This window comes from Polynucleobacter sp. Tro8-14-1 (assembly GCF_018881655.1).
In the GTDB taxonomy this organism is placed as follows: Bacteria; Pseudomonadota; Gammaproteobacteria; order Burkholderiales; family Burkholderiaceae; genus Polynucleobacter.
Genome location: NZ_JACVPX010000010.1, coordinates 1 through 54,492 on the forward strand (window position 1 = coordinate 1; position 54,492 = coordinate 54,492).

The 54,492-nt window shown below is 45.1% G+C and carries 70 protein-coding genes (1 of these 70 only partly in view); 27 read left to right on the forward strand and 43 right to left on the reverse strand.

The genetic code is table 11. The features are described from left to right. Nucleotides 1–63: 63 nt before the first annotated feature. From ICN34_RS10625 to ICN34_RS10645, 5 genes are all read left to right on the forward strand, one after another. A protein-coding gene (locus ICN34_RS10625; protein WP_143742197.1) for an IS3 family transposase occupies nt 64–1,217 on the forward strand; the annotation gives its coding sequence in 2 pieces (ribosomal slippage) (nt 64–304 and nt 304–1,217; 1,155 coding nt in all). A 471-nt stretch (nt 1,218–1,688) separates the two neighbouring features. Next, complete coding sequence (locus ICN34_RS10630) at nt 1,689–1,979, forward strand: hypothetical protein (protein ID WP_072583611.1); 291 nt, start codon at nt 1,689–1,691, stop codon at nt 1,977–1,979. Next, the gene (locus ICN34_RS10635; RefSeq protein ID WP_072583612.1) at nt 1,957–2,286 is read left to right on the forward strand and encodes a hypothetical protein; all 330 of its coding nucleotides are present in this window, start codon (nt 1,957–1,959) and stop codon (nt 2,284–2,286) included. Before ICN34_RS10630 ends, ICN34_RS10635 begins: the two co-directional genes overlap by 23 nt. Continuing rightward, nucleotides 2,273–2,431, forward strand: a complete 159-nt coding sequence (locus ICN34_RS10640) for a hypothetical protein (RefSeq protein ID WP_255538657.1) — start codon at nt 2,273–2,275, stop codon at nt 2,429–2,431. The genes ICN34_RS10635 and ICN34_RS10640 overlap by 14 nt, the downstream gene beginning before the upstream one ends. A gap of 192 nt (nt 2,432–2,623) precedes the next feature. Further along, nucleotides 2,624–2,815, forward strand: a complete 192-nt coding sequence (locus ICN34_RS10645) for an antitoxin VbhA family protein (RefSeq protein WP_072583613.1) — start codon at nt 2,624–2,626, stop codon at nt 2,813–2,815. Here the strand turns inward: ICN34_RS10645 and ICN34_RS10650 are convergent. Together ICN34_RS10650 and ICN34_RS10655 are read right to left on the reverse strand one after the other, a co-directional pair. Further along, nucleotides 2,812–3,354, reverse strand: coding sequence for a DUF6036 family nucleotidyltransferase (locus ICN34_RS10650; protein WP_216122606.1), 543 nt, complete (start codon nt 3,352–3,354; stop codon nt 2,812–2,814). The genes ICN34_RS10645 and ICN34_RS10650 overlap by 4 nt on opposite strands. Continuing rightward, nucleotides 3,351–3,683 (reverse strand): hypothetical protein, encoded by a 333-nt coding sequence (locus ICN34_RS10655; protein ID WP_072583615.1) that lies wholly within the window; start codon nt 3,681–3,683, stop codon nt 3,351–3,353. The genes ICN34_RS10650 and ICN34_RS10655 overlap by 4 nt, the downstream gene beginning before the upstream one ends. A 123-nt stretch (nt 3,684–3,806) precedes the next feature. Between ICN34_RS10655 and ICN34_RS10660 the strand changes: the two genes are divergently transcribed. Further along, complete coding sequence (locus ICN34_RS10660) at nt 3,807–4,004, forward strand: hypothetical protein (RefSeq protein WP_216122608.1); 198 nt, start codon at nt 3,807–3,809, stop codon at nt 4,002–4,004. Nucleotides 4,005–4,157: 153 nt separating this feature from the next. Then, the gene (locus ICN34_RS10665; protein WP_216122610.1) at nt 4,158–4,631 is read left to right on the forward strand and encodes a hypothetical protein; all 474 of its coding nucleotides are present in this window, start codon (nt 4,158–4,160) and stop codon (nt 4,629–4,631) included. A 288-nt stretch (nt 4,632–4,919) separates the two neighbouring features. On the opposite strand, the gene infA is transcribed toward ICN34_RS10665, so the two are convergent. Continuing rightward, the gene (gene infA, locus ICN34_RS10670) at nt 4,920–5,180 is read right to left on the reverse strand and encodes a translation initiation factor IF-1 (protein WP_072583618.1); all 261 of its coding nucleotides are present in this window, start codon (nt 5,178–5,180) and stop codon (nt 4,920–4,922) included. Between the two features lie 85 nt (nt 5,181–5,265). After that, a complete protein-coding gene (locus ICN34_RS10675; RefSeq protein WP_072583619.1) occupies nt 5,266–5,469 on the reverse strand; it encodes a cold-shock protein in 204 nt (67 codons plus the stop codon). Nucleotides 5,470–5,859: 390 nt separating this feature from the next. On the opposite strand from ICN34_RS10675, the gene ICN34_RS10680 reads away from it, so the two are divergent. Further along, complete coding sequence (locus tag ICN34_RS10680) at nt 5,860–6,564, forward strand: haloacid dehalogenase type II (protein ID WP_370624019.1); 705 nt, start codon at nt 5,860–5,862, stop codon at nt 6,562–6,564. Here the strand turns inward: ICN34_RS10680 and ICN34_RS10685 are convergent. From ICN34_RS10685 to ICN34_RS10710, 6 genes are read right to left on the reverse strand one after another with little or no spacing between them, the layout of a single operon-like run. Continuing rightward, nucleotides 6,530–7,366, reverse strand: a complete 837-nt coding sequence (locus ICN34_RS10685) for an alpha/beta fold hydrolase (RefSeq protein WP_216122612.1) — start codon at nt 7,364–7,366, stop codon at nt 6,530–6,532. The genes ICN34_RS10680 and ICN34_RS10685 overlap by 35 nt on opposite strands. A gap of 5 nt (nt 7,367–7,371) precedes the next feature. Next, complete coding sequence (locus ICN34_RS10690; RefSeq protein WP_255538658.1) at nt 7,372–8,091, reverse strand: ABC transporter ATP-binding protein; 720 nt, start codon at nt 8,089–8,091, stop codon at nt 7,372–7,374. Further along, nucleotides 8,081–8,821 carry an ABC transporter ATP-binding protein gene (locus ICN34_RS10695; RefSeq protein WP_216122614.1) on the reverse strand — a complete coding sequence of 247 codons (741 nt, stop codon included), beginning with the start codon at nt 8,819–8,821 and terminating at the stop codon, nt 8,081–8,083. The genes ICN34_RS10690 and ICN34_RS10695 overlap by 11 nt, the downstream gene beginning before the upstream one ends. 3 nt (nt 8,822–8,824) lie before the next feature. After that, nucleotides 8,825–9,760 carry a branched-chain amino acid ABC transporter permease gene (locus ICN34_RS10700; RefSeq protein WP_255538659.1) on the reverse strand — a complete coding sequence of 312 codons (936 nt, stop codon included), beginning with the start codon at nt 9,758–9,760 and terminating at the stop codon, nt 8,825–8,827. Beyond that, entirely contained in the window at nt 9,757–10,617 is an 861-nt protein-coding gene (locus ICN34_RS10705; protein WP_216122616.1) for a branched-chain amino acid ABC transporter permease, read from the reverse strand. The genes ICN34_RS10700 and ICN34_RS10705 overlap by 4 nt, the downstream gene beginning before the upstream one ends. 10 nt (nt 10,618–10,627) lie before the next feature. Next, nucleotides 10,628–11,875 (reverse strand): ABC transporter substrate-binding protein, encoded by a 1,248-nt coding sequence (locus ICN34_RS10710; protein ID WP_216122618.1) that lies wholly within the window; start codon nt 11,873–11,875, stop codon nt 10,628–10,630. A 209-nt stretch (nt 11,876–12,084) separates the two neighbouring features. On the opposite strand from ICN34_RS10710, the gene ICN34_RS10715 reads away from it, so the two are divergent. The 5 genes from ICN34_RS10715 (at nt 12,085) to ICN34_RS10735 (ending at nt 16,553) form a co-directional block, all read left to right on the forward strand. Further along, on the forward strand, nt 12,085–12,765 hold the full coding sequence (locus ICN34_RS10715; RefSeq protein ID WP_216122620.1) for a GntR family transcriptional regulator: 681 nt from the start codon (nt 12,085–12,087) through the stop codon (nt 12,763–12,765). Nucleotides 12,766–12,791: 26 nt separating this feature from the next. Beyond that, nucleotides 12,792–14,312: an aldehyde dehydrogenase gene (locus tag ICN34_RS10720; RefSeq protein WP_216122622.1), complete on the forward strand. Its 1,521-nt coding sequence runs from the start codon at nt 12,792–12,794 to the stop codon at nt 14,310–14,312. Nucleotides 14,313–14,351: 39 nt separating this feature from the next. Continuing rightward, the gene (locus tag ICN34_RS10725) at nt 14,352–15,137 is read left to right on the forward strand and encodes an alpha/beta fold hydrolase (RefSeq protein WP_216122623.1); all 786 of its coding nucleotides are present in this window, start codon (nt 14,352–14,354) and stop codon (nt 15,135–15,137) included. Nucleotides 15,138–15,150: 13 nt separating this feature from the next. Then, nucleotides 15,151–15,804, forward strand: a complete 654-nt coding sequence (gene maiA / locus ICN34_RS10730) for a maleylacetoacetate isomerase (RefSeq protein ID WP_216122624.1) — start codon at nt 15,151–15,153, stop codon at nt 15,802–15,804. 149 nt (nt 15,805–15,953) lie between these two features. Further along, nucleotides 15,954–16,553 (forward strand): S1/P1 nuclease, encoded by a 600-nt coding sequence (locus ICN34_RS10735; protein WP_216122625.1) that lies wholly within the window; start codon nt 15,954–15,956, stop codon nt 16,551–16,553. 146 nt (nt 16,554–16,699) lie between these two features. On the opposite strand, the gene ICN34_RS10740 is transcribed toward ICN34_RS10735, so the two are convergent. The 4 genes from ICN34_RS10740 to ICN34_RS10755 all read right to left on the reverse strand — a co-directional run bounded on the left by ICN34_RS10740 (nt 16,700) and on the right by ICN34_RS10755 (nt 19,261). After that, nucleotides 16,700–18,013, reverse strand: coding sequence for a ClC family H(+)/Cl(-) exchange transporter (locus tag ICN34_RS10740; RefSeq protein ID WP_072583621.1), 1,314 nt, complete (start codon nt 18,011–18,013; stop codon nt 16,700–16,702). Next, on the reverse strand, nt 18,013–18,414 hold the full coding sequence (locus ICN34_RS10745) for a hypothetical protein (RefSeq protein WP_072583622.1): 402 nt from the start codon (nt 18,412–18,414) through the stop codon (nt 18,013–18,015). The genes ICN34_RS10740 and ICN34_RS10745 overlap by 1 nt, the downstream gene beginning before the upstream one ends. 134 nt (nt 18,415–18,548) lie before the next feature. Then, complete coding sequence (locus ICN34_RS10750; protein WP_158009056.1) at nt 18,549–18,890, reverse strand: helix-turn-helix domain-containing protein; 342 nt, start codon at nt 18,888–18,890, stop codon at nt 18,549–18,551. 44 nt (nt 18,891–18,934) lie between these two features. Continuing rightward, nucleotides 18,935–19,261 (reverse strand): hypothetical protein, encoded by a 327-nt coding sequence (locus tag ICN34_RS10755; protein WP_072583624.1) that lies wholly within the window; start codon nt 19,259–19,261, stop codon nt 18,935–18,937. Between the two features lie 276 nt (nt 19,262–19,537). Between ICN34_RS10755 and ICN34_RS10760 the strand changes: the two genes are divergently transcribed. Genes ICN34_RS10760 through ICN34_RS10770 form a run of 3 tightly spaced genes read left to right on the forward strand, consistent with a single transcriptional unit; the run spans nt 19,538 to nt 22,622 of the window. Beyond that, the gene (locus ICN34_RS10760; RefSeq protein WP_216122626.1) at nt 19,538–20,131 is read left to right on the forward strand and encodes a response regulator transcription factor; all 594 of its coding nucleotides are present in this window, start codon (nt 19,538–19,540) and stop codon (nt 20,129–20,131) included. A 3-nt stretch (nt 20,132–20,134) separates the two neighbouring features. Then, nucleotides 20,135–21,892: a hybrid sensor histidine kinase/response regulator gene (locus ICN34_RS10765; RefSeq protein ID WP_216122627.1), complete on the forward strand. Its 1,758-nt coding sequence runs from the start codon at nt 20,135–20,137 to the stop codon at nt 21,890–21,892. Nucleotides 21,893–21,917: 25 nt separating this feature from the next. Continuing rightward, nucleotides 21,918–22,622: an outer membrane protein gene (locus ICN34_RS10770; RefSeq protein ID WP_072583627.1), complete on the forward strand. Its 705-nt coding sequence runs from the start codon at nt 21,918–21,920 to the stop codon at nt 22,620–22,622. Nucleotides 22,623–22,781: 159 nt separating this feature from the next. Here ICN34_RS10770 and ICN34_RS10775 read toward each other — a convergent pair whose 3' ends face one another. Genes ICN34_RS10775 through ICN34_RS10785 form a run of 3 tightly spaced genes read right to left on the reverse strand, consistent with a single transcriptional unit; the run spans nt 22,782 to nt 23,924 of the window. Next, nucleotides 22,782–22,940 carry a hypothetical protein gene (locus ICN34_RS10775; protein WP_216122628.1) on the reverse strand — a complete coding sequence of 53 codons (159 nt, stop codon included), beginning with the start codon at nt 22,938–22,940 and terminating at the stop codon, nt 22,782–22,784. Between the two features lie 31 nt (nt 22,941–22,971). Further along, nucleotides 22,972–23,646 (reverse strand): IS30 family transposase, encoded by a 675-nt coding sequence (locus ICN34_RS10780; protein ID WP_216122685.1) that lies wholly within the window; start codon nt 23,644–23,646, stop codon nt 22,972–22,974. Between the two features lie 20 nt (nt 23,647–23,666). After that, nucleotides 23,667–23,924 carry a helix-turn-helix domain-containing protein gene (locus ICN34_RS10785; protein WP_216122630.1) on the reverse strand — a complete coding sequence of 86 codons (258 nt, stop codon included), beginning with the start codon at nt 23,922–23,924 and terminating at the stop codon, nt 23,667–23,669. Between the two features lie 338 nt (nt 23,925–24,262). Here ICN34_RS10785 and ICN34_RS11555 point away from each other — a divergent pair, with 338 nt between their 5' ends. Continuing rightward, on the forward strand, nt 24,263–24,391 hold the full coding sequence (locus tag ICN34_RS11555) for a hypothetical protein (protein ID WP_255407150.1): 129 nt from the start codon (nt 24,263–24,265) through the stop codon (nt 24,389–24,391). A 46-nt stretch (nt 24,392–24,437) separates the two neighbouring features. Here the strand turns inward: ICN34_RS11555 and ICN34_RS10790 are convergent, their stop codons facing one another. From ICN34_RS10790 to ICN34_RS10820, 7 genes are all read right to left on the reverse strand, one after another. Then, on the reverse strand, nt 24,438–25,373 hold the full coding sequence (locus tag ICN34_RS10790; RefSeq protein ID WP_072583740.1) for a hydroxymethylglutaryl-CoA lyase: 936 nt from the start codon (nt 25,371–25,373) through the stop codon (nt 24,438–24,440). Between the two features lie 10 nt (nt 25,374–25,383). Then, nucleotides 25,384–26,577, reverse strand: a complete 1,194-nt coding sequence (locus tag ICN34_RS10795) for a CaiB/BaiF CoA-transferase family protein (protein WP_072583628.1) — start codon at nt 26,575–26,577, stop codon at nt 25,384–25,386. Between the two features lie 119 nt (nt 26,578–26,696). Beyond that, nucleotides 26,697–27,305, reverse strand: a complete 609-nt coding sequence (locus tag ICN34_RS10800) for a glutathione S-transferase (RefSeq protein WP_072583629.1) — start codon at nt 27,303–27,305, stop codon at nt 26,697–26,699. Between the two features lie 22 nt (nt 27,306–27,327). Then, complete coding sequence (locus tag ICN34_RS10805) at nt 27,328–27,639, reverse strand: hypothetical protein (protein ID WP_216122632.1); 312 nt, start codon at nt 27,637–27,639, stop codon at nt 27,328–27,330. Nucleotides 27,640–27,749: 110 nt separating this feature from the next. After that, complete coding sequence (locus tag ICN34_RS10810; RefSeq protein WP_216122634.1) at nt 27,750–27,902, reverse strand: DUF2256 domain-containing protein; 153 nt, start codon at nt 27,900–27,902, stop codon at nt 27,750–27,752. A gap of 8 nt (nt 27,903–27,910) precedes the next feature. Continuing rightward, on the reverse strand, nt 27,911–29,482 hold the full coding sequence (locus tag ICN34_RS10815) for a cryptochrome/photolyase family protein (RefSeq protein ID WP_216122636.1): 1,572 nt from the start codon (nt 29,480–29,482) through the stop codon (nt 27,911–27,913). Next, complete coding sequence (locus ICN34_RS10820) at nt 29,479–29,748, reverse strand: TIGR03643 family protein (RefSeq protein ID WP_072583633.1); 270 nt, start codon at nt 29,746–29,748, stop codon at nt 29,479–29,481. Before ICN34_RS10820 ends, ICN34_RS10815 begins: the two co-directional genes overlap by 4 nt. Nucleotides 29,749–29,789: 41 nt before the next feature. Here ICN34_RS10820 and ICN34_RS11560 point away from each other — a divergent pair, with 41 nt between their 5' ends. From ICN34_RS11560 to ICN34_RS10830, 3 genes are all read left to right on the forward strand, one after another. Next, complete coding sequence (locus ICN34_RS11560; protein ID WP_255538660.1) at nt 29,790–29,918, forward strand: hypothetical protein; 129 nt, start codon at nt 29,790–29,792, stop codon at nt 29,916–29,918. A 95-nt stretch (nt 29,919–30,013) separates the two neighbouring features. Continuing rightward, a complete protein-coding gene (locus tag ICN34_RS10825; protein ID WP_370624020.1) occupies nt 30,014–30,529 on the forward strand; it encodes a transglutaminase family protein in 516 nt (171 codons plus the stop codon). Nucleotides 30,530–30,730: 201 nt separating this feature from the next. Further along, nucleotides 30,731–30,949, forward strand: a complete 219-nt coding sequence (locus ICN34_RS10830; protein WP_072583635.1) for a hypothetical protein — start codon at nt 30,731–30,733, stop codon at nt 30,947–30,949. A gap of 9 nt (nt 30,950–30,958) precedes the next feature. On the opposite strand, the gene ICN34_RS10835 is transcribed toward ICN34_RS10830, so the two are convergent. From ICN34_RS10835 to ICN34_RS10845, 3 genes are all read right to left on the reverse strand, one after another. Continuing rightward, a complete protein-coding gene (locus ICN34_RS10835) occupies nt 30,959–31,336 on the reverse strand; it encodes a hypothetical protein (protein WP_072583636.1) in 378 nt (125 codons plus the stop codon). Continuing rightward, a complete protein-coding gene (locus tag ICN34_RS10840; RefSeq protein WP_072583637.1) occupies nt 31,336–31,563 on the reverse strand; it encodes a hypothetical protein in 228 nt (75 codons plus the stop codon). Before ICN34_RS10840 ends, ICN34_RS10835 begins: the two co-directional genes overlap by 1 nt. A gap of 92 nt (nt 31,564–31,655) precedes the next feature. Then, nucleotides 31,656–32,885 (reverse strand): dicarboxylate/amino acid:cation symporter, encoded by a 1,230-nt coding sequence (locus tag ICN34_RS10845; RefSeq protein ID WP_072583638.1) that lies wholly within the window; start codon nt 32,883–32,885, stop codon nt 31,656–31,658. Between the two features lie 119 nt (nt 32,886–33,004). Here ICN34_RS10845 and ICN34_RS10850 point away from each other — a divergent pair, with 119 nt between their 5' ends. Beyond that, entirely contained in the window at nt 33,005–33,670 is a 666-nt protein-coding gene (locus ICN34_RS10850; RefSeq protein ID WP_216122639.1) for an alpha/beta hydrolase, read from the forward strand. Here the strand turns inward: ICN34_RS10850 and ICN34_RS10855 are convergent. The 4 genes from ICN34_RS10855 to pmbA form a co-directional block, all read right to left on the reverse strand. Further along, nucleotides 33,663–34,448 (reverse strand): sulfite exporter TauE/SafE family protein, encoded by a 786-nt coding sequence (locus ICN34_RS10855; protein WP_072583640.1) that lies wholly within the window; start codon nt 34,446–34,448, stop codon nt 33,663–33,665. The genes ICN34_RS10850 and ICN34_RS10855 overlap by 8 nt on opposite strands. A gap of 9 nt (nt 34,449–34,457) precedes the next feature. Then, nucleotides 34,458–35,735 (reverse strand): NRAMP family divalent metal transporter, encoded by a 1,278-nt coding sequence (locus ICN34_RS10860; protein ID WP_216122640.1) that lies wholly within the window; start codon nt 35,733–35,735, stop codon nt 34,458–34,460. A gap of 114 nt (nt 35,736–35,849) precedes the next feature. After that, on the reverse strand, nt 35,850–36,932 hold the full coding sequence (locus ICN34_RS10865) for a TRAP transporter substrate-binding protein (RefSeq protein WP_216122641.1): 1,083 nt from the start codon (nt 36,930–36,932) through the stop codon (nt 35,850–35,852). Between the two features lie 74 nt (nt 36,933–37,006). Continuing rightward, entirely contained in the window at nt 37,007–38,353 is a 1,347-nt protein-coding gene (pmbA, locus tag ICN34_RS10870; RefSeq protein ID WP_072583643.1) for a metalloprotease PmbA, read from the reverse strand. Between the two features lie 26 nt (nt 38,354–38,379). Between pmbA and mog the strand changes: the two genes are divergently transcribed. After that, on the forward strand, nt 38,380–39,012 hold the full coding sequence (mog, locus tag ICN34_RS10875) for a molybdopterin adenylyltransferase (RefSeq protein WP_072583644.1): 633 nt from the start codon (nt 38,380–38,382) through the stop codon (nt 39,010–39,012). A 56-nt stretch (nt 39,013–39,068) separates the two neighbouring features. On the opposite strand, the gene orn is transcribed toward mog, so the two are convergent. Next, nucleotides 39,069–39,677, reverse strand: coding sequence for an oligoribonuclease (gene orn / locus ICN34_RS10880; protein ID WP_072583645.1), 609 nt, complete (start codon nt 39,675–39,677; stop codon nt 39,069–39,071). 15 nt (nt 39,678–39,692) lie between these two features. On the opposite strand from orn, the gene ICN34_RS10885 reads away from it, so the two are divergent. Further along, nucleotides 39,693–40,946 carry a M48 family metallopeptidase gene (locus ICN34_RS10885; RefSeq protein WP_072583646.1) on the forward strand — a complete coding sequence of 418 codons (1,254 nt, stop codon included), beginning with the start codon at nt 39,693–39,695 and terminating at the stop codon, nt 40,944–40,946. A gap of 2 nt (nt 40,947–40,948) precedes the next feature. Then, nucleotides 40,949–41,962 (forward strand): ribosome small subunit-dependent GTPase A, encoded by a 1,014-nt coding sequence (gene rsgA, locus ICN34_RS10890; protein ID WP_072583647.1) that lies wholly within the window; start codon nt 40,949–40,951, stop codon nt 41,960–41,962. Here rsgA and ICN34_RS10895 read toward each other — a convergent pair. The 6 genes from ICN34_RS10895 to rpsP form a co-directional block, all read right to left on the reverse strand. Continuing rightward, nucleotides 41,907–42,866, reverse strand: a complete 960-nt coding sequence (locus ICN34_RS10895; RefSeq protein ID WP_216122642.1) for a CobD/CbiB family protein — start codon at nt 42,864–42,866, stop codon at nt 41,907–41,909. The two genes, rsgA and ICN34_RS10895, sit on opposite strands and share 56 nt — an antisense overlap. After that, nucleotides 42,863–43,600 carry a CoA pyrophosphatase gene (locus ICN34_RS10900; RefSeq protein ID WP_216122643.1) on the reverse strand — a complete coding sequence of 246 codons (738 nt, stop codon included), beginning with the start codon at nt 43,598–43,600 and terminating at the stop codon, nt 42,863–42,865. The genes ICN34_RS10895 and ICN34_RS10900 overlap by 4 nt, the downstream gene beginning before the upstream one ends. 64 nt (nt 43,601–43,664) lie before the next feature. Next, nucleotides 43,665–44,057 carry a 50S ribosomal protein L19 gene (gene rplS, locus ICN34_RS10905; RefSeq protein ID WP_072583649.1) on the reverse strand — a complete coding sequence of 131 codons (393 nt, stop codon included), beginning with the start codon at nt 44,055–44,057 and terminating at the stop codon, nt 43,665–43,667. A gap of 136 nt (nt 44,058–44,193) precedes the next feature. Continuing rightward, on the reverse strand, nt 44,194–44,940 hold the full coding sequence (trmD, locus tag ICN34_RS10910; protein WP_216122644.1) for a tRNA (guanosine(37)-N1)-methyltransferase TrmD: 747 nt from the start codon (nt 44,938–44,940) through the stop codon (nt 44,194–44,196). A 36-nt stretch (nt 44,941–44,976) separates the two neighbouring features. After that, on the reverse strand, nt 44,977–45,543 hold the full coding sequence (rimM, locus tag ICN34_RS10915) for a ribosome maturation factor RimM (RefSeq protein WP_072583651.1): 567 nt from the start codon (nt 45,541–45,543) through the stop codon (nt 44,977–44,979). A 92-nt stretch (nt 45,544–45,635) separates the two neighbouring features. Further along, nucleotides 45,636–45,881 carry a 30S ribosomal protein S16 gene (rpsP, locus tag ICN34_RS10920; protein WP_072583652.1) on the reverse strand — a complete coding sequence of 82 codons (246 nt, stop codon included), beginning with the start codon at nt 45,879–45,881 and terminating at the stop codon, nt 45,636–45,638. A gap of 224 nt (nt 45,882–46,105) precedes the next feature. On the opposite strand from rpsP, the gene ICN34_RS10925 reads away from it, so the two are divergent. Together ICN34_RS10925 and ICN34_RS10930 are read left to right on the forward strand one after the other, a co-directional pair. Further along, entirely contained in the window at nt 46,106–46,636 is a 531-nt protein-coding gene (locus ICN34_RS10925) for an META domain-containing protein (RefSeq protein ID WP_216122646.1), read from the forward strand. A gap of 38 nt (nt 46,637–46,674) precedes the next feature. Continuing rightward, a complete protein-coding gene (locus tag ICN34_RS10930) occupies nt 46,675–47,121 on the forward strand; it encodes a hypothetical protein (RefSeq protein WP_072583654.1) in 447 nt (148 codons plus the stop codon). A 68-nt stretch (nt 47,122–47,189) separates the two neighbouring features. Here the strand turns inward: ICN34_RS10930 and ICN34_RS10935 are convergent, their stop codons facing one another. From ICN34_RS10935 to ICN34_RS10955, 5 genes are all read right to left on the reverse strand, one after another. Next, complete coding sequence (locus tag ICN34_RS10935) at nt 47,190–48,977, reverse strand: acyl-CoA dehydrogenase (RefSeq protein ID WP_216122648.1); 1,788 nt, start codon at nt 48,975–48,977, stop codon at nt 47,190–47,192. A 57-nt stretch (nt 48,978–49,034) separates the two neighbouring features. Continuing rightward, nucleotides 49,035–49,970 carry an electron transfer flavoprotein subunit alpha/FixB family protein gene (locus ICN34_RS10940; protein WP_216122650.1) on the reverse strand — a complete coding sequence of 312 codons (936 nt, stop codon included), beginning with the start codon at nt 49,968–49,970 and terminating at the stop codon, nt 49,035–49,037. Then, the gene (locus ICN34_RS10945) at nt 49,971–50,720 is read right to left on the reverse strand and encodes an electron transfer flavoprotein subunit beta/FixA family protein (protein ID WP_072583657.1); all 750 of its coding nucleotides are present in this window, start codon (nt 50,718–50,720) and stop codon (nt 49,971–49,973) included. Between the two features lie 88 nt (nt 50,721–50,808). Then, nucleotides 50,809–52,461, reverse strand: a complete 1,653-nt coding sequence (locus tag ICN34_RS10950) for an acyl-CoA synthetase (RefSeq protein WP_216122652.1) — start codon at nt 52,459–52,461, stop codon at nt 50,809–50,811. A 36-nt stretch (nt 52,462–52,497) separates the two neighbouring features. After that, complete coding sequence (locus ICN34_RS10955; protein ID WP_072583659.1) at nt 52,498–53,418, reverse strand: histone deacetylase family protein; 921 nt, start codon at nt 53,416–53,418, stop codon at nt 52,498–52,500. A gap of 95 nt (nt 53,419–53,513) precedes the next feature. Between ICN34_RS10955 and ICN34_RS10960 the strand changes: the two genes are divergently transcribed. Next, nucleotides 53,514–54,492 carry the 5' portion of a lytic transglycosylase domain-containing protein gene (locus tag ICN34_RS10960; protein ID WP_216122654.1) on the forward strand. The gene runs 272 nt beyond the window's last position, so the window shows 979 of its 1,251 coding nt (coding positions 1–979); its start codon is at nt 53,514–53,516; its stop codon lies off the right edge, out of view.

Below are 54,492 nucleotides of genomic sequence, written 5' to 3' on the forward strand. Positions count from 1 at the left end.
TGAATCGCTACCACTTCTATAGACACTTTCTAGCCTAATATTTAGTCTATTAGGAGGTGTGTAATGAGTACAAGAAGACGGTTTACTGAAGAGTTCAAGTTAGAGGCAGTCAAGCAAGTCGTTGAGCGAGGATTTGGGGTTCGAGATGTGGCTGCTAGGCTGGGCACCTCACCCCATAGTCTGTATGCCTGGATTAATAAATATGGTATTCCAGCCGAGCAGCGCTTAGTTCAAGATGATCAATTAGCTAAGCTTAAAAGACTGGAGGCGGAGCTGCGGCGGGTTACCGAAGAGCGCGACATCCTAAAAAAGGCCGCCGCGTACTTTGCCAAGGAGTCCGGTTAAAGTACGCCTTCATCAAAAAGCACCAGCATGAGCATGCCATCCGCACGATGTGCAAGGTTTTGCGAGTCCACCACAGTGGCTATTACGCTTGGCTTAAAGAGCCGCTCTCGTCTCGAGCGTATGAGAACCAGATGATCGTAGGTCAAATTAAGCAAGCGTGGCTGGCAAGCGGCACCATCTATGGTTATCGCAAGATCCATGATGACCTGCAAGATCTGGGGATTGCTTGTGGAGAGCAACGGGTGTATCGATTGATGAAGGCACAGGGCCTGCGTTCCCAAACAGGCTACAAGCGTAAACCACGGCACCATACTGGTAAGCCTCATGTGGCAGCCCCCAATCACTTGGGTCAGCAGTTTGATGTTTTAGAACCTAATGAGACCTGGGTAACGGACATTACTTATATCCGCACGCATGAGGGTTGGCTGTACTTGGCGGTGGTCTTGGATTTATTCTCCCGCCAGATTGTAGGCTGGTCGATGCAAGGTCAAATGGATAAGGAGTTGGTGGTCAGCGCCTTGCTGATGGCTTTATGGAAACGAAAACCCAAGCAGACAGTGATGATCCACTCGGATCAAGGCAGTCAATTTTCTAGTTACGAGTGGCAAGCGTTCTTAAAAGAACATAACCTCAAACAAAGCATGAGTCGGCGCGGAAACTGCCATGACAATGCCGTAGTGGAGAGCTTTTTCCAACTACTCAAGCGGGAGCGGATTAAACGTAAAACCTATGCCAGCAGAGCAAAAGCAAGAGAAGATATTTTTGATTACATCGAAATGTTTTACAACCCGGTTAGACGCCATAGTTACAACAATGGACTTTCTCCGGTAAGATTTGAAGAGCAGTACCAAGCGAGGTTGGGAAGTGTCTAGGATATTGGTAGCGATTCAAATGGCCCATCGGGGGCTTGGGAACCTCGGCAATATCACACCATTTTGATAAGCAGCTAGCTGACACCCTAAGTTGGTTTGAAACTTTTGAAATAGGCAGCGACCAAATTAAATCTAAGATTTCCTGTCTAGAATATTTTTCCTTCATCCCCGCTCCAAACTTTAGTAAAAATTTAGCTTAAATCAGGAGTATGTTTATTTGTGCATTTCTGTGTTAGATTTACTTTATCAAAAGTTGCGATGTGTCAGGCGGACCCTTTTAATCCGTTGGTCGCGAGTTCGAATCTCGCCCGACCCACCAGTAATACAAAAGCCTCTAGAGAAGTCTAGGGGCTTTTTCTTTTACCAATCAGCTTAATTAGCATTGTCCCTTCTCTATTGAAGCCTTAACTAGCATCTTGTTTTAATATCATGCTATAATGCATTCATGCTGCATGAATATAGGAGAATGCCATGGGCGCAGTGATAGATCATCAAGTTATTAAATCCATTGGATCCAGCGGGCAGATCTCGCTTGGCAAAGAGCATGCGGGACGTCAGGTATTAGTGGAAACGCCTGAACCTGGCGTTTGGGTGATTCGCACCGCCACAGTTATTCCCGACAATGAGCGTTGGGTACATACGCCAGCCATTAAAAAGGATTTATCAGCAGCCTTGGCCTGGGCACAAAAAACGCCGGCCAAAGCAACTGACCTTTCTAAACTAAAAACGGCTAAAGCTCATGGCGAGAAACGCAAAGCCTGAGCCCTTAGTTGAGCTTGATCTGAATAGCCCCATCTTCCAATCTACCTGGGAGAGTCTGGAGCCAACCGAGCAAGAGAAAGCCTTTGCCACTTTTGAGAAAATCACGCAATTGACCTGGAACCAGGTTTACCGCGACAAGGGATTGAAGTGGGAAAAGATTCATAGCATTCCTGTACCAAAAGATATTGATGCACTCTACTCATTTCGAGTTAGCAAATCAATCCGGGGCATTGGCTTCAGAGAAGATCATTTCCTAAGGGTTTTATTAATTGAACCAGATCATGATGCTGCTTATGGCAAAAAATAAACCGCCACACAAAAGCGTTGGTTACACCACTGTTGAGCAGATCCTCAATTCGCCTGATCCCGATATTGTTGGATCTTATTACGCCATGCAGCGTGCCGGTCAAGCGGCGATTGACCTAGCCATTAAACGAACACCGCAATCGTAACCATGGTTGATGGGAAGATCGTTCGGATCCCAGCTTCTGAGCTCATTAAAAAGCGCCAGCCTAGCGTCTAAGTGCCCTTGGTCGCGAGTTCGAATCTCGCCCGACCCACCAGTTATACAAAAGCCTCTAGAGAAATCTAGGGGCTTTTTCTTTAGATATAAAGAAAACCATAACTCTATATAAAATTCTTTAATGTCAAAAAAATACTCTAGCGAGCCTTTAAGGCGCCAATTTATTGTCAATAACGCTTTAGCATCTGCGCGTATTGAGGGATTTACGCCTTCAACAGAATTTGTTAAGAGTCTTTTAGACTACATTCAAGGCCATCGAAATATTGATGAATTGATAAAAATGGCTAAGACTCGTTATAAAAAAGAACTTTAAGTTTCTTGATCTAAATTTAGCAATTTTTTATCTTCAAAAATTCTTTGCTTGACAGATTTTTCTTCCATCTCATCTAAGAATGCAGTCTCTCGCAGGCGATAATCAATCGTAGGCATTGATAGTAATTTCGCCTTAAGTCCCTCTTGAATCCAAACGCGGTCCCGAATTTCACCGCGGGCGTATTTGGATATCGCGGCATCATTTAACTCTAAAAATAATGCCCTTACATCGCCAAAGTCATGAATCACAAAACGGTCTTCCCAACCATCTGGCAATGTTGGCAAGTCGGGACTAGCAGCATCTACATAGTATCCATACTCATCTTCAAACGGACTGCCCTGGCCAATTAGCGCAGCTATTTCGCCAGCGCGACCTGGATCATCCTTTGGGTACATGTCCACATCGATGGAGCGAACCATTTCATCCGGGGGATCCGCTTTCAGCCCAAGCGCAGTCAAACTACCAATAATGACGTAGTCAGTATGGTTGGTGATCTTTTTGGCTTCGGTGAGTACGTGATGAATATGGCTCAGATTCACTGAACTTCTTTCATCAGAAAACTAAATGGTGAATTTTGGGCTAGTGCATGTGCTTGCGGAGCATCTCCACAAACCTCTCGTTCCATTTCGGAGGGGTCTGAATTTATCAGTCTTCTCCAAGAGTCTATATAGAAGCGACTACATAAATCCCGCTCTTCCCACTTTTGAATACGGCCTTCAGCTTGATGTAATACATCATTCCGGCGATCGGAGCGGAGCAAAACCAAGACGTGTTGATGCAACCTACTGAGCTTTTCATACTTCTCGGCATCAGCCTTACGAGCTAAAACACGCATAGGAATGGAGGGCTTTGACTTAATGCTTTGCATTGTTCAAGTATATATAGGAGGCTATAGAAGGGCAAGATTGGCAAAAAACCCTTCATACCATCAAGTTTTAAGCAAAACAGAGGCTTTCAGTTACGTAAAATAATCAGATAAACAGGAGGAAAGATGAAGTCCATTGTTAAAGATATTCGTAACTCTCCAGACCCCGACATTGCGGGCTCCTACTACGCCATGCGACGTGCTGGGCAAGCAGCAATTGACTTAGCCATTCAAACGAACACCGCAATCGTAACCATGGTTGATGGAAAAATAGTTCGGATCCCAGCTTCTGAGCTCATTAAAAAGCGCCAGCCTAGCATCTAAGTACCGTTGGTCGCGAGTTCGAATCTCGCCCGACCCACCAGCTATGCAAAAGCCACCTTCGGGTAGCTTTTTCTTTGGAATCTAGAAGCTTGGATTACGGAAGTTAATTTGGGGTAATGTATGCCTAATATTGCTTAATTTGGAGATGCAATAGTGCCATTCAAAAAATTACTGAGCATTACTTTGTTCGCCCTCTTGGCAGGATGTCAGAGCATGGGGTATCAGGAAGGCGCCGCCCCCGTGAATCCCGACGGAGATGTCACCCTTACCTTTAATCGCACAAGTACGGTTTTTTTTGGACTTGTGAAAAGTGCCCAAGTTTATGTGGATGGCCTTAAAGTCTGTGTCATCCCCAATGCAGGTAATTGCACCGTAAACATACCTTCAGGAAAACATATTCTTAAGGTAGACGGCACAATGTCCGGCTCTTTCGGCGTATTTTCTCAAACCTATCAATTTGACAGCGGTAAAACCTATCGATTTGTTATTTCGCCAAATAGATCTGAAATGCTTTTAGAAGATCCTAGCGGCCCCGTAGGATTCATAGCTGAACCTACATACTACGAGCTCAATAAAACCGCTAACAGCAGCGATAACGGCGAGTTCACTATGAAACCAGCTGATTAGTCGTCAGTGATTGATTAGTCGCGAGTTCTAATCTCGCCCGACCTACTAGTTATAAAAAGGGATTACAGAAATGTGGCCCCTCTTCTGTTGATTGCTTGGAATGTGTCGGTAATTTGTGGTGGCAATAAGCGATCCGTTGGACCGTTGTTGCCTAGGATGGCAAACGACCAAATAAAAAACCACCCGAAGGTAGTTTTAGTATCTCTTGCTTGCCTGGGGCCACATCAAACAGGGCCTGCGATTCTTGACAAATATTAATTTAACTTGCAGTTTTAAACCTCAAAGCTATCAATATCGTCTCTTAGGCGCACCAGCAAAAGATTGCTTCTTCTCAAGATGTCTAAATGTAATACGGCCTTTGCTCAAGTCATAAGCGGAGATCTCCAAAGAAACCTTATCTCCTGCCAATATACGGATGTGATTTTTTTTCATTTTCCCCGCTGTATAGGCAATAAGCTTATGGCCATTATCTAAAGTAATCCGATAACGAGAATCTGGCAGAATTTCATCAACCAGGCCTTCCATTTCAAGCAACTCTTCTTTTGCCATTTAACATCCTTTATAAAAATAAAAAGCCCAGTCATGCTGGGCTTTAGGCCAGGCAAATAATTTCCGCCTGGCATTTGCTTCTGATTTAAACAGGTTGAATATTGGATGCTAACTTGCCTTTAGGGCCAGTAGTAATATCAAAAGTCACTTTTTGACCTTCAGCTAAAGACTTAAATCCGCTGCTATTAATTGCTGAAAAATGGGCAAATAAATCTTCGCCACCGAGTTCAGGGGTAATAAAGCCGAAGCCTTTAGCGTCGTTAAACCATTTCACAATTCCGTTTGCCATATCTGACTATTCCTTAAAAAAATATAAAAGGGGCTATGCCCCAAATGAGGCGAAAGTCAAGAATGGCGGGGGAGATGCTAAGAAGAACTATCGCAGAACTGCGGTATTAATTAATAGTACAACAACACTATTAGCTTGAAAGTCGCTAAGTGTATTTTACTCTACTTTCGCTATAAAAGATTATTTATTTACAGATCACCCTTTAAAACAGCCATAGATAAAGGTAAAAGTGCCTTGGCAATCCGTTGGTCGCAAGTTCAAATATCGCCTGACCCACCAGTAATATCAAGCTCCAAATGAAGGTTCGGGGACTTTTTCTTTGGAGTTCCGCTAATATCCAATAACAGGCGTTCCTTTCCGCTAAATATCAACCCAAAAAGAACTTTAAAAATGAGTATGGACCCAAAAATACTAGCCTTTGATGTCTTTGGAACAGTAGTTGACTGGCATGGATCAATCGCGGCTGAAGCCAAAAGACTCAGCCTGCCAGTTGATCCCAATGAATTCGCTGCAGCATGGCGTAATGGTTATAAACCAGCAATGGCTAAGGTTCGCTCTGGAACTCTGCCATGGACAAAGATTGATGATTTACATCGTATGATTCTTGACGACATATTGAAGACATTCAACATTACCTCGTTGTCCGAATCACAAATACATGAATTAAATCTAGTTTGGCATCGCCTCAATCCCTGGCTAGATACAGTCGAAGGACTGACAAAATTAAAAAGTAAATTTACTATCGTTACCTTATCTAATGGAAATCTTGGCCTGCTTGCAGATATGGCCAAGAATGCAGGACTTCCTTGGGACTTAATTCTTTCAGCTGAAGTATTTCGTCACTACAAGCCTGATCCAGAAACTTATTTAGGTGTCGCGGAGATTTTCAATGTCCTACCCGAACAGGTGATGCTTGTGGCGGCTCACAAAGATGATCTTCTGTCAGCAAATGCCTGTGGACTTCAAACAGCTTTCATTGAAAGACCACTAGAGTTTGGCCCTAACTTCTCAAGGCAAGATTTGCATCGTGAAGAATTTACCACTTACCACGCCAAAGATCTTATGGACCTTGCAGCTCAATTGAATTGTAAATAGTAATATTTAGCCAGTGCTTAAGACTCTGATTAAACTTCTCAGGCTGCTCCATTAAGAAAAAATGGCTCGCGTTATCAAACAAAATCGTTTCTGAGCCAGCAATACCTTGACTCATAATCTCTGTAGCAGTCAGAGAGCAGATCGGATCATTCTTTCCGGCCATGATGAGTGTTGGCTGCTTAATTAAATCCAGCTGATCTACAGTGTCATGGTTTTGGCAGGCCTCATTCTGACGGCTATAGCACGCAGGCAATCGGGTTTCCCCGCCAATGAGTGCTTCAATCTTTTTAACTTGCTCTTGCTTAGTATTAAAAAACTCCGCTGAGACAAAGTTTTGTACAGAATGCCTTGCATGGTCAGCCCAGCTCATACGCCATTCAAGTGCTTCCCGCATGTTTAACAACACTCTACGGCCAAGTGGGTCAAGTACTGCAAACGATGCACACAACACTAAGGACTTCACTCGCTCCGGTGACATTAAAGCCATGTGCTGAGCAATCGCCCCACCCATTGATCTACCAACCACATGCGCGGATGGAATGTTCAGAAAATCCATCAAGCCCAAGGTATCTTTCGCAAGATCTTGGGTGCTAATAGGCTCATCTACTTGGGTACTCTTGCCCGCCCCTCGGTTATCAAATGCAATCACCCTGTAGTGATCTTTTAAAAGCTGTATCTGTGCTGTCCAGGCACTATAGTCGCCTGCAAGGCCGTGGATTAAAACCACTGGAACGCCTTTGCCAACATCTATATATTGAATATCGTACTTGCCAATCTTGGCTGTCATTAATAAATCTTGCATATGCATTACTCCACGCTCAGATGGGCTTGCAGCTCTTGCTGCTTTTCAGTAAATAGCGCTTTGCTGCCACTAAAGACAATCTTGCCACCATTCAGAAGTACTACATCATCTGCAACACTTAAAGCAAGATTGAGATTTTGCTCAACTAAAACAATAGAAATAAACGGCTTGAGGGTGGCAATAATATTGCCCACTTCTTTGACAATTTGTGGGGCCAAACCTTCTGAAGGCTCATCCAATAGCAACACCTTAGGATTGGTCATTAAAGCTCTACCAATTGCTAGCATCTGCTGTTCGCCGCCGGATAAGCTACCTGCTATCTGATTCTTACGCTCATTTAAACGCGGGAAAAACTGAAACACGTCTTCAAGCGACCATTGGCGAGAGCTTCCCGTACGAGGGGCTTGATACGCGACATCTAAATTTTCTTTTACGGTCAGACTTGGGAAAATACGGCGCCCTTGCGGAACAATACCAATGCCTGCTTGGCAGATTTTCTCGGGAGATAAATTCTGCAGTGGCACGCCATCTAACTCAATCAAACCACTTCTGCCAGACAGAAAGCCAATGATGGAACTGATGCAAGTAGTCTTACCTGCGCCGTTTCTGCCCAATAAAGCGAGAACGGTATCTTTCTTTAACTCAAAGGAAAGGTCATACAGAATATGGCTATCACCATAAAAAGCGTTTAAGTCTTGAATCTTTAATATGGAATTAGTGGCCAAGATAAATCTCCTTGGTACGCGGATCATTCACGACCTCTTGGCGTGTACCACTCGTAATCACCTCACCGTAATGCAAGAGGGTTACGCGGTCAGCAAATGCTAAGGCTACAGCCATATCATGCTCAATCATCAAGATAGTAATATTGCGATCGATTTGCTGGAGTAATTCAGTAATGGTTTCACGCTCTTCAGTAGATAAGCCAGCCAAAGGCTCATCGAGTAATAAGATTTGGGGGTTTTGAGCTAGCGCCATCGCAATCTCTAAGCGACGTTTCTCGCCGTAGGAAGTCTGCTCTAAAGGTAGATAGGCCTTAGCGCCCAACCCCACCTTTTCCAGGACGACTAATGCCCTCCGATCTAAAGCAGACTCAGATAAAAAAGATCCCCAGCATTTCCAACGCAATGGCATTTTTCCTAGCAGCGCCAACTTCACGTTAGAAATCAAATTATCTTTACCAAACAGCGTGAGAATTTGATAGGTTCTTGCTAAATCGAGTTGTGCACGCCTAGCAGTTGGCAACTTAGTCACATTTTTACCAGCAAAGGTGATGGTTCCTGAGTCTGATGCGAGGTCACCGGAGATGAGATTAAACAATGTTGTCTTGCCAGCACCATTTGGCCCGATCAATAGGTGCCTCTCTCCAACATTAACAGTTAAATTGACCCCTTTGGTCACCTTAAGGCCACCAAAGGATTTGCTTAAATCGGAAACTTGAAGAATGGGACTCATCTTTTACTTGTTGGAATTGAGTGCATTTTTAATACGATCAAATCCTGCAACAATGCCGCCTGGAATGAACATCACAATGAAAATAAATACCAAACCTAATAAAGTAACCCAGTGATCTATGTATTGGCTTGCTACATTCTTGAGCAACATCACTAAAGCAGCGCCAATCACTGGGCCCATCAAAGTACCAGCACCTCCAGCAATCACCATCAAGAGCATCTCAGCAGAGTTTGCTAATGAAAGACTGTGTGGACTAATAAATTGGTGATAGTAGACATACATAATTCCACCGATTGAACCAAAGAAGCCGCAAGCAGTAAAGGTGACCCAGCGAATGAGCCAGACATTAAAGCCGAGCGCACTCATCCGACGAGGCTGATCTTTAGTTCCTCTAATGGTGGCACCAAATGGAGAGCGAACCAAGATCGCAATCGCAATCCAAACCAATAAAAAGATAAAAAGAGTGAAGTAGTAAAAATAATTCGCCTCACCTAAATCAAATCCAAAAATATGTGGTCTGGTAATCCCAGAGATCCCGTTATCACCACCAGTAACACTAGCCCAGCGATAAGCTAAGCCCCATAGAATTTGTCCAAATGCCAGGGTAATCATCAAGAAGCTGATACCTGTCGCTCGCAAAGCAATCAAACCGAATATACCGGCAACGGCAGTAGTGCCTACAATCGCAATAGCTGCTGTACTTGCATGACCCCAGCCTAGCTTTACTGTTAGCCAACTACTGATATACGCCGCCAAGCCCAAGTAGCCTGCATGACCCAATGAAGTGAGGCCGGCATAACCTACAAGTAAGTTGAGGCTCATCGCAAAGATGCCGGCAATCAGAATTTGACTCGCTAAGTTGGTGTAATACGTACCTCCAAGAATGATCGGGAGGACAAGTAATGCAGCAAGAATGGCAATATAAAAAATACGGTTCAAGCGCTAATCTTTCCAAACAGGCCACGTGGGCGGACAGCCAAAATAATGAGCATTGGTAAAAACAAAATGATGTAAGCCAAATCGGGAAACAGAGCCTGGCCAAAGCTATAGATAAAGCCAATTAAAAAGCTGCCGATAAATGCGCCTAACAAACTACCGAGGCCGCCCAGAATCACGACAACCAATGCAATTGGCAGCATATCTGCATCTAGGCCTGGATAAACTGACAAAATTGGTGCAGCAGCAATACCGCCAACTCCTGCCAATGCAGCGCCTAAGCAAAAAACAATGGAGAACAGCTTGGTTGCAGGCACGCCAATGCCCTGAGCCATTTGGCGATCATCAACACTGGCGCGAATCATGACGCCTAGCTTTGTTTTGTCGAGCAAGAGCCATAAGCCGAGCGCCACAAAAATACTAAAGATGACTAAAGCGATTCGATAGAGGGGAAAGGTTTGACCAAGAATCTGAATACCGCCAGCAAGAAAGCTTGGAGCCGCAACCGGACGAGGATCGCCACCCCAAAACCAAAGACTGCAATCTGCAATGACAAATGCCACACCCAAAGTTGCCAATACCTGAGACAAGCTATTACCTGCTAAACGTCGTAGGATGACTCTTTCTACTGCGATGCCCAATAAACCAATGGCAATTGCAGCAGCAAGTATTGCCAAGAAGAAAGAGTGCCCTGCCTCAATCACACTTAAGCCAACATAAGCACCCAACATAAAGTAGGCACCATGAGAAAGATTAGCAATACGCATCAATCCGAAGATTAATGAAAAGCCTGCCGCGAGGGTGAAAAGAACTCCCCCCAGGGCAAGGCTATTAAGACTCTGAATTAACCAAAAGGACATGTGCAGCGAATCAGTTTTCTAAGTTATTCGCAGGCGGGTAATCTCTGGAGTAAACAGGGTTAGCTAGGAAGTCCTTAGCTTTATATGTCCAGAACTGACTTACCGCTGGATAAGTTTTGATCACAACGTTAGTAAGCTTGCCATCTCTTTTCTCAACCTTACGGATATAAATATCCATGATTGGGTTACCCAATGCGTCTAATGTCACTTTACCCCTTGGATCATTTGGTAATTGCACTGCACGCAATGCAGCCATGAAGGCATTCTTATCTTCTATATTGCCTTTAACGTCTTTTAATGCTTGCTCAAGCATTAACGCAGCACCATAGGCACCCATGGAATAGTAGCCAGGATCCTTTTTGTACATCGCGTTGAAATCTTTTACAAACTTCGCATTAGCAGCGTTATTGAGGTTTGCTGAATACCAACCAGTAGAAATTATACCGAGCGCGTCATCGCCCATGAAAGGCAAAATACCTTCATCGACTGTAGTCATTGCACCAAGCAAAGGAATCTTTCCTTTTAATCCGTACTCGCTATATTGCTTCACAAACTTCACGCCATTACCGCCAGCAAAGGCCGCAAATACAGCATCAACGTTTGGCTTAATCTGACCGATATAAGTACCGTAGTCTGCTACGTTCAAAGGGGTCCAGAGCTTTTGCACAACCTTGCCGCCGTTCTCTTCAAATGTTCTTTGGAAACCAGCTGCAATCTCATGACCAAAAGCAAAGTCATCGGCAATAATGGCAATACGTTTGTACTTCAAGTCTTTAGCAGCGTACTCACCAAGCGCATGGCTTGGTTGAGCTGAGCTACCAACGCCACGAACAAACCATGGATTTGGTTTGCGTTGCGTCAAATCTTCAGCACCAGCAGATGGGGAGATCACAGGTACACCTACTTTTTTAATGTAGTCGTCTACTGCAATTGCTTCAAATGCGGCTAAAGGTCCAATGATGACTTGAACTTTATCTTTCTCTACCAGCTCTTGTGTTTTAGTTTTAGTAACAGCTGGTTGACCAGAAGTATCAGCAACAAATAGCTCTACCTTTCTACCGGCGATCGTATTGTTACGTTCCTTCATAAACAGATTGATTGCCTCCTCCATCTGTTTGCCGCCCGCAGCCAAAGCACCTGATTTGATGGTTAAGAAACCAACCCGAATCGGTGTACTGTCAGCCGCAAAGGCTGCAGGGCTTAACAGCGCCCCCGTTACTGCAAGCGCTACGGCTTTTAGGTGGATCTTATTCAACATAACTGTCTCCTCGCGGTGTTTTGTACTCTGTAATTGTAGTTTTAACGTCTTAATTGATATACTACAATAAATTTAAATTTAAGCAATATTTTTCTGTAAATATTATTTATCTATATAAATCATATATTTATAAAATTACCTGGCTTCCTATAAAACCCTTGTGATATATTACGAACAACATTTATATAGAGCCTGATATCTCTGAAACCATGACAGCCACCATTACAGAACCCATAGAAACAGACGGTCGACTGCTCCGCGAGAGAGTGTACGAAGAGCTTCGTCACGATATTTTGTCGTGCCAATTAATGCCTGGCGCTGAAATACGAGAAGCCGAATTAGCAGCGCGGTTTGAGGTCAGCAAATCCCCGGTACGTGATGCCCTCATTAGCCTTGAGCGCGAAGGTTTAGTAATTACTATTCCACGCCAAGGTTATCGAGTGGCCCCTGTTTCGATTTCAGATATGTTGGATATGTTTCATTTGCGTGCAGCACTTGAGCGAGCTAACATCGAACGCGTAATTCGACATGCGAGTGATGAACAGTTACAGGTCCTAGATCAATACAAACGCTTTGATGAAAATCAATGGAAAGATGGATTTGTTGGATACAACAAATCATTCCATCGCAAGATGGCTGAACTCGGCGGCAATCCGCGCATGCGCGATCAGCTGATTGACCTCATCGATTTAATGGAGAGAGCCGTACAGATTAGCGTGAGCAATATGAACCACGGCAAGCCAGAGGCTCTTGTAGAGGAACATCGCGAGATCATCGATATCGTCCAAGCCAGATCTATTAAGGCTGCCCAGCGTTTGGCTGAGCAGCATGTGCTTGCTGCTGGCAAGCGCGTCAGTAATGCAGTTTCACGCGGAATGATTGTTAACTAATTCAATTTATTTTTAAAAGGACCACCATGTCAAACTCTAACAAGCAAGTACCTATTCGTGGATTATTTATTGATGGTAAAGAAGTGCCTGCATCCCAACCTAAGTTACTGGATGTATTAAATCCAGCAACTGGTGAAATGCTTGCACAAATCTCACATGCGACAGACGCGGACGTTGATAAAGCAGTAAAAAGCTCTGCCAAAGCCTTTTCTAGCTCCGAGTGGAGCGCTATGTCCAATCGCACAAGAGCTAAGCTCATCAATAAACTAGCTGATGTTTTTGAAGCCAACCTAGAAGAAATCTACACATTAGAAACAGCTAATAACGGACGCTCCTTAAATGAGACTCGTGCGCAAGTTTCTCGCTTGCCAGACTTCTTCCGTTACAACGCAGGCCTTGCTATTGCACGTCGTGATTCTGTCATTCCAGTGGATGGCAACTATCTCAACTACACCTTGCGTACTCCGATTGGCGTTGTAGGTAACTCCACACCATTCAATCACCCATTGATGATCATGGTAAAGAGCTTAGCTCCTACTCTTGCATCTGGTTGCACGACAGTAGTAAAGCCCTCTGAATACACTCCATTAACTACATTACGTCTTGCTGAGCTGTTTGTAGAGGCTGGTTTACCACCAGGAGTATTTAACGTAATTACTGGGCTTGGACCATCAACTGGTAAAGCGCTAGCCGAGCATCCTGGTTTAGCCAAGTGGGTTCTGACTGGTGGCACAGAAGCTGGTCGCATTACTGGCGCATTGGCTGGTAGCAACTTTGCGCATCAGACCTTAGAGCTCGGTGGCAAAACACCAGTTCTCGTATTTGATGACTTCAACGTAGATCAAGCGGTGAACTATGCCGCTTTTGGCGCCTTTATAGGAGCAGGACAAACCTGTATTTGTGGAAGCCGTCAAATTGTTCAGGCAAAAATCTATGATGAGTTTGTTGAAAAGCTTGCAGCAAAAGCGAAGTCCATCCGCATTGGTAACCCGATTGATCCAACAGTGCAACTGGGGCCTGTCGTTTCTGCGCGCCAGCAACAACGCGTTCTCAAATATATTGACATTGGCCTCAATGAAGATAAGGCACGCCTCGTAGCTGGTGGCAAGGTTCCAACTGATGCATCCATGAAAGATGGCTTCTTTGTAGAGCCAACTGTTTTTGCTGACGTTACTAGAAACATGCGCATCTTCCAAGAAGAGGTATTTGGACCATTCGTATCTGTGACTAAATTCACTACCGAAGAAGAAGGTCTGGAGTTGGCTAACGACTCTCCATTTGGACTTGCGGGCGCCATTCGTACAAATGACGTTACTAGAGCACACCGCGTTGCTGCCAAACTCAAATGCGGCATTGTTTGGGTAAATGATCACCACCGCTTAGATCCAGCGTCACCATGGGGTGGCATTAAGGACTCCGGTATTGGTCGTGAGTGTGGCACTGAATCTTTTGATCAACACTTTGAGACTAAGAGCGTCATGATTCGTTTGGATGATGCGCCCTTTGACTGGTACAAAGATACCGCCAGCCAACCACGTCTTAACTAATCAACTGTCTTCCATTAGAGAGCAAGGAAATATATTCACATGGCAAATAAAACTTTAACTATCGACAACAAAAAATTGAGTTTAGATATTTCAGGCTCTGGAAAACCGATTGTGTTGTTTCACTCTCTATTGGCTGACAGCAGTTCATTTGCACCCCTGGCCGCCGACCTGGTTAAAACCCATGAAGTAATCTCACTCAATCTTCCTGGGTTTGAAGGGTCTGACTTTGTGGGCGGGGATCTGAATGGAATCGCTGACCATATTGCTAAAGGCATCGAATCTCTACATCTCTCTGAAAAGCCCATCTTCTTAGGTAATGGTTATGGCGGCTTTATCGCCTTAATTACGAGCATTCGCCACCCACAACTGGCCTCACGCTTAGTGCTAGCTGATTGTGGTGCGATGTTCTCCGAGCTAGGCCGTGCGGCTTTCCGTGGAATGTCAGGCGCTGCTAAAGAAAAAGGGCTGGAAGCCATTGCTGATGTTGCGATGCGCCGCTTGTTTGCTCCAGAGTTTCAAGAGCAGAACCCAACTCTCGTTGCCGAAAGAAAGAAACGCTTCTTGGGTCTTGATACTGAAACTTTCCATGGTGCCTGCGCTGCTTTGGCTAGCTTGGATATTCGTGATCAACTATCCAAAGTCACCCAGCCAGTATTAGTAATGGTTGGAGAGCTTGATGAAGCAACTCCTTCAGCAATGTCTGTAGAGCTTCATGCTGGCTTGCCAAATGCCACTTTGAACATCTTGCCCGGCTTGGCACACGTTCCTCAACTGCAAGCTCCAGCAGTGTTTATGAGCGCTATCCGCGACTTTATTAACGCCTAAGTATAAAAATCCTATGAGCGTAACCCTTTATGGATTCTGGCGTTCCCTAGCTGCTTATCGTGTTAGGGTTGCCCTAAACCTAAAGGGAGTTTCTTTTGAAGAGGTGTCTATTAATTTAGCTAGTGGTGAGCAATTTGGTGAAGCCTATAGTTCGCTCAACCCACAACACGTGGTTCCTCTGCTCAAGCATAACGGTCATGAAATCGTTCAATCGCTAGCTATTCTGGAGTACGTAGAAGATATTTGGCCGAGCCCAAAACTAATTCCTAGCAAACCCATTGATAAGGCTGAAGTAAAGGCCTTAGCTTTAATCACCATCGCCGATGCTCACCCACTGATTGTTCCTAGAGTCAGAAACTTCCTGAATAAAGAGTGGGACCTTGATGAAGCTGCCCAAACAAAATGGGCACAACATTGGTTTACTAAAGGCAACGAAGCAATAGAAAGCACTTTAATCAAGTTAGGAAAATCTAAAACCTATTCATTCGGTGATGAAGTAACGATTGCTGATATTGCTTTAGCCTCACATGTGGTTGGTGCAAAACTATTTAATGTAGATATGAGCGCTGCCCCTACCCTCAATAGCATCTTTGAAAACTGCATGAAGCTTCCTAGCTTTGCAAATGCACACCCCTTCAAGCAGCCAGGTGCACCCAAACTAAGCTAAAGTAAACCCTACCCCTGCTGGACCCTATTACTGGAGGGTTTAGAAAACTATCGCTAGTGGTGGCCTCCGCTACCGCCTTGATGGGATTTATGTAGAAAATGTCTTTACAAATTAAATCAATATTAATTATTTCCCTTCAATTGCTTTTCATGAAGGCCGCATTCGCATGGGGAGTTGAGGGACATCAGGTGGTCGCTCAAATCGCTCAATCGCAACTATCGCCAAAAGCGCAGGCTGAAATTAGCAAACTATTAATGTTGGAGCCCGGCTCTTCTATGGTGAGTATTTCAACCTGGCCAGATGAGCATGCGACCAAGATTACTGCTCGATGGCATTATGTCAATTTTCCTAAGGAAGCCTGTTTATACGTACCCGAGCGAGACTGCCCAAATGGGGATTGCGTCATCGCAGCCCTGCAGCAACAGACACAGATATTGGGATCAAAAGAGTCGGATGAGAAAAGACTGCTTGCCCTGAAGTACGTTGTTCACTTTATGGGTGATATCCACCAACCTTTGCATGCGGGCTATAAGGAAGATAAAGGTGGCAATAATTACCAAGTCCAAGCTTTTGGTAAAGCCACTAATTTGCATTCACTTTGGGACTCTGGCCTGATTAAGAACTTAAATACCCCAACCAATGCATTAGCCCTCGACCTATCATCCAATAAGACCCAACCCGGGGATTACTTCAATATAGAACCACTCAATGCGGCTACTGAGTCCTGCAATATTGCCCATCCAAAATAGCTTTTATCCAGCACGCCTAGTGGATCAGCGGTGCATCAATCACTACACCCCAATTCTAGAAGCTAGACTTAAACTTGCAGGTGAACGACTGGCTCAGTTACTCAATAAAACCCTTCAATAGACTTCAAAGAGATGACAGCTGAGTTTTATTTAGTTCTATCCATTAATGCATCATAAATAGGTTCTTGTTTTAGCAAGACAGGGATGATGGAGCAAATCACACTAGTAATCAGCAGGGGAATAATTAAGCTAACTTTGCCACTCATCTCTATTGCGAGCAAAATTCCGGTAAGGGGCGCTCTAACGACTACTGTAAAAAATGCCGCCATTCCCACTAATGCAAAGGCAATGGGATCAAGTTGACCGAGTGCAAGATGGCTCAATATTGGGTTCATTGCAAGTACAAATAACACGCCAATACCAGAGCCCATCAACAGGATTGGTGAAAATATTCCGCCCGGCACTCCTGTGGAATAACTAATAGGCCCCAGAAAGAAACGGCCAAGTATCAAGAGCATGAGGGGCAGCAAGAAATAGCCTTTACTCAAGATGGATTGAACTTGTAAATCTCCTCCACCCACTAGATTTGGATAAAAATAAGCCAGTGACCCCACCCCAAAACCAATGATGAGCGCTTTGTTCACCGGAGAAATGCCAGAAAATGAATCGGTAATATTTAAGGCGCCAATAATCGTTCGACTATACAGAGTGGCTATGAAACTCAATAGCACTGCAAATACACCATAGCAATACAGACTAAAGCCAGAATCTGGCAACAGGTCACCAACTACAAATTCAATTGAATTTCCGAAGTAAGCTCGAAACACAATGACACCTGAAGCTACTGCAGCAATAGACACCATGAGTCTTTTAATGGAGATTTTTTTAGATATCTCCTCAAATGAGAATGCAATTCCCGATAGTGGCGCATTAAAAGCCACTGACAATCCTGCGCCAGCTACAGCGGTATATAAAAGTGATTGCTCAACCACTTTATGGCGGAATAATTTTCCACATTCGGAGCCAATAATGGCAGCCATCTGAACCGTTGGCCCCTCCCTGCCCAAAGCCATTCCAGATCCAATGGATAACAAGCCGCCAAAAAATTTAATTGGTAAGGCCCTAAACCTACTAGGTTTAGCTGCCCCGTGCATGACTGCCTCTACATGCTGAATACCACTACCGATTGTCGAAGGCTCTAACTGAACCAACATGCGAGCTATTCCTACACAGGAGCTAGTGATGAACCCCACTACGATAAATCCAGAAATGAACCATCCTGTATCGATGGTATGCAAATAGGCAATAAATGAAAGAAAGTGAATAGTGATGAAATTTAGTGCAGCTCTAAATGTGCCGCCCACTATGCCCACCAAAGCCCCTGCAAAGGCAGCCACCAACAACACCTTAAGAGTGTCGAATGGCGAATCAGGTAAATCTTCTGATTGAATGCTATTCATTATTCACAAAGCCCGGTCAAAAGCAGGCTTCCTGAAAAGAAACCAAATGGCTTCTTTTTTCCTTTTACAAACTCATCGATATTCAAATAATCAACAAAGGCTCCGCCACTACCTTCAGCCTTCTGCTCCCAAATTACTTTGTAGGAATTTTTCCCACCAATTGACGGAAATACTTTAGGATTATTAAGAGCATCCATTACGTCCCCAATCACCTCACCGGTACCCTTTATCACAGTAAACTTCTCCCCGACCCTTGGGCTATCTCGCAATACATCTAGAGAACCATCCGCCTTAATGTAGGCATCGCTCATCACTTGGCACTGGTAAAAATGAGGATCGGCATAGGCTTGCAATGGGGCGACTACTGCAGCCATAAAAAATAGAGTGGTTAAGCGATTCATAGTTTTATCTTTTGGCGACTGTTTAGAAATGAAAATTTGATGCGAATAGTTACACTCAGTCTACTAGAAATACAAAAGCCACCCGAGGGTGGCTTTTGTATTTTAGCTATATCAATCTTTGGGCTAAGTGGCCCTTAATGAAGGCGCTCTGCTGCAGGCAGAGCCACAGTCGCAGGATTATCCGTAAACAGCTCATTAGTACTGAGCCCCGAAGCAAAGAGTTGGGCTAGCTCAGGCGGAATGTTCTCATTGGCACAATAAATTCCTCTTTGGCAGCCAAACTTTAGAACAATCAACCCTACAGCCGCAAGCCTCTTTAAATGAAAATCCAGCGTCCCTGAGTCCACTCCAAATCTATCAATGATTTCCTTTGGTCTAACCCCGGCTTTTCCGGAACGATAGATGGACATGAATACCTTAAATCTAGTCTCGTGACCAAGAGCTTCAAAAATCGGCAAGTAAAGAGAGATTTCCATATATTTATCCCCAAACATTCAGAACGAAGATCTAGACTCTTGAACTAGTTTGATGTGCCAGTGGTGAAATCCAAGATAGGTTGTGATTGGCCATGAAAATCGCGCATAGCAACGACATGCATCGACTCCCCTACCTCTGCCACCTCTTCTCTCGCTTCATATTTAATGAGTCGGATTTCTTTGGACAGGCTTTCAGACTTCGGATTCAAATACTCAGGAATTTGATGCGGATTATTTGGATTAGCGCGAACAGCGTCATCCCCGCTCAATTGGATGTTCGTTGCGGCAATCGCCACAGAACCAAATACGAGCAATACCAGCATCAACATAGCAACGAGCTGGTGGCGACCAAAAATAGAAGTTGATAGCATGGTGGATCTCCGAAAAATTGAACTTGGACCATCCTAAGGGCGCCACTATCTCTTAGCCATAGCACTTTAGCTCTAGTCACTCAATTGACACAATTACCCGCAACTTAAATCTCAGGAAAACCCTTAAATTAGCGAGCCAATCAGGGTCTAGCAAAAGATTATTGATCTTGGTCAAGTGTTTATATAGAGCTAAAGTACTAGAAATAGAAAGATAATGGATGTCACAATCATTCTAGATAAAAACACACCCCAAATAGGCCAAGAATAAGGGTCGCCATGCATTCTGTTTCATTGTTAATCGTTGACGATCATCCGGTTTATCGGGATGCACTTCACCAGTTTTTAACCCGCAAATTTTTCTCATCAGGCAATCAGGTCTTTTCTGCAAATTCCATCACAGAAGGCTTGCAAATTGTCCGCTCCCAAAAATCCAGTTGGATCATCCTCTTAGATCTTCTTATTCCAGACTCTGAAAATCAGCTCTTTGGTATCAAAGAATTCAAAAAGCTGGATGAGGTGGTTGCAATTGCAGCCATTTCTGGTCTTGAAGAGGAAAACTTAGAAAAAGAATGTCTCGAAGCGGGCTGCAGTATCTTCATACCTAAAAGCAGCGATACCCCATACATCTATGAAAGCGTTTGTAATTTAATGGGCTTAAGCCCTGAAAATTCTAAGCTGGAGCCGCTTACCGATCGACAAAAACAAATACTGACCCATATTTCTAATGGTGACTCAAATAAGATGATCGCCTACTCCCTGAATATTAGCGAGCAGACTGTAAAGATCCATTTAGGCGATATCTTTAAGAAAATTAAAGTATTTAATCGTACTCAGGCAGTCATCAAAGCCAAAGAAAATGGATGGGTCTAGGACATGGATGCCTTCTCCATTCAAAACAACGACGAGCTACTACTAGAAGAAAAGTACCAGTTTCTTGAGACGGCTTCAAAAACGAATACTGCCGGTACGATCATCGGCCCTTTACTCACTGGAATCTTAGTTTTTCAGGAGGCTGATTTAACAGCGATTCTAATTTGGCTGATCTCTATGTTCATCTGCGTAGGATTCAGAGCCTACATGGTCTTTGTCAAAAATAAAGACCAAAGCCAATCAACGAAACGTAAGATTCTCAACTTAAATGTGGGTGTTTTTTCTGTGACAGCATGCTGGGGTCTTGGATGGCTCATAGTTACACCAACATTGCCATTTAACCTGCAATGTCTTTATCTCCTCATGAGTTCAACAGCAGTCTTTGTTGGGCTTTATGGCTACTCAATTCATCGATCAACATTCTTATGCTTTGCAGCACCGATCTTTATTGGCCAATTCATCATCTCCCTCATTCCTCCGTTTATGTTTCCGTGGCCCATTCTGATGGGTGAATTTGCGTTTTCTTTATATGCTGTCAAGATGGCCTCATATTTTTCTAAATCATGGGTCAAAACAGTTAGCCTACAAATTCAAAATCAGACCCTAAATAAGGAACTTGAATCTGAGCGTAATGTTGCAATCGCTGCAAATATTGCTAAATCAAAATTTATTGCTACTGCTAGTCACGATTTACGACAACCTCTTCATGCCGTCAATATTTATCTTGATTTGTTTGAGCCAAACAAGCTAAGCCAAAAAGAAAAAATTAACTTCCTACAAATCAGAAAAAGCATTCAAACCTTAAACTCGATGTTTAAGTCGCTACTAGATTTAAGTAAGCTGGATGCAAATAGCTCGGACAACCTTGAAAAGTCATTCGAACTAATAGAACTTGTGGGATTTTTATCTAATACCTACACCCCCATTGCAAAAAATAAGAATTTAGTTCTGCAGTTTGATTTTATGAATATGGGGATTAATGGAGATAAGCTGCTATTGCAACAGCTGCTCGGAAATTTAATCTCCAACGCCATCCAATACACAGCTTCTGGAACAATATCCATCAAGCTATCCCCCCAAAATGATCATCTTCATATTTTGATTGAAGATACAGGCTGCGGAATTGAACCAGCTCTACTAGATAAAATATTTGATGAATTTTTTAGAGTAGACAGCACCAGAAATATGCACGATGGTCTAGGTCTGGGCCTATCTATTGTTAAAAGGCTTTGCAAGATATCGGGTACTGAGCTCGCCGTTAAATCTACCCCGGGCGTTGGCACTACATTCACACTGCAAACTCAATATTTAGCTCTAGCCATGCATGATGGTGCGGAATCCTCCACTCAAAATATACTGCATGATCACCAGAATCCTCAAGAGTCGCTCTGGGAAACCAAAACCATCGCCGTATTCGAAGATAATCACACTATTTTTGAGGCCTACAAGCAAGCCTTAACCCAGAATGGCTTTGCCGTTCTCTCGTTGCCTGAAAACAGCCAAGACTTAATGAAACAGCTAGCAAACATTAATCATATTGATTGCATCCTGAGTGACTACCGCCTTGAAACTACGACGGGCGATTTGATTATTCAACAACTGAGAGACAGTTTTGGCGTAGATATACCAGCCATCATCATTACAGCCGATACATCACCGCAGCATATTCAACTCTTCAAGGAGCTTGATATTGAAGTGCTCTATAAGCCAATTGGATATAGCGATATTGTTAATGCCATTAAATTACTTTTAACCAAATAATTCATAAGAAAATAGAAGATATCAAATGAAATTTATCCAATACAGTCTCATCGCATTCATAGCCCCTCTATTGTGCTTAGGGAATGCGCATGCCCAATCCAAAACAAACCCTTGGGAAGGCGCCTACGGACAAGTAGGTTTAATTGGATATGAGAGCTATATCCCCAAAGGAATAGGCGGAACAACTACAGCGGGCGGTGTCACCTACCCCAATACCTCAACGGCAAACCATGCTAATGGTCCTGCGGCAAATATCGGCATTGGCTATAACTTTGATATCGGTAAAAACTACTTACTGGGTATTGGTGCAGCACTATACCCAGGACATTCTAGATCTGCTAGCTCAACTCTGGTAACAACTACACCTGCGGGGGCATCAGTGAAAACCGGCACGTACGATGTTTCCAACACCTTTAGCCTCTCCCTAATCCCAGGGTATGTGATTAATGAAACACGCTTAGTCTATGCAAAGATAGGTTACGCAGGATCAACTATCAATGCTAATTCGCCTGGAAACTACCCCCAGCAATCTAACCGAGTAAATGGAACGGTTTATGGTATTGGCTATAAGCAATTCATCACAGGATCAATTTATGCCTTTGGTGAAGGCAACTACGCCGTGAATCGAGCAAAGGCAATCACCGTACTTACAGATAGCGGCGCCACCGTGAAATCGACTGCCGATGCCACTGGTTATGACATTATCTTTGGAGTTGGCTACCACTTCTAGAGCCAAACTAACTGAAAAAAAACCACCCCGAAGGGTGGTTATCAATATTCAAAAAACCGTCATGGAAATTTGAATAGCTACTGGAACTCTTTTATAAAAGCAATCGTTAAGAGGAATCTTGATCCAGATCAATAATTCACTAGCGCTAGAACTAAAGTACTAGTCTTGATGCGCGCAAACGTTACCCAGCGCATCCGTCTTGCCTATCGATATCTTTAGAACATCATCAGAATCAATCCGACTTAGCGCTGATGCGCTTGCAAGACCAAAAAAGAATGCCACAACTGCTACAACTAAATTTGTACTAAGTTTTTTCACTGTAATGCCCTTTTGTAAATAAATCGTAGATTCAAACACGAAGTGCAACACGGTTTAAGGACTGCATAAATACTTCATTGGGGGTTTTAAATCCTAATCGTTTTCTAGGTCGGTTGTTTAAACGGTCTTGGATCATTCTAAGCTCCTTATCGGTCACAGTAGATAGCGGTCTCTTTTTGGGGATGTATTGCCGCAATAGACCATTGAAGTTTTCATTTGATCCACGTTGCCAACTAGCAAACGGATCCGCAAAGTACGTCGTTGATTGAAGAGCTGTATCAATCCTGGCGTGCTCGGCAAATTCCTTGCCGTTGTCAAAAGTCAGGGTTTTAACGAGTGGGGTCACGGCGTTTAATTTAGTGATGATGGCGCTACTGACTAAATCCGACGTCTTGTTCTTGACCTTAGCCAAAACGGCATAGCCACTCTTGCGCTCAACCAAGGTCACAACAGCTTGCTTGTGGGCCGCTCCAATTACAGTATCGCCTTCCCAGTGGCCGACTTGGGATCTTGTCTCAATGTGCGCTGGGCGCTCACTGATCGGCCGCCTACCTACTATTTGGCCTCTGCGATCACGGCCGCTGGCATAGCGTTTCTTGCGCTTTTTTTGGCAACGCAGCTGCTGGTAAAGATTGCCGCCAGCGGCTTTATCGGCGTAGACATGGCGGTAGATGGTCTCATGACTAATGCCAACCTGATTGGCAATTTGGACGGGGCTCCACTGAGCTAAGAGGCAATCTTCTGTCTGATTCCATTATCGGCTGTTATTTGGGCGGCATTACGGCAGCCTAATGAGCGTTCTTCTGCCAACAGGCAGGCTTGCTTGGGACGGTAACCTTTGAGCCCCGTATTGCGAGCAAGCTCTCGGCTAATGGTCGACTTATGCCGATCCATCAGTTGGGCTATTTGAGTTTGGGTTTTTCCGTCTTTCATGAGGATATAAATCTGATATCGTTCAGTTTGGCTAAGGTGTTGATAGGTCATGGCTACTTTGACTTGCAGGTCTAGAAGCTTTGGATACTAAAACATCCTTAGCCTCCTTAACTAGTTGTTCAAAGTTGCACTTCGTAGTTGAATCCACCAATTATTAAAGCTAATTCTTTTTAGCCAGCGAGATCTTAATCGAAGAATCTCTATAAATTATTCAAAATTGGTCACCCTAGAACCAAAGTATTAGGCAAGAAACAAAGCATTTAGAACTAAAGTTTTATATCGCAATTATTTTGGCATCTTATGATGAATCATCATTTAGTCATCAATGAAAGGAATGCCAAATGCATGCAAAAAAAGAGCCTAGTCAGACGCTAAATATAATCAGAATCATGAATCACCCTCGCCATCATGAGTTAACTAGAATTCTTGAATTAACAACTCAGAAAAGTGCTCAGCAAGAAATGGTGTCAGCGAATCAAGTCAAGACTGTTGATATGAACTTAACCGCTTTAGCTTAACCCACCTCATTCAAGCAAATGATAGGCCAAGCATATTATTTCTTATTTATTGAGCGCGGCGTAATTCATCTACATAACTAGGCTCAGAATGCAATACGTTGGTAGTGCCGGCCTTTGCCACTTGCCCGGGAACCTCGTGCCCCACAATCTTTGGTAGTTCTCTTGCTAGTTGTATTAACTTAGGAATATTCATACCGGTGTCATAACCCATCGCATCAAGCATATGGATCGCATCCTCACTAGATATATTGCCGCTAGCTCCAGGCGCGTATGGGCATCCGCCCAGGCCACCTAGCGAACCATCAAAGCGAACAATACCAGACTGTACTGCAGCTAAGACATTGGCTAAGCCCATGCCTCTGGTGTTGTGGAAGTGCAATGTCAGTTGTAGATTTGAGAATTGCTTCTGCAATGAGTCGCACATTCTCTTTACTTGATCAGGATTTGCCATGCCCGTGGTGTCGCAGATTGTTACACCTCTTACACCGAGGTCTGCAAAACGTTTTGTAAATCCTTCAACCACCACTTGAGAAACCTCCCCTTCCATGGGGCAGCCAAAACTGGTGGAGAAGGAAACATTAATAGGCGTTCTGCCATCAACATACTTAATTACTTCAGCCAATCCAGCAAAGCTCTTTTCTCGACCCATTCGTAGGTTGGCTAAGTTATGAGTCTCTGAAGTGGACATCACGAGATTAAATTCATCGGCCTTAGATTCCAGGGCGCGCTCGGCACCTCTTAAATTGGGGACTAAGACGGTGTACTCCACTCCAGGTACGCGCTTAATGCGCCCCATCACTTCCTCAGCATCTCGTAGCATCGGAATAGCTTTGGGAGAAGTAAATGAGGTCACCTCAATTTTGGCAAAGCCACACTCACTGAGCGCATCAACCAGCTTTACCTTATCGTCCGTTGGTACAAAGTTGGGCTCAATCTGAAAGCCATCCCGCATTACGACGTCATTGAAATAAATTCTGGTCATGGTTTTATCTTTATTTAGTAAATGCAATGCCGCGCTCTTTTAAAGAGGCGACCTGATCATCACTCAAACCAATGCTTTTGAGTATTTCATCGGTATTTTGTCCAATATCAGGCGCAAGAGTCTTAATGGATCCCGGTGTACGCGATAACTTCGGAATCACGCCCGGTACATCCAACTTCGTGCCATCTTGCATCTGGATCGTTTGAATATTTTCACGGGCTTTGTAGTGTGGATCGCTTGCGATATCAGCAACGGTATAAATTTTTCCAGCTGGTACAGATACAGAATCCAGTGCTTCCAAAGCTTTGGTAGTACTCACTGTTTTAGCCCACTCACCGATAGCTTGATCAAGCTCAGCCACTCGTTTGACGCGACCATCATTGGTTTCCAGCTGGGGGTCATTGCCTAAATCTTCGCGCCCAATCACTGTCATCAGGCGCTTGAAGATGCTATCACCATTGCCAGCAACCAATACATAGCCGCCATCAGCGCACTGGTAGGCATTGGTTGGGGCAATACCAGGCAAAGCGCTACCAGCCGCTTGGCGCACCTCACCAAATGCGCTGTATTCAGGCAACAGGCTTTCCATGCAATTAAAGACTGCCTCATACAATGCAATATCAATAATCTGACCCTTGCCACTGTTATGGCGTTCTTGCAGAGCTAGCAAGATACCAATCACACCATGCAAAGACGCTAAAGTGTCACCGATGCTGATACCAACGCGCACCGGTACTCTGCCAGGTTCAGCAGTGAGATGTCGCAAACCGCCCATAGCTTCCGCAACCACACCAAATCCTGGTTTATCTCTGTATGGACCAGTCTGACCATAACCGCTGATACGAAGAACAATTAACTTGGGATTGAGTTGAAGTAATTTTTCTGGATCAAGACCCCAGCCCTCCAATGTTCCAGGACGAAAGTTTTCGATTAATACATCCGCCTCTTTTACCAGTGTCCTAACAATATCTTGAGCTTCTGATTTTCTTAAATCCAGGGAAAGTGATTTCTTATTGCGTGACTGCACTTGCCACCAGACTGAAGTGCCATCTTTAAGAAGGCGCCACTTGCGCAATGCATCGCCCTCTTTGGGTGGTTCGATCTTGATAACATCCGCACCAAAATCAGCCAAGGTCTTAGCAGCAAATGGCCCGGCGATGAGCTGCCCCATCTCCACGACTTTTAACTTTGATAATGGCTCCATCAAATCCCCTGAAATATGCTTTTGTGCCCTAAGTGGGTACTTTAAATCAATCAGCAATTGATCTAATAAAAGTCCATTTTCTTAGCCTAAAACACAGCTCTTTTTAAGGTGGGTGTTACTCAATCTTTCCAGGTGGGATGTTTTTGCATCACTGAATCGAATAAATCAGATTCAAGCTGCTGATTGAGCCATTTTTTGACTGCGGGTATAGGGAGTTGCTCAAACCTCTTGGAGTCAACCATTGAAAACTGCCTAATAAATGGGAAGATGGCCACATCCACCCAAGTTAATCTACCCCCCATTAGGTATTGGAAGTTTTGCAGCACCTGCTCCATAGGAATCAACATGACTTGCAATACTTCATCGAGAACTGCTTCTGGATCTAGCTCTGGGAATCGATTAGGGTATTTGTATTGATCCAATAGAGTCTTAAATGGGCCATCATTTTTTTCAATCCAAGAATTGGCAATAGACTCATCAACCTCTTTCCACCCATGCGGGTCAGACTGTTGCAATGCCCAGTGCAAGATATCCAGGCTTTGATCTATTACGAGATTATCCATCCGTAAAACAGGGACCGTTCCCTTGGGAGAGAGTTGCAACATCGATTGCGGTTTATTGCGTAACTCAATCTCTCGGTGTTCAACCTGAATACCCGCATACTTCAATGCCATGCGGGCTCGCATGGCATAGGGACATCTTCGATAAGAATACAAAGTGGGTGTCATGCAAGCACTTTACTCCTAGCATTTAATATGCCACTCGTTGCCAGCCACTTGGACAGGCCTGTGTCTGTGGATAGTACAGTCCATTTTCAGGGCAATAGGCAGCAGCTTGTGGTTGCGGTGGATAAACATATTGCGGGGTGTAATAAACGCGCGGAGGTCTGTAGTACGCATTGGCAACAGCCACTCCAGCCACAGCACCAACCGCAAAAGGCGCCCAGCCGCCACGCCAACCGCCATATCCACCATACCAACCCCTACCACCATGAGCACTGGCTGAGCTGGCCACCCCTGCAAGCATGACACCTGTAAGCAGGCATATTAGTATTTTTTTCATATAGACCCCCATTCATAAAGGCACTAAGCCTTTTCTTACATAACGGATCAGCTTTAAGGTGGGTTGACGCTATCAAATTAAATACTTTTGTAAGCATTAATAGGCAGGTCTTAAGGGAGTTTTTTCTTCCTACAAGCATCAGAGCAGTATTTGACCGATTCCCAATTTTTGGCCCAGGATTTTCTCCAGGTCATTTCTTTTTTGCAGGCAACACAAATCTTACTTGGGAGAGCGCTTTTGTTTCCCTTAAACGTTGTCTTCATGAGTGTTTTTATAGCGCGTCGAGCTGATTCAGAATCTTTTGGGCATGCAGCACAATTTCTTTTTGATCTTCATCACTAATTCTTTTGAGGTTGGCCGTCATTAACTTAGTACGTGGGCTCGCTTCAAATTGAGCACGATGCTTGATCAAAAAGTTCCAATACAAAGTTGTGACGGGGCATGCCTCTTCCCCATAGCGTATCTCAGGCTTGTATTTACATGAGCCACAATAATTGCTCATGCGTCTGATGTATGCGCCACTGGCGATATAAGGCTTACTGGTAAACCGTCCGCCATTCGCAAATAAGGCCATCCCAGCCGTATTAGGTAACTCCACCCACTCAATCGCATCTACGTAAATTGCTAGATACCAGTCACACACTTCTTGAGGCAGAATTTCAGCTAGAAGTGCAAAGTTTCCGGTCACCATTAAACGCTGAATATGGTGCGCATAACCATATTGCAGTGTTTGACCAATAGCATCTTGCATACAAGCCATCTGGGTCTGCCCAGTCCAATACCATTTGGGTAATGGGCGCTGATGTTGATAGTAGTTATCTTGTGCCATTTTTGGCATGTCAAGGTAATACATGCCCCGGACAAATTCTCGCCAGCCTAATATTTGTCGAATGAAACCCTCGATTGTTGATAGATCCAAGGCATACTTTTTCCAAGCAATAATGACCGCATCAATCACCTCACGAGGATTTACTAGCTTTAGGTTTAATGCGCTCGACAAAATAGAGTGCCATCCAAAGGGGGTATCCGTCCACATAGCATCTTGATACACACCAAAATTTCTGAGGCGGTATTCGACAAAATACTCCAGAGCTTGGAGAGCCTGGCTTCTGGTAACGGGCCAGTTAAATGACTCCAGAGATCCAGGATGATCTGGGTAAGTCTTTGTAACGAATGCCAATACTTCCTTGGTAATCACATCTACTTCAAACGCCGCAGGGGCATCGATGATGCCAGGTCCCTTTTTCGGATAGGGCTTGCGATTATCTTGATCGAAGTTCCACTGACCACCCTCGGGGTTACCTTCAGCGTCTATTAATACCTGGTGCTTCTTACGCATTAGGCGGTAAAAGTACTCCAGCCGGAGTTCTTTCTTGTTTGCCGTCCACTCCACAAACTCTTGTCGCGAGCAATAGAAATGCTCATCCTCAAGCATTACCAGCTCAATATTGAGTTCTTTTGCTAATGCCTCAATCGCCTGCTTGAGACGCCATTCACCAGGTTCAATACAAACTAAATGCTTTATCTTCTTTTGCAGAATATGCTCTTTGAGAGCCTCGACAATAGGCAGATGAGAGCCTTGAACGTAAGTCAGCGTGTATTCCAGCTTTTTCAGCTCAACTGCAAAGTGACGCATTGCCGAGAGAAATAAAGCAATTTTGGCTTTGTGCGACCAAACATACTGAGCCTCATTAGCCGACTCAATCATGATGATTTCATCTGCTAGAGGATCAAAGTCTCGTAATGCGGCGCTCTGCAAATCGAGCTGATCCCCTAAAATCAGAACTAAGCGTTTAGGCTCCGTGGCTTGCTGCTTGATTTGCTGCTTGATTTGCCGCTTCATTTATTTTTGTATTGAGTGGGGCAATAGGCTCGAGTCACATCTTCACTGCGCAAGGCGCTATGTTTTGTGGCTCTTCCAGTTACCCGCTTGCGCCAAAGCTCAAAGGAGCTCCGTTTCAGCTCTTTACGCATAATGGCTATCACCTGAGGCTCACCTAGGCCAAAGGTTTTCTCAATGGCATCAAATGGCGTGCGATCCTCCCAGGCCATTTCAATGAGGCGAGATAAATCGGGTTCTGCGAGGGTCTTGGGGGCTGGTTTTGGCACTCTGCAAGTTTAAGACTTATTCAATAAACTAGCTTGAGCCCATGATTGGAAAAATTCGTCAAAAACTGATTTCTCAAGAGATTCCGGCCATACAAAAGCCGGTGGCAATCATTTGCCCTATCTGTGATCGACCCATCCCAGATTCCCAGAAGGATGCCCCCACTACCTAGCATCACCCTCCCAAATATATGAAATGCCCATAAATAGCCTGCCCGGGGAGGTATTGATCTACCTATATCCAAGCAGATATTGCCAATCAGATTTCATGAAAGATATTGCCGTAAAGACATTCGGCAATCTGGCCCAAGGCTATAGTCGCGTTCAGGCAATTAAGGATTGGGTTACCAATCACGTTTGCTTTTGTAATAACACCTCTACAGAGCACACTACCGCGGTAGACACTTATCTGAGTAAAGCAGGCGTGTGTCGTGACTTCGCTCACCTGATGATTGCCTTATGTAGAGCACTCAACATCCCTGCGAGATTTGTTACCGGCATTGACTATGGCTCTGACCCCATACTTGGCCCCACAGATTTTCATGCGTATGTAGAGGTATATCTTGGTGGCCACTGGTTTATTTTTGATCCATCTGGAATTGCAATACCCATGGGGTTTGTAAGACTCGGCACCGGTAGAGATGCGGCTGATACTGCCATTGCTACTATATTTGGCTCTGTGCGAGGGTCAACACCCATAGTCTCGATCAAAGCCATTCCGAATGCACAAGGAGATCTAATGATTCCTCAACATGTAGCAAATGCCGTATCTACCGGAGATTAATCCGCTTAACCATAATGTCTTAAAACTAAAGTAATGCACTACTTCAGTGCAAATAATGGCTCTTTTCTACTTGATTTGGCTGGAAGGGTATTTTTTAAAGGCTTTTTAGGCTCCCGCCCACCAAACCCCTCTTTGGTGCATAGGATTTGAAGTTGTGCAAAGACAAATATCGTTCTAATTATTAAAACCTAAGATACGTGCATGCGTATAAAAATTACAAAGAGCCTGGTATTGCCGGCCCAAATACTCGAGACCGAAAGCATTCCTGAGGCCCTCTTTCCTGAGGGGGATTATCTTGCCAACCTCACCCCTGATGGGAAGATTGAGGTGATCAATACACGGAAAATAAAAGCCCTTTTTTCCTTCTCGCAATTTAGAGAAAGAATCTCGCTAGGCGAATTTATTGTGATGGAGGCTTGAGATCGGATTTCAGCGGGATAAATCCAGACTTACTACTACCGCCGTCATTGCAGAAACAGATTCAAATGCTTTGGAATTAACGCCACTAGTATCAACATCCTCCCAGTTGAACTCCAAGGAGAAATGGGCAGACTCGACAATCAGCTCATAACTGGTAGACACCTTATTGCCCTCAACTCCTTTAGGCTCATCACTCACAGGAACGCGTAAAGACTCGATCGCAGCAATTAATGTACTCACTTCGTTACCCGTTAACTCTCGGGTACGCAGCACATCATCTGTGCGCTTAATAGAAATCTTAGAGACCTCGTCAATCGTCACCTCGTATTGATTAAGCCCTAAATCTTCCCAAACAGTTAATTCCAGAGCAATCGGATATGTTTTCATCAATCTACCTCGTCAACATGGGGTTCGTCAAAATGCGTCTTTTGAGGTCGGGGCTTTACTGCTAGCCGAGTCCATTTACTTTGATGGATTCGGTAATCGCAATCCTCAGCATGATTCTCTAGCAAACCAAAAATGATGGTGGTGGGAATTTTGCAATGAAGGCAGCGATAAGCATGCTGATGCTCTTCAATCTTCTCTTGGGGGTAGTCGATATAAAACGGTTTCATTTGAGTCCCCCTTTTTTTATAACTAGATCAAGTTAATAAAACCATCTTACACCTGTGCTTTATTAAAGTGGGATTCATTTAAAGGTATTTAACTAGCCCTCAAGCTCACCTTCCCATTTAGAGATAACGGCCGTTGCCAAGCCATTACCCAATACATTGGTTGCTGAACGCGCCATATCCAAGAAGTGATCTACCCCAAGGATCAATAGGACGCCTGCTTCTGGCAAGTTAAATTGGGATAGGGTTGCGGCAATAACTACCAATGAGGCTCGCGGTACACCTGCTATCCCCTTTGAGGTGATCATTAACACTAGCAACATCAAGAGCTGCTGGCTGAGCTCCATCTCAATACCGTAGACCTGCGCAATAAAGATGGCAGCAAATGTGCAATACATCATCGACCCATCTAAGTTAAAGGAATATCCCACCGGCAAAACAAAAGAAGCAATATTGTTTTTACAGCCAAAACGCTCCACTCTCTCTAGAGTCATTGGATAAGCTGCTTCTGAACTCGCAGTTGTAAACGCAAGTAAAGCCGGTTCACGCAACATCTTCACTAAAGCCCATGTGCGATTTTTTAATACCAAGGAACTAATCAGAATGATGACGATCCACAAGGTGAAAATAGCAGCATAAAAACTCAGCATGAATTTTCCGTAGGTCATCAATATGCTGACACCATTTTCCGCAATGACGGATGAAACTGCCGAGAAGACTGCGATAGGAGCCATCTTCATTACTGCAGTCGTAATCTTGAGCATGATGTGGGAGAGCATATCCAGATTACGAATGAACTCATCTGCTCTAGCCCCCATGCCTGCTGCGCCAACACCAAAGAAAACAGCAAAAACTACGATCTGTAAGATCTCATTTTTAGCCATCGCATCAAAGATGCTGACCGGGAAAATATGTCTCACAAAATCTGGAAAATTAAGGCTCGCTTTATTTAATCCAGTATTGGCTGCAATCTCCGGCAGAGTTAATTCCACGCCAATACCCGGATGCAGAATATTGACCATGACCAAGCCCAACAATAAAGAAACCAGCGACATGGAAATAAACCAAGAGAAGGTTTTTAAACCCACTCTACCGATAGTCGAGGCATCACCCATTTTGGCTATACCAACAACCAAGGTGGCAAATACCAAGGGAGCGATGATCATCTTGATCAAACGCAAAAAGACATCCGTCAAGATTGAAATGTAAAGGACGTACTGATCGGGGAAAGAAGTTCCTGCACCGTATAAGTTGACGAGGTAGCCAACCAAGACACCCAAGACCATCGCCCCTAGAATAAAGTGAGTTAGCTTTTTAGAGTTCATGGATGGCCTAATTAATGAGGGGAACAGAAAGATTCTACCTACCTTTAGGCCCGCTAGGCATCAATCAAGACTGAAAAAGTTGATAATGAGTGATTGAACATACTTCATGGAAGATAAATATGCTGCCCTGCATCGAATTGGAAACCAGCCCAAATCCAACAGCTGCCGTTATCTGGTTGCATGGTCTTGGAGCCGACGGCAATGATTTTGTACCCATCATTCCTGAATTAAAGCTAGCTGGATGCCCTGGCGTTCGCTTTGTATTTCCGAGCGCCCCAAGCATGCCCGTCACCGTCAATGGCAGTTACGTTATGCCAGCCTGGTATGACATCATTGGCAGAAACCTGATGGATCAAGAAGATGCGGCAGGCATTCAAAAATCAGCAGCAGCGATTGTTCAGTTAATCGAAAATGAGGCTGAGCGCGGGATTGCCTATGACAAGATTGTTTTGGCTGGCTTTTCTCAAGGGTGCGCAATGGCCTTGCATATTGGCTTACGCTTTCCACACAAGCTTGCTGGCATTATTGCCCTATCAGGCTACCTACCCTTAGCAATGACTGCCAATATTGAAAAGCATACTGCCAATGCTAAGACACCGGTCTTTATGGCACATGGTACTTACGATCCCGTAGTTGCTCTTGATCGCGCCCAAGCATCGCATGCCTTACTAGAACAAATGAGTTATCCAGTAGATTGGAATGAATACCCCATGGAACACTCCGTTAATCATGAAGAGCTCATGGATATCTCGCGCTTCTTGCAAGAAGTATTGGCGGCTAAATAAGCCCATCCGCTATTAACTTGATGCTGGCAATCAACAAAAAGAATCTCACTGTTCGGTAATACCATTTCATTGAGATTCTTTTGGCTAAGTAAAAGCCAAAGTAGACACCTACTGGTGCGCAAGGTAACAAGATGATGGAAGTTGCCAGCTGCTGGAAATTCAGCAGATTCAAATAGGCGTAAGGGCCTAGCTTCCCAAAATTAATGATCGTGAAAAAGACTCCTAGGGTCGAGGTGTACACCATCGGCAAAAGTTTTTCTCTGAGCATATACACCGTTATCGGCGGCCCACCAATATGCGCTACAAAAGAAGTGAAGCCAGACGTTAAGCCCATTACGCGCCCAAGCCAAGGATAAGACTTAGTCTCCTTTAAATCCATGCGTGACATGGCAAGATTCTGAATCAAAAAGAGTAGGGTAAAAATACCAATCGACAGAGTTAATACCTGAGGCGTGATGGCAGTAAAGAAAATCATTCCCAACAGAAGACCTGCTATGGCTGGCGGAATAACAATCTTCAGAATGTCCCAGTTCGCATTCTGAATGTATCGACGCAAACCCACTAAATCAATCACAATTAAGAGTGGCAACATAATTGCTAAAGCTTCATTAATTGGAGCCTGGCTAGCCATCAAAGGTAGTGAGAGGGTGCCAAGCCCGGCCCCAAAGCCGCTTTTAGATATACCTAGAATGGTGACGCTGATGACTGCACATACAAAAAAAGCAAGTGAGTGTGCGTTGAAAGATTGCACCAAGGAGGTAAAGAGTAAATCAAGCATCCAGCGATTTTACCAAGCTATGAATAGGTAGGCAGCGGCTACAGCCATAAAGCCTGTGGCTAGCCATCCGAAAATCCTCATACTCAAAGAGGCGACATGAGCCCCCATCACTGACTGTTTTGATGACAAAACCATAATGGCCACCATGAGTGGTACAGCGACGATTCCATTGATTACCGCACTCCAAAATAAGGCCTTCATAGGGCTAATGGGTGAGTATTGAATCGCCAGAGCAATCAACACGCTCAGAGCAATGATGGCGTAAAACTTGCTTGCTTGAGCAGCGCTATCCTCCAAGCTAGAGCGCCAGCCAAATACCTCTGACAAAGCATAGGCAGCCGAGCCAGCAAGAACAGGCACTCCCATCAGCCCGACGCTCAAGATCCCCAGCGCAAAAAGCAGAAAGGTAAACTCGCCGGCGAGAGGTCTCAGTGCTGATGCAGCTTGAGCAGCAGTATTGATGTCACGTATACCAGCAGCATAGAGAGTCACTGCCGTAGCGAGAATAATGCAGTACGCAGCCACATTGGAGTACAGCATACCGCTCCACGTATCCCAATGAATTCTTCTGAGTTCTGAAGTGATCACCTCGGGATTTTTCTGTTCAAGCAGACTGGGCTGACCACGCAAGTTCATATCCTCGACCTCCTGAGAAGATTGCCAAAAAAATAAATAAGGGCTAATGGTGGTGCCAAAGATCCCGACCACCACTGCAGCCGAATCTGCACTCCAAGTCAACTGAGGAAAGAAGGTGCTCCAGATGACATCGCCCCAAGAAATATGCACCGTAAAAAGGACGGCACCATACGCCAGTAGAGAAAGTGATAACCACTTCAAAAAGAAAACATAGTGGCGATAAGGAATCAGTATCTGCAAAACCAAAGTCAACAATACAAAGAGGCCGGTCATGATATGCCAATTAATACCCGTAACCAACTGTGCTACCTCACCCATCGCAGCAATATCTGCAGCGATATTGAGAACATTTGCAATCAATAGCAGCAACACTAGAGAAACCAATACAACTGGCGGAAAAGCCAACTTCATATTGGCGGATAAACCACGGCCAGTCACCCTACCGATACGAGCGCATAAGACTTGAATTGTCGACATCAAAGGATATGCAAAGGGCATTGTCCAAAGCATATTTAAACCAAATTGCGCACCCGCTTGAGAATAAGTGACGATCCCACTTGGATCATCATCCGCTACACCCGTCACCAATCCCGGACCTACCCGAGATAAAGGATGTTGCTTAATGCGGACCCAGATTTCCGAGAGATTCATATGGGTTTCGGTGAGAAGATCATCCTTTGAGTGTAGTCTTTAATAGGATATTCGGGAGGATCGGCTCAAAAGATAAGGGCTCATACAGAGCCCTTATGCTGATTGATTTAACTATCAAAGTTTCTTACTAAAACTATATTGAGCAAATGCTTGCTCAGCCACATTAAACCACTGCGCTTCCATGTTTCTAAATGCACGGTAGTCCTCAAAAATCTTTTTGAATTGCGGATTCTTGGCAGACTCCTCTGCATAGGTTTCTTGACTTGCTTTAAAGAACGCATCTAGGATAGAAGTATTGAACTTACGAAGTACGGCACCGTTTTGCAGGAGGCGTTGCAATGCAGGTGGATTAAGCGCATCGTACTTTGCGCACATATCGGTATGCGCTTCGAAACAAGCTGCCTCCCATGCTGCTTGATAGGCAGGCGGCAAAGAATCCCACTGCTTTTTATTGACCAAGAAAGAAAGTCCAGCGGCACCCTCCCAGAAAGCTGGGTAGTAGTAATTCTTGGCAACCTTTGCTAGGCCTAGCTTTTCATCATCATAGGGTCCAACAAATTCTGCAGCGTCAATCGTGCCCTTTTCCAGCGCCGAATAAATCTCACCAGCTGGAAGCTGCTGTGGCACTACACCGAGTTTTGCAAGTACCTGCCCTGCAAATCCAGCGATGCGGAATTTCAAACCCTTTAGGTCTTCTGGTGATTTAATTTCTTTGCGAAACCAGCCACCCATTTGTGTACCAGTTTGACCGCCTAAGAAATTCACAATGTTGTAGCTGGCATAGAGTTCGCGCATTAACTTCATGCCATTACCATGCAGCATCCAAGCAGATTGTTGGCGAGCAGTTAAACCAAATGGTGCAGCAGTATCGAAGATGAAAGCACTATTTTTACCTAGGTAGTAATAACTTGCGGTATGTCCACACTCTACGGTGCCGTTTTGTACGGCATCCAATACCTGAAGAGCTGGAACGACTTCACCAGCTGCAAATACCTTGACGTTAAATTTTCCGTCAGTAGCTTTACGCAAAGCGTTAGCAAATACTTCAGGCGTACCAAATAAAGTATCTAATGATTTAGGGAAGCTCGAAACCAAACGCCAGTTCAGAGTTGGCAAACTTTGTGCAAGCGATGGCGCTGCTAAGGCAGCAACTCCGGCACCAATAGTGGCTTTCTTTAAAAATGAACGTCTTTGCATTTCCGTCACCCCTTTTAAAAATAATGAAGTTTTATATTGATACTATTTTTAGAGTCCGCATTGATTGTCTTGCTTTATTTTCCACCAACCGTCATTGAGCCCAGCAAAATCGATCCCGTTTCTTTGGTGCCACGAATGAGGGTATCGCTCCCAATCAACTGAATATCCATCAGCATATCGCGTAGATTGCCAGCGATGGTAACCTCTTCAACAGGGTATTGAATAACTCCATTTTCAACCCAGTAGCCAAATGCACCGCGAGAATAATCACCCGTCACGTAATTGACGCCCTGCCCCATTAATTCTGTCACCAATAAACCGGTTCCCATTTCTTTTAATAGTGCAGGCAAGCCACCCTTAGGCGTTTTCTTACTTTGTAAAGTCAGGTGATGTGACCCACCAGCATTACCGGTGGTTTTCATGCCCAACTTGCGAGCAGAATAAGTCGATAAAAAATAACCTTCGAGTATTCCTTTATCTACCACTGTTCTAGCAGAAGTTTTGACGCCCTCTTCGTCAAAAGGTGCACTACCAGTCATTGACTTCAGATGTGGATCTTCAAACAAGCTGATATGTTTGGGCAACACTTGCTTACCCAAACTGTCGAGTAGAAAGCTGGAGCGGCGATACAAAGCGCCGCCTGAAACAGCTTGTACTAGACCTCCCAATAATCCCGCAGCGAGAGGCGCTTCAAAGATCACCGGGCAACGTCGAGTTGTCAAAGATCTGGCCTTGAGACGCGACAGGGCCCGCTGAGCTGCATACGTTCCGATTGCGGCAGGATCGGCCAACTCCTCAGGAATGCGGGAGCTGGAGTACCAATCGTCACGTTGCATGTGAGCTTTCTTGCCACCTTCGCTAGCGATTGGCGCACAAGAAATATAGTGACGAGAAAAAGGATAGCCGCCCATAAATCCATGCGACGTTCCCATCATGAAATGCGCATGGTGTGCGGATACCGATGCGCCATCACTATTTTTAATTTGTTTGCTCACTGAAAATGCCGCGCCCTCAGCACTACGTGCGATTTCTACTGCAGCAGCTGCATCAATATTCCATGGATGAAACAAATCTAAATCCAGCGGACTTTTTTCTAAGAGATCAGCCTCAGCAGGACCTGCACACAAATCCTCTGCCGTGTGTTGTGCGATGTGATAGGCAGCATCAACCGTTGCCTTTAATGATGCTTTTGAGAAATCGCTAGTGCTGGCGTTACCGCGGTGATGACCCAAAAATACGGTGACCCCCACTTGCTTATCCAGACTTTGCTCGATAGTCTCAACCTCACCCTTACGAACAGTAACGGAGAGGCCCTGACCCTCTGAAACCTCCGCTACGGCATCTGAGGCACCCCTTCTTTTGGCCTCTTTGAGCATGAAATCGATGATTTCTTGAAACTGGTTGGATGTATATGTAAACATACCCTAATAATAGCTAGAATAGAAACATGAAGCATACAGAAGCCCTGAAACGAAACAGCCCTAATGAGGTCAAAATTGGCCTCATCTCCATCTCGGATCGCGCTAGCAAAGGCGTCTACCAGGATGAAGGCATTCCCGCCCTACAAACCTGGCTCATTAAAGCCATTAGCAATCCCTGTGTTTTTCATGAGCGCCTCATTGCTGATGAGTCGGAAGCCATTACCGAGTCGATCATTGAGCTTGTAGATGAGCTAGGTTGCGACCTCGTTCTTACTACAGGTGGCACTGGGCCCTCTAGAAGAGATGTGACCCCTGAGGCCACTCGTGAAGCTAGTACTCGTGAGATGCCTGGGTTTGGTGAGCAAATGCGTCAAATTAGCTTGAGCTTTGTACCGACCGCTATTCTATCCAGACAGACAGCCGTCCTCAGAGAAATTGATGGTCATGCCGCACTGGTCATTAACCTGCCCGGACAACCTAAGGCAATTGCAGAAACGCTTGAAGGCCTGAAAGACGAGAACGGTAAATCGATTGTTCCCGGCATCTTTGCAGCGGTGCCTTACTGTATTGATTTAATTGGCGGCCCGTATATCGAAACTAACGAAACAGTCATTAAAATCTTTAGACCAAAAAGTGCTCTTAAGAAAACTGGGGCTTGATTCGCTCCAACCATCAATAAAAAGGTCCGCATTGCGGACCTTTTCTTTTGAGATGGCTACTGAGGAAGCGGCACAATAAATTTCTCACGGTAATACTTTAGCTCTTCGATAGACTCTTCTATGTCTGCTAATGCTGTATGCGCCTGGTTCTTTGTGAAGCCTTTCACCAACTCAGGATGCCAACGCTTACAAAGCTCTTTCAAAGTAGAAACATCAATGTTTCGATAATGAAAGTAAGCCTCTAACTTCGGCATGTATTTCGCCATAAAGCGTCTGTCTTGCCCAATCGTATTGCCGCACATTGGGGCGATACCGGCTTTAATATATTTCTTTAAGAAGGCAATGCATTCTGTCTCCGCCGTTGCCTCATCTAGAGTGGATGCCTTCACTTTATCGATCAAACCAGATCGCCCATGCGTACCTTTATTCCAGGCATCCATGGCATCCAAAACGGCATCCTCCTGATGCACTACCCAGACTGGGGCCGTGGCAATAGTATTGAGGTGGGCATCTGTCACGATAATAGCAATTTCCAGAATCCGTTCGGTTTCCGGGTTTAGGCCTGACATCTCCATATCCACCCAAATCAGGTGTTCATTCGCTGGCGCCGCCTTGGTTGCCGCTGTGACTGCTGCTGTGGTTGTAGTGTTAGTTTGCTCGCTCATATCTATAATGATCTCATGACATTCACAATTATTTTTCTAATTGCCTTTATTGCTAGCTTTGGCTTACGCCACTGGCTTTCCCAACGTCAAATTCGCTATGTGGCGCAGCATCGTAATGCCGTCCCCACGGATTTCGCTGAAAAAGTGACTTTAGCTGAACATCAAAAAGCAGCTGACTACACCATCGCTAAATTACGCCTTGGTATTTTAGAGAATGGGGTCAGCGCTATCATTTTAATTGGCTTCACCTTATTGGGTGGCCTACAGATTCTGAACATGGCATTACTGCAATTTTTGGGCGAAGGCATTGCTCAACAAATTGCTCTACTGGTTTCCGTCGTGATCATTTCTGGCGTGATTGATATGCCTTTCTCCTGGTACAAGCAGTTCCATTTAGAGGAACGCTTTGGATTTAACCGCATGGGTAAAAAACTATTCTTCACGGATATGTTTAAAGGAATGGCAGTGGGCGGCGCGATTGGCATTCCACTACTGTGGGTCATTCTGACTTTAATGTCTAAGGCTAGTGAGTTATGGTGGCTTTGGGCATGGGCAGTGTTGACAGCATTTAGCTTGCTCATGCAGTGGATCTTCCCAACTTTTATCGCACCACTTTTCAATAAGTTTCAAGCCTTAGAAGATGGTCCTTTAAAAACACAGATTGAAGCGCTACTGAAACGCTGCGACTTTGCGAGCCAAGGTCTGTTTGTGATGGACGGCAGTAAACGTAGCGCTCACGGCAATGCATTCTTTGCCGGCATGGGTAAAGCCAAGCGCATTGTATTTTTTGACACCTTGATTGAAAAGCTTAATCCGGGCGAAGTCGAGGCGGTTCTCGCACATGAGCTTGGCCATTTCAAATGCAAACATATTCGTAAACGTCTCTTGGTCTCGTTCGCTCTCAGCTTTGGGATGTTTGCTCTATTGGGTTGGATCAGCACCAAAGTCTGGTTCTACACTGACTTAGGCGTGATGCCTAACCTCAATGGTTATAACGGTGGCCTCGCATTGGCACTCTTTATGCTGGTCTCACCTGTATTTAGCTTTTTCTTCACGCCACTTTCTAGCCTAGCCTCACGCAAGCACGAGTACGAAGCGGACGGGTTTGCTGCCGAGAAATCTTCCGCAAAAGATTTAATTGCGGCACTAGTGAAGTTATATCAAGATAATGCCTCGACCCTCACTCCCGATCCGATCTATACCGCTTTTTATAGCTCACATCCGCCTGCGCCCTTGCGCATTGCCAACTTACAGCGGTTTAGCTCATAACGATGGAGCAATTTCATGCGCTACTCATTGCCTCCTACGGAAGGCATTATTTAGCGCAGCGTTTAATTGCAGATGCTGCTGGTCAAGAATCACCTGATGGTCCATTAATACAAGTCAGCACGCCAGCTAAGCAACATATTGGCGCTGTGGGTGATCGCATGTTGCTTGAAATGACTTCAGCTGATCAAGCGCGCATTATCAAAATTGAGCCCCGAGAAAATCTTCTCTATCGCTCGGATGCATTTAAGAGCAAGTTGATTGCCTCGAATGTAGATCAAATCTTAGTAGTGCTTGCTACTCAACCCGCTTTCTCACCAGACTTATTGGGAAGAGCAGTAGTAGCTGCTGAAACCAATCAAATTGGTCTACATATTTTGCTCAACAAGTGTGACCTTAAAGACAATCTTGAGCACGCACGCAAAATCATCGCGCCCTATGCTCGTATGGGTTATCAAGTCAGCGAAGTCTCTGCCAAATTTGATCCAGCCTCAATCGATTCCCTACAGACCGCTCTACAGGGTAAGGTCTCCGTCTTTGTGGGCCAATCAGGCATGGGCAAATCCAGCCTATTAAATGCTTGGATACCGAATGCGGCCGCACTGACCCAAGAATATTCTGTGCGCCTAGATACCGGCAAGCACACTACTACTGCATGCCGTTATTTTGAATTGCCTGAGGCTTGGGGTAGAGATGCGACAGGTAAGCTTGGTGCTTTGATTGATTCACCAGGCTTTCAGGAGTTTGGTTTAGCGCACATGTCTGTTAGTGAATTGCAGCATGCCTTTAGGGAATTTAAAGACTTGCTAGGTAAGTGCCGCTTTCATAACTGCGCGCATTTGACTGAGCCAGATTGCGCAGTACGTGAAGCGGTAGATAGAAATGAAATAGCGCCAGAAAGACTGGCGCTATTTAGACAGCTGCACTCGGATTCAAAAACAGCTGATGTACAAATTCAGGGAATTAGCCAAGCCAAAGAGCGATGGTCAGCATTAGCAACAAAGCCATCCAAGCGATAACTAAGCGCCATACCAATCCTACGGCAGAGCGCATCGTACGCTCAGTAGGCTCAAGACCTACTTCATAAACAACCGGTTCACCGGCTTCAGCCATACGTAATGCCTCATCACTATCAGGCTCACTCATTGGCTCACCAAGACGCACACCCAATGCACCACTACCTGCGGCCAAAATCACTGCAGACAAAGAGTCTGACCATTTTTGCGTGAGATAGCGCCAGCCATATAGAGCACCTTCGAAATTGCCAACAATGGCAAAGCCCATTGCGGTAATGCGCGCAGGAACCCAATCCAATACGTAGAAGAAATGACGGGCAGATTCGCTGAGGTTAAAGTCACCGCGCTCTGACCAACGTTGAGAGGCAATATCAGCCAAGCGGTAGAGCACAACACCAGCCGGGCCCATTGGCATCATGAACCAGAACAACACACCAAACACATGGTGGTGTGAACCGATGATGGCGCGTTCTAGTGCCAAAGAAATCACCTCTGTCTCTGAAAGATTGGACGCGTCTAATTCAGGGCCATACCACTCACCCAAGGCCGCACGCGCAGCAGGTAAGTCATGCGCTTCAATTGCATCATGCACGGCAGTAAAAGAATGACTGAACTGACGAAAACCAAAAAACAAATAAGCGATGACGATATTCCAAAGAAAACCCAAGATTGGATAAGTCACCATACAAGTAACATACACAATGAAGACTAAAAAAGTTGGCAATATGAAGGCTACTAAACAGGCCATGCGAGCACCGACAGGGCTTGCACCGTCTTCAGTCTTGCCGCCGAATTCAGCAGCAACCCAATCTAACCAGCGAGCGCATACGCGCGCAATCCAATGGCTTGAAGTGACTGGGCGGTATTGCTCAGCAATAAGGGCGAAGAGAATAGAAAAGAAAGTCATACTTTTAATAAATGATAAAGGTTACGCAACATTCCCGCAGTGGCACCCCAAATAAAGCGGTTCTCATAAGGCATTGAATAAAAACGTCGTCCACCCTGCTCACTTTGCCACAATCTGACTTGATGATTAGCGGGATCTAACAAAAAACTCAGGGGCACCTCAAAGACATCGGCCACCTCAAACTCGTCTAAGACATATTCTGCCTGAGCTTGGACCAATCCTACTACTGGTGTAACGCTATAGCCAGAAACCGTTAAATACTGTGGCAAATGACCAATAATCTCCACTCGCCCAGGATCTAATCCGATCTCTTCTTTGCTCTCACGCAAGGCGGTGTCATTAGGACTTTGATCCTCAGGATCCATACGACCCCCTGGAAAACTAATTTGGCCCGCATGATCGCGCAAATGATTGGTTCTTTGCGTGAGCAATACTGACAAACCATCCTCCCCCAATAGAAGTGGAATCAGTACTGCTGCTTTAGTGACTTTTCCGACAGCTTGGCGCTTAGCAATAATGTCAGCCGCAATCACATGACGATTTTCATCGGTAATCTCTGGCTCCCATTGAGGGGGTGAGTTCAGCCTAGCCCTTAAACCAGCTGGCTCCAAAAATTCTGGTGCTACCCTTTTTTCACCAGCACACACCGCATGAATCGGAATCGCCTGTGCATCAAACCCTGGAGGCGCAGCAACATTGATTGCATTATCTTCAGGTGTTGAGGTCTTGGGCATATTCATATTCTAAGGCAACAAAAAAGGCGACCGAGGCCGCCTTTTTAAATCAAGCCAGCATTAATTATGCAGCTGGAGTTGCTACTGCTACTTTACGTGCAGGAAGCTTCTCTTTAATACGTGCAGACTTACCTGAACGATCGCGCAAGTAGTACAACTTAGCACGACGTACATCACCGCGACGCTTCACTTCAATGCTAGCGATCAATGGTGAGTAAGTTTGGAATGTACGCTCTACACCTTCGCCAGATGAAATCTTGCGAACGATAAAGCTGGAATTGAGTCCGCGATTGCGCTTTGCAATCACAACACCTTCAAACGCCTGAGTACGCTTACGCGCACCTTCAACAACGTTCACACCAACAACTACTGTATCGCCAGGAGCAAAGCTTGGCAAAACCTTGTTAGCACTTAAGCGAGCAATTTCTTCTTGCTCAATTTTTTCAATTAAATTCATTTTTAATCCTTAAACATCGTATTAGCGTTTAATCCCGAGACCTAAATCAACGGACCTAATAGAGGATGCAGTTAAAACAATTTCACTAAACCAAAAACTAAACCACCCATTCACCACTGCACACTACTGAAAGTATTTACAGAGAGCGAAGAAATTGTTCATCTTCTCGGGTTAGCAACCCTTTGGCTCTGGCCGATTCAATTAAGTCCGGCCTTAACCTGAACGTCAGCTCTAAAGACTTCTGCCGACGCCAATCCGCTATTTTAGCGTGATGTCCGCCCAAAAGCACGTCCGGGACGGATAAATTTTCATATATTTCGGGGCGGGTGTAGTGCGGATAATCCAAAAGACCGTTCATAAAGCTATCCTGAGTGGCAGATTCACCATCTCCAAGCGCTCCTGGAATCAATCTAATTACCGCATCCATCATCGCCATAGCGGGGATTTCACCCCCAGAAAGCACAAAATCACCGATAGAAAGCTGTAAATCAACGTTTCGATCGACAAAACGTTGGTCAATGGCCTCATATCGACCACAAATAAAGCTCAAATTGTCGTAATCCAGGATATCTGCCGCTATCTTCTGAGTAAAACGCTCGCCCTGGGGTGCCAATAAGCAAATTGGGCCTGATTTGATGTTTGCCACCTGATGGGCTGCCTTAATTCCGGCAACTGCATCTTCTAAGGGCTTGGCCATCATCACCATGCCAGGTCCACCGCCATAAGCACGGTCGTCCACGGTTTTACGAGGATCAGAGCAAAAGTCACGAGGATTCCAAAGATGCACGCTGGCTAATGATTGTTCACAGGCGCGACCAGTAATGCCCCACCGCGTTAATGCAGAGAACATTTCAGGAAACAAGGTGACTACATCAAAGCGCATATCGGTAATTATTTTTTGAAATTGATCTTTGCGTTCTTATTGCCAGTCAGACTGCCAATCAAGAGTAATCGTTTTATTTGGCAAGTCGACGTTTTGCACTACTTCTTTTACAAACGGCACCAAATACACAATCGTTTTAGTTTCTGGATTACCAATCGCGATAACACCATGTGCACCATTCTCAGTGACATCAATCACTTCCCCAAGCGCTTCGCCTTGCAAATTCACGGCATGACAACCAATCAGATCAACCCAATAATAGGAATCACTATCCGCCTTTGGAAACGCATCGCGTGCCACCAAGATACGAGAACCTTTTAATGCGAGTGCCTGATCACGATCAGTTACCCCATCCAGAGTAAGCACCACATTACCGCTATGCATCTTGGCGCTTTTCACTTTGTATTGCGTCAAAGAGGCTTGCTCTAGTGACGCAGAAACGCCCGCATCCCTACGAGGAATCAGAGACAGCCAAATGGATTTAGAAGAAAGAAGTGCTACAGGCTCTGATGAGTGAGGTCTTACCTTCACTTGGCCTTGCAAACCTTGCGCCTCAGATATGGCGCCAAGCTCAATCAAATCATTCAGGGAAGGCGTACTCATTTGTAAGACACCTTATTTTCCCAAAATAGAACTACTATAAATTCTGCCGCTAAAAACCTCATCACATCGATGAAGTTTTTAGCAATCGAATATTAAACAGCTGGATTGTTTTTGATCAAACGAACTACTGTTGGGGAAACCTGCGCGCCAACACCAGTCCAGTATGTCAAACGGTCTTGAGCAATACGCATTGCTTGCTCAGTTGCCGCTGCTTGTGGATTGAAGTAACCAATACGCTCGATGAAATTCGAGTCACGACGGTTGCGTTTATCAGTAGCAACAATGCTGTAAAAAGGGCGCTTCTTAGAACCGCCGCGTGCCAGTCGAATGACGACCATACTTATTCCTTAAAATCTAAAATGAAAACAGGTTGATTACAACCCAATGAAATTTCTACAAAAAACCTTGGGCTCCAGCTCACCAAATACAGATACGGTAGAGCGGAAAACCTCATATTCTAGACGAAAACCCCTACTTCTTCCACCTATTTAAGCATCTAAGACAGTAGAATAGAATGTGTACTTAGATAAAAAATACATTAAAAACAATAACTTAGGTAAATATGATCCTTAAATCCAGACTTTTAGACTCCCTCAGAAGGCCTTCAAAAGGGTTCTTTCTGACACTTTCTTGCCTAAGTCTTGGACTTTTAAGTGGCTGCGCAAACGTCATACCTCCATGTGGAGCCAAAATAAGCCCACCAAGCAGCGAACTCAAAAATACCAAATGGGAGCTGACCCGCTGGAACTTACCCCCCAATAGCAATGGAGAGGTGCCTACCCGTCAAATTCCGCAAGGCGATGCCAGCAACCCGATTCAAATCATTTTTGGTGCTAGCGGACAACGACTGAGCGGCTCGACAGGATGCAATCGGTTTACTGCAACCCTCGATGAAGACGCCCGCGGTTTTTCTCTTAAGCAAATCGCCAGTACCAAGATGGCTTGCAACCCTCAGCGTATGGAATTAGAAAATGATTTCCTCTATGAGTTAAATGACTATCGCAGCATTGTGCGCAATGGTGATCAATTACTCATGATCGGCACTGATCGTGAAGTACTCAGTTTTATTCAAAAGCCAAACAATACTAAGTAAGCACTCAATTATTCATTAGCAATATCACTGAAAGATTCATGAAAAAATCCAAACTTCTTTTTTGCGCACTCGGATTACTCCTTCCGGGCAGCGGCCTCAATTGTTTTTATCTACAAGGACTCAAATCTTTTTGGGCATGGGTTCAGCTATTTGCCTTGATAGGTGGCGCAGTAGGCTGGGTCATTCTTAAGGACGCCCACTTTCATTCGGCGCCAGGATGGGTGCTCGTTACTTTTGGTTTTATGGCTATTGAAGCAAGCTGGTTAACCACCATTGCCTTTGGTCTTCGCTTGGATGAGAAGTGGGATGCCCAATTTAATCCCGGCATTGAAGAACACCGACGGAGTCGCTCTGGCTGGCTCGAGATACTGACAGTAATTTTCTCTTTGGTATTGGGTGCTGGTGTAATGATGACTTTTTTAGCAGTCTCATTTGAGCAATTCTTCATTTCTCAAATCTATGAAGCAAAAAAGCTATCCCAATAATTGCAGATAGCTTTCATTTTGCAAGAGCCGCTCTTAAGAGCGGTTTTTTTATTCTCTTTTGCGCCCCTTTAGAACTGCTCTACTTCTAGGGCATTGGTAGAGTGACCGCTTTCAACAATCGAAGTTGCCAGAGCTTGTGCTTGAGGCATGAGATTCTCAGCAAAGAAACGGGCAGTAGCAATCTTCGCGCCATAAAATTTTGGATCATCATCACGCAAACGCTCAGAAGCTAACAGTGCTCTCGCCATTTGCCAGCCGCCCAATACCAAGCCAGATAAGCGTAAGTAAGCAAAGCTACCGGCATAGACAGCCTTGATGTCCGTCTTTGCATTCGCAACAATGTATGCAACTGCTTGTTCGAAGGCCGCGCGTGCCAAAGTGAGTTGCTTGAGAACCGCTTTAGCATCAGCACTTCCACTGGCAGCTAAATCTTTTTCAGTAGCAGCAATTCTTTGGGAAAGCTCTTTGGCAATCGCCCCACCATCACGTACTGTTTTTCTACCAACTAAGTCATTCGCCTGAATTGCAGTAGTGCCTTCGTAAATCGTCAAGATGCGGGCATCACGGTAATACTGCGCTGCGCCAGTTTCTTCGATAAAGCCCATACCACCATGCACTTGAACCCCCAGACTAGCCACTTCAATCGACATTTCTGTAGAAAAGCCCTTAACGATTGGGACCAAGAATTCATAGACAGCTTGATTGGCCTTGCGAACCGCTTCATCAGGAGCAGCATGCTGTGCATCATATGCAGAAGCAGCGTAGTAGGCTAATGCACGCGATGCTTCTGTGTAGGCACGCATCGTCATCAACATGCGCTTCACATCAGGTTGATGAATAATTGCAACAGGGCCCGGTGAACCGGTTAGGTCACGGCTTTGTACTCGATCTTTGGCGTATTGCACTGCCTTTTGATATGCGCGTTCTGCAACAGCCACGCCCTGCATACCTACTGCAAAGCGAGCCGCATTCATCATCACGAACATATATTCAAGACCGCGATTTTCCTCGCCAACCAAGTAGCCGATCGCACCACCATGATCACCAAACTGTAGAACCGCAGTTGGGCTCGCTTTAATGCCTAACTTATGCTCAATCGAAACGCAATGAACATCATTACGTTCACCCAATGAACCATCTTTATTTACCATAAACTTCGGCACTACAAATAATGAAATACCCTTTACGCCCTCTGGCGCATCGGGTGTTCTGGCTAACACCAAATGGATAATATTCTTAGCCATATCGTGCTCACCATAGGTGATATAAATTTTGGTACCAAAAATCTTGTAAGTACCGTCACCCTCTGGAACAGCACGTGAGCGAACCATCGCAAGATCAGAGCCAGCTTGCGGCTCAGTCAAATTCATTGTTCCAGTCCACTCACCAGAAATCATCTTCGGAACGTATTGCTCCTGAAGTTCTGGGCTAGCAGCAGTTAAGAGAGCTTCAATAGCACCATCAGTTAGCAAAGGACATAATGCAAAAGAAAGATTGGCTGCATTCACCATCTCTAAACATGCAGTAGAGATCAATTTTGGTAAACCTTGTCCACCAAACTCTGCGGGATGAATGACGCCTTGCCAACCAGCAGCAGCGTATTGCTCGAAAGCTTGTTTGAAGCCGGGGGTAGTTGTCACTACACCATCTTTTAAGGAGCTTGGGGTTTGATCGCCAGCCCAATTGAGGGGGGCCACTACGTCTTGATTAAATTTGGCTGACTCCTCCAAGATCGCAGGGGCCAAATCTACATCCGCACCAGCATCAGCATAGGAGGGGTAGGCGACAACATCTGATAGCCCAGCTAGTTCATTCATCACAAACAACATATCTTTCACTGGGGCTACGTATGGCATTACAACTCCTCTTTATACAGTTAGATACTTAATTAATCTTTAGCTTCAATCTTCAACTCAACCAAGTGCTTTTGTTAACTCCGGCACAGCAATGTTCAAATCCGCCACTAGACCATAGTCAGCAACACCAAATATTGGCGCCTCTGGATCTTTGTTGATTGCCACGATGACCTTGGAGTCTTTCATACCAGCCAAATGTTGGATGGCACCAGAGATACCAACAGCGATGTAAAGCTGAGGAGCGACAATCTTGCCAGTCTGACCCACTTGATAATCATTGGGAACGTAACCCGCGTCCACCGCAGCACGGGATGCACCCAAAGCAGCACCGAGTTTGTCGGCCAAAGGCGCAATGAGCTCCTGATACTTTTCACCGGAACCCAAACCACGACCACCAGAAACAATAATCTTGGCGGCGGTCAATTCTGGACGATCAGATTTAGTCAGCTCACGACCAACAAAGGATGATGAAACTTTACTATCAGCAACAGCAGCTTTTTCTACAGCAGCCGAACCACCAGTAGCGGCAACTGGATCAAAACCAGTAGTACGCACAGTAATCACTTTGATTGGATCGGTGGATTGCACGGTCGCAATCGCATTGCCCGCATAAATTGGACGCTCGAAAGTATCCACAGAGATGACTTTGGTAATGTCAGACAACTGAGCTACATCTAACTTAGCAGCAACGCGTGGCAAAACATTCTTTCCGTTGGCTGTTGCAGGAGCGAGAATATGGCTATAGCCATTCGCAATGGAGAGGATCTGCGCAGCCAAAGGTTCAGCCAATTGATCAGCCAAATTAGCGGCTTCAATTTGAATGACTTTGCGCACGCCAGCAATTTGCGCTGCGGCAGCTGCAGCAGCATCAGCACCACTCCCAGCAACGAGCACATCCACCTCAGGAGAGCACTGCAAAGCAGCTGCTACAGCATTAAGGGTTGCCGCTTTTAATGATTGATTGTCGTGTTCAGCAATAACAAGTGCAGCCATTTAGATCACCTTCGCTTCATTTTTGAGTTTTTCTACAAGGGCTGCCACATCAGCAACCATCACGCCAGCAGAGCGCTTTGGCGGCTCTTCTACTTTAAGTGTTTTCAGGCGTGGGGCAATATCGACACCCAATTCTTCAGGCTTCACGATATCAATTGTTTTCTTCTTGGCCTTCATGATGTTCGGCAAAGTGACATAGCGTGGTTCATTCAAGCGCAGGTCAGTGGTAATCACTGCCGGCAAAGTTAGTGCAATAGTTTCTAAGCCGCCATCGACTTCACGAGTCACAGTGGCTTTGCCGTCTGCAACTACAACCTTAGAAGCAAAGGTTGCTTGAGGAATATCCAGCAAGCTAGCCAACATCTGACCGGTTTGATTGCTGTCATCGTCAATTGCTTGTTTACCAAGAATGATGATTTGCGCTTGCTCTTTATCAGAGAGCGCCTTGAGAATCTTCGCTACTGCTAAAGGTTGCAGCTCTACATCTGTCTCCACCAGGATGGCACGATCCGCGCCAATTGCTAAAGCGGTACGGAGGGTTTCTTGGCATTGGGTTGCACCAGCAGATACTACAACCACCTCAGTTGCGACACCCGCCTCTTTTAAACGCACCGCTTCCTCTACTGCGATTTCATCAAAGGGATTCATACTCATTTTGACGTTCGCTAAATCAACTCCAGAGTTGTCTGATTTCACCCGAATTTTGACGTTGTAATCAACAACGCGTTTTACAGCCACTAAGACTTTCATCCCTCAAACCTCTCCAATAATATATAAATCGAGGATAAACCCTCAATAAAAAGCACGATCGTTTTATTTTACCTGAATATTTGCCAAATTAAACATCAATTGCGGTAGCTGAACCCGCCTGTTTCCGAAGCTCAAACTTCTGAATCTTGCCAGTCGAGGTCTTTGGTAGTTCACAGAAGATAATAGCTCTCGGAACCTTAAAGCCTGCTAAATGCTTTTTACAGTGGGCAATAATCTCCTCGGCAGTCACCTCTGAACCAGGTTTGATTTCCAAGAAGGCGCAAGGCGTTTCACCCCATTTAGGATCAGGCTTAGCAACCACCGCAGCAGCGTTAATGGCTGGGTGTCGATAGAGTACATCCTCAACCTCTACAGAGGAAATATTTTCACCTCCAGAAATAATGATGTCTTTGCTGCGGTCCTTCATCTTCACATAGCCATCTGGATTCATTACTGCCAAATCGCCCGAGTGAAACCAGCCACCTTCAAATGCCTCTTGGGTTGCTTTTTCGTTCTTCAGGTATCCCTTCATGGCAATATTGCCCTTGAACATAATTTCACCCATGGTTTCACCATCTGCTGGAACCGCCTGCATGGTTTCTGGATCAAGAACAGCAATTGCCTGTTGCATGTGATAACGCACACCTTGGCGTGCATTTAAACGAGCACGCTCACCGATATCAACATTATTCCACTCGTCTTGTTTAACGCACACAGCTGCTGGCCCATAGGTTTCAGTCAAACCATAGACGTGCGTTAAATCAAATCCTAACTTTTCCATACCCTCAATAATCGATGCAGGTGGTGCGGCACCGGCGATCAAGCCTTTAACTCCTGTGGGCACTCCCACCTTCAGCTCATCCGGCGCATTGACCAACAAGTTATGCACGATAGGTGCTGCGCAGTAGTGGGTCACACCATGCTCTTTAATTGCCGCAAAAATATGTTGCGCATCAACCCGACGCAAGCAGACGTTGACACCAGCGCGAGCAGCGATAGTCCATGGAAAGCACCAACCATTGCAATGGAACATTGGTAAAGTCCAGAGGTAGATGGGATGCTTATTAATATCCCAGTCCAGCACATTGGAAACGGCATTTATTGCAGCGCCACGATGGTGATACACCACACCCTTAGGGTTACCAGTAGTTCCTGATGTGTAATTCAAGCAAATCGCTTGCCACTCATCTGCGGGAACTTGCCATGCAAAATTTGGATCCCCTTCGGAGAGTAATTTCTCATAAGTGAGTTTGCCTAACTTCTCGCCAGGAACTTCAAACTCTTTTTCTTCAACATCTACCACCAAGAAATCACGACCAGAATCTTTCTTAGCAATCTCAAGCGCTTTTTTCATCACCCCTGAAAATTCAGGATCAACAATGACTACTTTAGCTTCGCCATGATTCAGCATAAAGGCCACTGTCTCTGCGTCTAAACGAGTATTAAGAGCATTCAAAACTGCACCCGCCATTGGAATACCAAAGTGGGCTTCTACCATTGGAGGCGTGTTGGGCAACATCACCGCTACGGTGTCACCCAAACCAACACCATGCTTTTGTAAGGCGCTAGCCAAGCGACGGCAACGCTCATAAGTTTGTGCCCAGGTCTGACGCAATTTCCCATGAATAACGGCAGTTTTATCGGGGTAAATTTCTGCTGAGCGCTCTAAAAATAAGAGCGGTGTAATTGGGGTGTAGTTGGCTGGATTGCGAGCCAAACCTTGTTCATAAATATTTGCCATCTTCAGCTTTCGATTTCTGTTTTACTAAATTTTTTATTAAATATCTGCTAGCGCTTTAATATGGGCCACCACACTGCGGCCCAAAGCAGAGAGGTTATAACCACCCTCTAAGCAGCTCACAATGCGTCCTTGCGCATACTCATTAGCAATCTCTTTTAAACGTTTGGTAATCCAGACATAGTCATCCTCCACCAAGCCCATCTGACCTAAATCATCTTCGCGATGGGCATCAAACCCTGCTGAAATAATCACGAGCTCAGGCTCAAAATTACGCAAAGCTGGCAGCCATTGCTCTTCCACAATGGAGCGCACCACATCGCCCCGAGTTGCAGCAGGCAAAGGTACGTTGACCATATTGTTAGCATGATCAAGGCCGCTATAGGGATAAAAAGGATGTTGAAAAAAGCTGCACATCAAGACATTGGGGTCATTGAAAAAAGCAGCTTCAGTACCGTTCCCATGATGGACATCAAAATCAACGATGGCGACACGCTCAATGCCGTATGTTTCCATTGCATATCGCGCAGCAATCGCCACGTTATCAAATAAACAAAATCCCATAGAACGCGTTGGTTCCGCATGATGTCCTGGCGGTCTTACAGCACAAAATACGTTCTCAACCTCACCCTTCATCACAGCATCTACACCTGCAATAGCAGCGCCTGCAGCTCTGAGTGAAGCTCTGTAAGTATGGGGATTCATAATGGTGTCACCATCGAGCATGAAATACCCGCTCTCTGGGGCACGATCTCGAACAAAAGAAACGTGGTCAGGACTATGGACCAATTCCAATTGGTCTTCAGTGGCCAATGGCGCATCTAAATGATGCAAAAATTGATCAACACCGCTGCGAATCAGTTGATCATTGATCGCCTGAATTCTCTCTGGACACTCTGGATGATGGCTTCCCATCTCATGTTTCAGAAAGTCTGGATGAGTTATGTATCCTGTTGTCATTACTCGAAATCCTCAATAGCAAATTTGTAATTTTTATAATCTAATTAAACGTGCTCAACATTCGAAAATCCAATACCAATAAAAATACCTTAAGCATGAACTTTCGCGTCTCCTACCTACTGCTTGCTCTTGCGTTAGCAGGGTGCTCTAGCACCCCCACACAGCCAACCCAATCACAACAGCCCATCGTAAACCAGACTGACGATGCCGCTACCGAGGCGCGTTTTAGCCAGAACCTCAACGAACTCCTTACCCAGGTCTCCCAAAACCAAGAAATCCCACTCCCAGCCCTAGAAATGGGCTTCCTAGATGCTAAAACGGTTCCCTCAATTCGGAAATTGGTATTACCCCCATCGGGTACATTTAAGAAGAACTGGCTGGCTTATCGCAAACGCTTTATTGAGCCCGTACGCCTTAAGGCTGGCAGGGTCTTTTGGGACCAAAATCAAGCCTTTTTGAGCCAAGTTGAGCAAGAATCAGGGGTGCCAGCTGAGATTATTGTGGCCATTATTGGCATCGAAACCATCTATGGACGCCAAACCGGCAATTTCAGGGTGAAAGACGTTCTATCTACCCTCGCCTTTAGTTACCCAGATACCCCTAATAAACCAGCACGTGAGCAACTCTTCAAGGACCAACTCAAAGAACTCATTCTGATGTGCTGGACTGGGGCGGGTGGCAAGCTGCCCTCCAAAAATAGTAGTCAAGGTATCAATAGCGCACGTTTTAGTGCCTGCCTAAATCAGAATAGCTCCTATGCTGGCGCCATTGGTCTGCCACAGTTCATGCCTAGCAGTATTCGCAGCTTTGCGGTCGATGGTGACGGCGATGGTCAAATTGATTTAAAGCAAAGCCCTAAGGACGCTATTGCGAGTGTTGCCAACTTCATGAAAAAACATGGCTGGCAACCCGGTATGCCGATTTCATTTCCAGTTCAAGAAAATGGCATCAGTGCTGCCAAAGCATTGGCTGATGGTGAACCGCAGTTGAAATTTACTGTACAAGAGCTCATTGAAAAGGGAATCTTGACTCAACAACAAGGCGATCTACAAAGTGGTGGTGTAGAGCCGCAAA

Coding starts and splice junctions, on each gene's coding strand:
- ICN34_RS10640 (WP_255538657.1), top strand. CDS start 2,273: ATGGCAAAAAATAAACCGCCACACAAAAGCGTTGGTTACACCACTGTT.
- ICN34_RS10800 (WP_072583629.1), bottom strand. CDS start 27,305: ATGACACCCACTTTGTATTCTTATCGAAGATGTCCCTATGCCATGCGA.
- ICN34_RS10860 (WP_216122640.1), bottom strand. CDS start 35,735: ATGAATCTCTCGGAAATCTGGGTCCGCATTAAGCAACATCCTTTATCT.
- ICN34_RS10790 (WP_072583740.1), bottom strand. CDS start 25,373: ATGACCAGAATTTATTTCAATGACGTCGTAATGCGGGATGGCTTTCAG.
- ICN34_RS10745 (WP_072583622.1), bottom strand. CDS start 18,414: ATGAATCGCTTAACCACTCTATTTTTTATGGCTGCAGTAGTCGCCCCA.
- rimM (WP_072583651.1), bottom strand. CDS start 45,543: ATGAGTACGCCTTCCCTGAATGATTTGATTGAGCTTGGCGCCATATCT.
- mog (WP_072583644.1), top strand. CDS start 38,380: ATGAAGCATACAGAAGCCCTGAAACGAAACAGCCCTAATGAGGTCAAA.
- ICN34_RS10630 (WP_072583611.1), top strand. CDS start 1,689: ATGGGCGCAGTGATAGATCATCAAGTTATTAAATCCATTGGATCCAGC.
- ICN34_RS10725 (WP_216122623.1), top strand. CDS start 14,352: ATGGCAAATAAAACTTTAACTATCGACAACAAAAAATTGAGTTTAGAT.
- ICN34_RS10830 (WP_072583635.1), top strand. CDS start 30,731: ATGCGTATAAAAATTACAAAGAGCCTGGTATTGCCGGCCCAAATACTC.
- ICN34_RS10705 (WP_216122616.1), bottom strand. CDS start 10,617: ATGTCCTTTTGGTTAATTCAGAGTCTTAATAGCCTTGCCCTGGGGGGA.
- ICN34_RS10865 (WP_216122641.1), bottom strand. CDS start 36,932: ATGCAAAGACGTTCATTTTTAAAGAAAGCCACTATTGGTGCCGGAGTT.
- ICN34_RS10710 (WP_216122618.1), bottom strand. CDS start 11,875: ATGTTGAATAAGATCCACCTAAAAGCCGTAGCGCTTGCAGTAACGGGG.
- ICN34_RS10695 (WP_216122614.1), bottom strand. CDS start 8,821: ATGAGTCCCATTCTTCAAGTTTCCGATTTAAGCAAATCCTTTGGTGGC.
- ICN34_RS10950 (WP_216122652.1), bottom strand. CDS start 52,461: ATGGCAAATATTTATGAACAAGGTTTGGCTCGCAATCCAGCCAACTAC.
- ICN34_RS10680 (WP_370624019.1), top strand. CDS start 5,860: ATGAGTATGGACCCAAAAATACTAGCCTTTGATGTCTTTGGAACAGTA.
- ICN34_RS10885 (WP_072583646.1), top strand. CDS start 39,693: ATGACATTCACAATTATTTTTCTAATTGCCTTTATTGCTAGCTTTGGC.
- rsgA (WP_072583647.1), top strand. CDS start 40,949: ATGGAGCAATTTCATGCGCTACTCATTGCCTCCTACGGAAGGCATTAT.
- ICN34_RS10760 (WP_216122626.1), top strand. CDS start 19,538: ATGCATTCTGTTTCATTGTTAATCGTTGACGATCATCCGGTTTATCGG.
- ICN34_RS10940 (WP_216122650.1), bottom strand. CDS start 49,970: ATGGCTGCACTTGTTATTGCTGAACACGACAATCAATCATTAAAAGCG.
- ICN34_RS10850 (WP_216122639.1), top strand. CDS start 33,005: ATGCTGCCCTGCATCGAATTGGAAACCAGCCCAAATCCAACAGCTGCC.
- ICN34_RS10635 (WP_072583612.1), top strand. CDS start 1,957: ATGGCGAGAAACGCAAAGCCTGAGCCCTTAGTTGAGCTTGATCTGAAT.
- ICN34_RS10835 (WP_072583636.1), bottom strand. CDS start 31,336: ATGAAAACATATCCGATTGCTCTGGAATTAACTGTTTGGGAAGATTTA.
- ICN34_RS10655 (WP_072583615.1), bottom strand. CDS start 3,683: ATGCAAAGCATTAAGTCAAAGCCCTCCATTCCTATGCGTGTTTTAGCT.
- pmbA (WP_072583643.1), bottom strand. CDS start 38,353: ATGTTTACATATACATCCAACCAGTTTCAAGAAATCATCGATTTCATG.
- ICN34_RS10955 (WP_072583659.1), bottom strand. CDS start 53,418: ATGACAACAGGATACATAACTCATCCAGACTTTCTGAAACATGAGATG.
- ICN34_RS10720 (WP_216122622.1), top strand. CDS start 12,792: ATGTCAAACTCTAACAAGCAAGTACCTATTCGTGGATTATTTATTGAT.
- ICN34_RS10845 (WP_072583638.1), bottom strand. CDS start 32,885: ATGAACTCTAAAAAGCTAACTCACTTTATTCTAGGGGCGATGGTCTTG.
- maiA (WP_216122624.1), top strand. CDS start 15,151: ATGAGCGTAACCCTTTATGGATTCTGGCGTTCCCTAGCTGCTTATCGT.
- ICN34_RS10715 (WP_216122620.1), top strand. CDS start 12,085: ATGACAGCCACCATTACAGAACCCATAGAAACAGACGGTCGACTGCTC.
- ICN34_RS10925 (WP_216122646.1), top strand. CDS start 46,106: ATGATCCTTAAATCCAGACTTTTAGACTCCCTCAGAAGGCCTTCAAAA.
- ICN34_RS10895 (WP_216122642.1), bottom strand. CDS start 42,866: ATGACTTTCTTTTCTATTCTCTTCGCCCTTATTGCTGAGCAATACCGC.
- ICN34_RS10660 (WP_216122608.1), top strand. CDS start 3,807: ATGAAGTCCATTGTTAAAGATATTCGTAACTCTCCAGACCCCGACATT.
- ICN34_RS10770 (WP_072583627.1), top strand. CDS start 21,918: ATGAAATTTATCCAATACAGTCTCATCGCATTCATAGCCCCTCTATTG.
- ICN34_RS10675 (WP_072583619.1), bottom strand. CDS start 5,469: ATGGCAAACGGAATTGTGAAATGGTTTAACGACGCTAAAGGCTTCGGC.
- ICN34_RS10645 (WP_072583613.1), top strand. CDS start 2,624: ATGTCAAAAAAATACTCTAGCGAGCCTTTAAGGCGCCAATTTATTGTC.
- ICN34_RS10795 (WP_072583628.1), bottom strand. CDS start 26,577: ATGGAGCCATTATCAAAGTTAAAAGTCGTGGAGATGGGGCAGCTCATC.
- ICN34_RS10815 (WP_216122636.1), bottom strand. CDS start 29,482: ATGAAGCGGCAAATCAAGCAGCAAATCAAGCAGCAAGCCACGGAGCCT.
- ICN34_RS10740 (WP_072583621.1), bottom strand. CDS start 18,013: ATGAATAGCATTCAATCAGAAGATTTACCTGATTCGCCATTCGACACT.
- ICN34_RS10685 (WP_216122612.1), bottom strand. CDS start 7,366: ATGCAAGATTTATTAATGACAGCCAAGATTGGCAAGTACGATATTCAA.
- ICN34_RS11555 (WP_255407150.1), top strand. CDS start 24,263: ATGAATCACCCTCGCCATCATGAGTTAACTAGAATTCTTGAATTAACA.
- ICN34_RS10765 (WP_216122627.1), top strand. CDS start 20,135: ATGGATGCCTTCTCCATTCAAAACAACGACGAGCTACTACTAGAAGAA.
- orn (WP_072583645.1), bottom strand. CDS start 39,677: ATGAGCGAGCAAACTAACACTACAACCACAGCAGCAGTCACAGCGGCA.
- ICN34_RS10930 (WP_072583654.1), top strand. CDS start 46,675: ATGAAAAAATCCAAACTTCTTTTTTGCGCACTCGGATTACTCCTTCCG.
- ICN34_RS10945 (WP_072583657.1), bottom strand. CDS start 50,720: ATGAAAGTCTTAGTGGCTGTAAAACGCGTTGTTGATTACAACGTCAAA.
- ICN34_RS10750 (WP_158009056.1), bottom strand. CDS start 18,890: ATGGAAATCTCTCTTTACTTGCCGATTTTTGAAGCTCTTGGTCACGAG.
- ICN34_RS10855 (WP_072583640.1), bottom strand. CDS start 34,448: ATGCTTGATTTACTCTTTACCTCCTTGGTGCAATCTTTCAACGCACAC.
- ICN34_RS10755 (WP_072583624.1), bottom strand. CDS start 19,261: ATGCTATCAACTTCTATTTTTGGTCGCCACCAGCTCGTTGCTATGTTG.
- rplS (WP_072583649.1), bottom strand. CDS start 44,057: ATGAATTTAATTGAAAAAATTGAGCAAGAAGAAATTGCTCGCTTAAGT.
- trmD (WP_216122644.1), bottom strand. CDS start 44,940: ATGCGCTTTGATGTAGTCACCTTGTTTCCTGAAATGTTCTCTGCATTA.
- infA (WP_072583618.1), bottom strand. CDS start 5,180: ATGGCAAAAGAAGAGTTGCTTGAAATGGAAGGCCTGGTTGATGAAATT.
- ICN34_RS10840 (WP_072583637.1), bottom strand. CDS start 31,563: ATGAAACCGTTTTATATCGACTACCCCCAAGAGAAGATTGAAGAGCAT.
- rpsP (WP_072583652.1), bottom strand. CDS start 45,881: ATGGTCGTCATTCGACTGGCACGCGGCGGTTCTAAGAAGCGCCCTTTT.
- ICN34_RS10825 (WP_370624020.1), top strand. CDS start 30,014: ATGAAAGATATTGCCGTAAAGACATTCGGCAATCTGGCCCAAGGCTAT.
- ICN34_RS11560 (WP_255538660.1), top strand. CDS start 29,790: ATGATTGGAAAAATTCGTCAAAAACTGATTTCTCAAGAGATTCCGGCC.
- ICN34_RS10805 (WP_216122632.1), bottom strand. CDS start 27,639: ATGAAAAAAATACTAATATGCCTGCTTACAGGTGTCATGCTTGCAGGG.
- ICN34_RS10810 (WP_216122634.1), bottom strand. CDS start 27,902: ATGAAGACAACGTTTAAGGGAAACAAAAGCGCTCTCCCAAGTAAGATT.
- ICN34_RS10785 (WP_216122630.1), bottom strand. CDS start 23,924: ATGACCTATCAACACCTTAGCCAAACTGAACGATATCAGATTTATATC.
- ICN34_RS10935 (WP_216122648.1), bottom strand. CDS start 48,977: ATGCCATACGTAGCCCCAGTGAAAGATATGTTGTTTGTGATGAATGAA.
- ICN34_RS10900 (WP_216122643.1), bottom strand. CDS start 43,600: ATGCCCAAGACCTCAACACCTGAAGATAATGCAATCAATGTTGCTGCG.
- ICN34_RS10735 (WP_216122625.1), top strand. CDS start 15,954: ATGAAGGCCGCATTCGCATGGGGAGTTGAGGGACATCAGGTGGTCGCT.